51 protein-coding genes (1 of these 51 running past the window's edge) are annotated in these 57,671 nt (G+C 41.5%); 41 read left to right on the top strand and 10 right to left on the bottom strand.

Annotated features, from left to right (window positions below; genetic code table 11):
- Positions 1-131: the 3' end of a DNA-directed RNA polymerase subunit alpha gene (locus tag GTH32_RS11055; RefSeq protein ID WP_163085810.1), read on the top strand. The gene continues 859 nt to the left of window position 1, outside the view; 131 of the gene's 990 nt are visible here — the last part of the coding sequence; its start codon lies beyond the left edge, outside the window; the stop codon is at positions 129-131.
- A 41-nt stretch (positions 132-172) separates the two neighbouring features.
- Complete coding sequence (rplQ, locus tag GTH32_RS11050; protein ID WP_044058203.1) at positions 173-574, top strand: 50S ribosomal protein L17; 402 nt, start codon at positions 173-175, stop codon at positions 572-574.
- A 99-nt stretch (positions 575-673) separates the two neighbouring features.
- On the opposite strand, the gene GTH32_RS11045 is transcribed toward rplQ, so the two are convergent.
- The 7 genes from GTH32_RS11045 to GTH32_RS11015 all read right to left on the bottom strand — a co-directional run bounded on the left by GTH32_RS11045 (position 674) and on the right by GTH32_RS11015 (position 7,941).
- Entirely contained in the window at positions 674-1,366 is a 693-nt protein-coding gene (locus GTH32_RS11045) for an SPOR domain-containing protein (RefSeq protein WP_163085721.1), read from the bottom strand.
- 2 nt (positions 1,367-1,368) lie between these two features.
- The gene (locus GTH32_RS11040; RefSeq protein ID WP_163085719.1) at positions 1,369-4,407 is read right to left on the bottom strand and encodes a hypothetical protein; all 3,039 of its coding nucleotides are present in this window, start codon (positions 4,405-4,407) and stop codon (positions 1,369-1,371) included.
- 46 nt (positions 4,408-4,453) lie between these two features.
- Positions 4,454-5,302 (bottom strand): fimbrial biogenesis chaperone, encoded by an 849-nt coding sequence (locus tag GTH32_RS11035; protein ID WP_163085717.1) that lies wholly within the window; start codon positions 5,300-5,302, stop codon positions 4,454-4,456.
- Between the two features lie 35 nt (positions 5,303-5,337).
- A complete protein-coding gene (locus GTH32_RS11030; RefSeq protein ID WP_163085715.1) occupies positions 5,338-5,790 on the bottom strand; it encodes a DUF4402 domain-containing protein in 453 nt (150 codons plus the stop codon).
- 45 nt (positions 5,791-5,835) lie between these two features.
- The gene (locus tag GTH32_RS11025; RefSeq protein WP_163085713.1) at positions 5,836-6,492 is read right to left on the bottom strand and encodes a hypothetical protein; all 657 of its coding nucleotides are present in this window, start codon (positions 6,490-6,492) and stop codon (positions 5,836-5,838) included.
- A gap of 239 nt (positions 6,493-6,731) precedes the next feature.
- Positions 6,732-7,244 (bottom strand): FlgO family outer membrane protein, encoded by a 513-nt coding sequence (locus GTH32_RS11020; protein ID WP_163085711.1) that lies wholly within the window; start codon positions 7,242-7,244, stop codon positions 6,732-6,734.
- 94 nt (positions 7,245-7,338) lie between these two features.
- Positions 7,339-7,941 carry a FlgO family outer membrane protein gene (locus tag GTH32_RS11015; protein ID WP_163085709.1) on the bottom strand — a complete coding sequence of 201 codons (603 nt, stop codon included), beginning with the start codon at positions 7,939-7,941 and terminating at the stop codon, positions 7,339-7,341.
- A gap of 224 nt (positions 7,942-8,165) precedes the next feature.
- On the opposite strand from GTH32_RS11015, the gene GTH32_RS11010 reads away from it, so the two are divergent.
- The 36 genes from GTH32_RS11010 to GTH32_RS10835 all read left to right on the top strand — a co-directional run bounded on the left by GTH32_RS11010 (position 8,166) and on the right by GTH32_RS10835 (position 50,059).
- Positions 8,166-8,786 (top strand): hypothetical protein, encoded by a 621-nt coding sequence (locus GTH32_RS11010; protein WP_163085707.1) that lies wholly within the window; start codon positions 8,166-8,168, stop codon positions 8,784-8,786.
- Between the two features lie 247 nt (positions 8,787-9,033).
- A complete protein-coding gene (locus tag GTH32_RS11005; RefSeq protein ID WP_163085705.1) occupies positions 9,034-10,440 on the top strand; it encodes a mannose-1-phosphate guanylyltransferase/mannose-6-phosphate isomerase in 1,407 nt (468 codons plus the stop codon).
- A gap of 139 nt (positions 10,441-10,579) precedes the next feature.
- Positions 10,580-13,477 (top strand): coiled-coil domain-containing protein, encoded by a 2,898-nt coding sequence (locus GTH32_RS11000; protein WP_163085703.1) that lies wholly within the window; start codon positions 10,580-10,582, stop codon positions 13,475-13,477.
- A 6-nt stretch (positions 13,478-13,483) separates the two neighbouring features.
- Positions 13,484-14,662, top strand: coding sequence for a hypothetical protein (locus GTH32_RS10995; RefSeq protein WP_163085701.1), 1,179 nt, complete (start codon positions 13,484-13,486; stop codon positions 14,660-14,662).
- Positions 14,663-14,677: 15 nt separating this feature from the next.
- Complete coding sequence (locus GTH32_RS10990) at positions 14,678-15,841, top strand: hypothetical protein (RefSeq protein WP_163085699.1); 1,164 nt, start codon at positions 14,678-14,680, stop codon at positions 15,839-15,841.
- 1 nt (position 15,842) lies between these two features.
- Positions 15,843-17,117, top strand: a complete 1,275-nt coding sequence (locus GTH32_RS10985; RefSeq protein WP_163085697.1) for an FkbM family methyltransferase — start codon at positions 15,843-15,845, stop codon at positions 17,115-17,117.
- A gap of 75 nt (positions 17,118-17,192) precedes the next feature.
- Entirely contained in the window at positions 17,193-18,521 is a 1,329-nt protein-coding gene (locus GTH32_RS10980) for a glycosyltransferase (protein ID WP_163085695.1), read from the top strand.
- Positions 18,514-19,110: a hypothetical protein gene (locus tag GTH32_RS10975; protein WP_163085693.1), complete on the top strand. Its 597-nt coding sequence runs from the start codon at positions 18,514-18,516 to the stop codon at positions 19,108-19,110. The genes GTH32_RS10980 and GTH32_RS10975 overlap by 8 nt, the downstream gene beginning before the upstream one ends.
- Entirely contained in the window at positions 19,100-21,409 is a 2,310-nt protein-coding gene (locus GTH32_RS10970; RefSeq protein ID WP_163085691.1) for a glycosyltransferase family 4 protein, read from the top strand. The genes GTH32_RS10975 and GTH32_RS10970 overlap by 11 nt, the downstream gene beginning before the upstream one ends.
- Positions 21,409-22,161, top strand: a complete 753-nt coding sequence (locus GTH32_RS10965; RefSeq protein ID WP_163085689.1) for a sulfotransferase domain-containing protein — start codon at positions 21,409-21,411, stop codon at positions 22,159-22,161. The genes GTH32_RS10970 and GTH32_RS10965 overlap by 1 nt, the downstream gene beginning before the upstream one ends.
- Positions 22,162-22,929, top strand: coding sequence for an acyltransferase (locus tag GTH32_RS10960; protein ID WP_163085687.1), 768 nt, complete (start codon positions 22,162-22,164; stop codon positions 22,927-22,929).
- A gap of 20 nt (positions 22,930-22,949) precedes the next feature.
- Positions 22,950-24,044 (top strand): hypothetical protein, encoded by a 1,095-nt coding sequence (locus GTH32_RS10955; RefSeq protein WP_163085685.1) that lies wholly within the window; start codon positions 22,950-22,952, stop codon positions 24,042-24,044.
- Positions 24,041-25,639 carry a beta/alpha barrel domain-containing protein gene (locus GTH32_RS10950; protein WP_163085683.1) on the top strand — a complete coding sequence of 533 codons (1,599 nt, stop codon included), beginning with the start codon at positions 24,041-24,043 and terminating at the stop codon, positions 25,637-25,639. Before GTH32_RS10955 ends, GTH32_RS10950 begins: the two co-directional genes overlap by 4 nt.
- Positions 25,640-25,642: 3 nt before the next feature.
- On the top strand, positions 25,643-26,335 hold the full coding sequence (locus GTH32_RS10945; protein ID WP_163085681.1) for an acylneuraminate cytidylyltransferase family protein: 693 nt from the start codon (positions 25,643-25,645) through the stop codon (positions 26,333-26,335).
- Positions 26,332-26,997, top strand: a complete 666-nt coding sequence (locus tag GTH32_RS10940) for an HAD family hydrolase (RefSeq protein ID WP_163085679.1) — start codon at positions 26,332-26,334, stop codon at positions 26,995-26,997. Before GTH32_RS10945 ends, GTH32_RS10940 begins: the two co-directional genes overlap by 4 nt.
- Before the next feature lie 109 nt (positions 26,998-27,106).
- On the top strand, positions 27,107-28,222 hold the full coding sequence (gene gmd, locus GTH32_RS10935) for a GDP-mannose 4,6-dehydratase (RefSeq protein ID WP_163085677.1): 1,116 nt from the start codon (positions 27,107-27,109) through the stop codon (positions 28,220-28,222).
- 2 nt (positions 28,223-28,224) lie between these two features.
- Complete coding sequence (locus GTH32_RS10930; RefSeq protein WP_163085675.1) at positions 28,225-29,067, top strand: FkbM family methyltransferase; 843 nt, start codon at positions 28,225-28,227, stop codon at positions 29,065-29,067.
- A gap of 74 nt (positions 29,068-29,141) precedes the next feature.
- On the top strand, positions 29,142-29,891 hold the full coding sequence (locus GTH32_RS10925; protein ID WP_163085673.1) for a hypothetical protein: 750 nt from the start codon (positions 29,142-29,144) through the stop codon (positions 29,889-29,891).
- A 281-nt stretch (positions 29,892-30,172) separates the two neighbouring features.
- Positions 30,173-31,132 (top strand): GDP-L-fucose synthase, encoded by a 960-nt coding sequence (gene fcl / locus GTH32_RS10920; RefSeq protein WP_163085671.1) that lies wholly within the window; start codon positions 30,173-30,175, stop codon positions 31,130-31,132.
- Positions 31,133-31,211: 79 nt separating this feature from the next.
- Positions 31,212-31,664: a GDP-mannose mannosyl hydrolase gene (locus GTH32_RS10915; protein ID WP_163085669.1), complete on the top strand. Its 453-nt coding sequence runs from the start codon at positions 31,212-31,214 to the stop codon at positions 31,662-31,664.
- A gap of 96 nt (positions 31,665-31,760) precedes the next feature.
- Positions 31,761-32,231 carry a hypothetical protein gene (locus GTH32_RS10910; protein ID WP_163085668.1) on the top strand — a complete coding sequence of 157 codons (471 nt, stop codon included), beginning with the start codon at positions 31,761-31,763 and terminating at the stop codon, positions 32,229-32,231.
- Positions 32,231-34,099 (top strand): glycosyltransferase family 4 protein, encoded by a 1,869-nt coding sequence (locus tag GTH32_RS10905; protein ID WP_163085666.1) that lies wholly within the window; start codon positions 32,231-32,233, stop codon positions 34,097-34,099. The genes GTH32_RS10910 and GTH32_RS10905 overlap by 1 nt, the downstream gene beginning before the upstream one ends.
- Before the next feature lies 1 nt (position 34,100).
- Entirely contained in the window at positions 34,101-35,270 is a 1,170-nt protein-coding gene (locus GTH32_RS10900; protein ID WP_163085664.1) for a hypothetical protein, read from the top strand.
- Positions 35,267-36,370, top strand: coding sequence for a glycosyltransferase (locus GTH32_RS10895; protein WP_163085662.1), 1,104 nt, complete (start codon positions 35,267-35,269; stop codon positions 36,368-36,370). Before GTH32_RS10900 ends, GTH32_RS10895 begins: the two co-directional genes overlap by 4 nt.
- Before the next feature lie 4 nt (positions 36,371-36,374).
- Positions 36,375-37,313 carry a sulfotransferase family protein gene (locus GTH32_RS10890; protein ID WP_163085660.1) on the top strand — a complete coding sequence of 313 codons (939 nt, stop codon included), beginning with the start codon at positions 36,375-36,377 and terminating at the stop codon, positions 37,311-37,313.
- A 4-nt stretch (positions 37,314-37,317) separates the two neighbouring features.
- Positions 37,318-38,982, top strand: a complete 1,665-nt coding sequence (locus GTH32_RS10885) for a hypothetical protein (protein WP_163085658.1) — start codon at positions 37,318-37,320, stop codon at positions 38,980-38,982.
- Positions 38,983-38,986: 4 nt separating this feature from the next.
- Entirely contained in the window at positions 38,987-39,985 is a 999-nt protein-coding gene (locus GTH32_RS10880; protein ID WP_163085656.1) for a polysaccharide pyruvyl transferase family protein, read from the top strand.
- Positions 39,986-40,049: 64 nt separating this feature from the next.
- Positions 40,050-41,153: a hypothetical protein gene (locus GTH32_RS10875; protein WP_163085654.1), complete on the top strand. Its 1,104-nt coding sequence runs from the start codon at positions 40,050-40,052 to the stop codon at positions 41,151-41,153.
- 16 nt (positions 41,154-41,169) lie between these two features.
- On the top strand, positions 41,170-42,033 hold the full coding sequence (locus GTH32_RS10870; protein ID WP_163085652.1) for a WcbI family polysaccharide biosynthesis putative acetyltransferase: 864 nt from the start codon (positions 41,170-41,172) through the stop codon (positions 42,031-42,033).
- Positions 42,034-42,108: 75 nt separating this feature from the next.
- The gene (locus tag GTH32_RS10865) at positions 42,109-43,473 is read left to right on the top strand and encodes a glycosyltransferase family protein (RefSeq protein WP_163085650.1); all 1,365 of its coding nucleotides are present in this window, start codon (positions 42,109-42,111) and stop codon (positions 43,471-43,473) included.
- A complete protein-coding gene (gene rfbA / locus GTH32_RS10860) occupies positions 43,470-44,351 on the top strand; it encodes a glucose-1-phosphate thymidylyltransferase RfbA (protein WP_163085648.1) in 882 nt (293 codons plus the stop codon). Before GTH32_RS10865 ends, rfbA begins: the two co-directional genes overlap by 4 nt.
- A 62-nt stretch (positions 44,352-44,413) precedes the next feature.
- A complete protein-coding gene (gene rfbC, locus GTH32_RS10855) occupies positions 44,414-44,959 on the top strand; it encodes a dTDP-4-dehydrorhamnose 3,5-epimerase (RefSeq protein WP_163085646.1) in 546 nt (181 codons plus the stop codon).
- A gap of 27 nt (positions 44,960-44,986) precedes the next feature.
- Positions 44,987-45,853 (top strand): dTDP-4-dehydrorhamnose reductase, encoded by an 867-nt coding sequence (rfbD, locus tag GTH32_RS10850; protein WP_163085644.1) that lies wholly within the window; start codon positions 44,987-44,989, stop codon positions 45,851-45,853.
- A gap of 37 nt (positions 45,854-45,890) precedes the next feature.
- Positions 45,891-46,985 carry a dTDP-glucose 4,6-dehydratase gene (rfbB, locus tag GTH32_RS10845; RefSeq protein WP_163085643.1) on the top strand — a complete coding sequence of 365 codons (1,095 nt, stop codon included), beginning with the start codon at positions 45,891-45,893 and terminating at the stop codon, positions 46,983-46,985.
- Between the two features lie 88 nt (positions 46,986-47,073).
- Positions 47,074-48,807 carry a glycosyltransferase family 2 protein gene (locus tag GTH32_RS10840; protein WP_163085641.1) on the top strand — a complete coding sequence of 578 codons (1,734 nt, stop codon included), beginning with the start codon at positions 47,074-47,076 and terminating at the stop codon, positions 48,805-48,807.
- Between the two features lie 64 nt (positions 48,808-48,871).
- Positions 48,872-50,059, top strand: coding sequence for a nucleotide sugar dehydrogenase (locus GTH32_RS10835; RefSeq protein WP_163085638.1), 1,188 nt, complete (start codon positions 48,872-48,874; stop codon positions 50,057-50,059).
- 160 nt (positions 50,060-50,219) lie between these two features.
- On the opposite strand, the gene GTH32_RS10830 is transcribed toward GTH32_RS10835, so the two are convergent.
- Entirely contained in the window at positions 50,220-51,146 is a 927-nt protein-coding gene (locus tag GTH32_RS10830; RefSeq protein ID WP_163085630.1) for a LysR family transcriptional regulator, read from the bottom strand.
- Between the two features lie 109 nt (positions 51,147-51,255).
- On the opposite strand from GTH32_RS10830, the gene GTH32_RS10825 reads away from it, so the two are divergent.
- From GTH32_RS10825 to GTH32_RS10815, 3 genes are read left to right on the top strand one after another with little or no spacing between them, the layout of a single operon-like run.
- Positions 51,256-52,932: an ABC transporter transmembrane domain-containing protein gene (locus tag GTH32_RS10825; RefSeq protein ID WP_163085628.1), complete on the top strand. Its 1,677-nt coding sequence runs from the start codon at positions 51,256-51,258 to the stop codon at positions 52,930-52,932.
- A complete protein-coding gene (locus tag GTH32_RS10820) occupies positions 52,925-53,977 on the top strand; it encodes an efflux RND transporter periplasmic adaptor subunit (RefSeq protein WP_163085626.1) in 1,053 nt (350 codons plus the stop codon). The genes GTH32_RS10825 and GTH32_RS10820 overlap by 8 nt, the downstream gene beginning before the upstream one ends.
- Positions 53,971-55,497 (top strand): TolC family protein, encoded by a 1,527-nt coding sequence (locus tag GTH32_RS10815; protein WP_343033422.1) that lies wholly within the window; start codon positions 53,971-53,973, stop codon positions 55,495-55,497. Before GTH32_RS10820 ends, GTH32_RS10815 begins: the two co-directional genes overlap by 7 nt.
- Positions 55,498-55,562: 65 nt before the next feature.
- Here GTH32_RS10815 and GTH32_RS10810 read toward each other — a convergent pair whose 3' ends face one another.
- Positions 55,563-56,438 (bottom strand): hypothetical protein, encoded by an 876-nt coding sequence (locus GTH32_RS10810; RefSeq protein ID WP_163085624.1) that lies wholly within the window; start codon positions 56,436-56,438, stop codon positions 55,563-55,565.
- Positions 56,439-56,536: 98 nt separating this feature from the next.
- Positions 56,537-57,340 (bottom strand): hypothetical protein, encoded by an 804-nt coding sequence (locus tag GTH32_RS10805; RefSeq protein WP_163085622.1) that lies wholly within the window; start codon positions 57,338-57,340, stop codon positions 56,537-56,539.
- Positions 57,341-57,671: the final 331 nt, after the last annotated feature.

The following is a 57,671-nucleotide window of genomic DNA, read 5'->3' as shown; positions in this document are numbered from 1 at the left end:
AGCTACTTAAAACGCCTAACCTTGGTAAGAAATCGCTAACTGAAATCAAAGATGTTCTAGCATCTCGTGGTCTTTCTCTAGGTATGCGCCTAGAAAACTGGCCGCCAGAGAGCATCGCTGAAAAAGATTAATCAGGTTTTTATCAAACTGATTTGTAGAGAAGGATAAAACTATGCGCCATCGTAAGAGTGGTCGTCAGTTGAATCGCAACAGCAGCCATCGTCAAGCTATGTTCAAAAACATGGCTGGCTCTTTGGTCAAGCACGAAGTGATCAAAACTACGTTACCAAAAGCGAAAGAATTACGTCGCGTAATTGAGCCTCTAATCACTATGGCTAAAGAAGACAGCGTTGCAAACCGCCGTCTAGCTTTCGCCCGCACTGGTGATAAAGAAGTTGTAGGTAAACTATTCAACGAGCTTGGTCCTCGTTACGAAGCTCGCCCAGGCGGTTACACTCGCATTTTAAAATGCGGTTTCCGTTCAGGCGACAATGCCCCAATGGCATATGTTGAGCTAGTTGACCGTCCAGTTGTAGAAGCTGAAGAAGAAGCAGTAGAAGCAACTGAAGAGTAATTAATACTCGAATAGAAAAAAGCCGGTGATAATTCACCGGCTTTTTTTTTGCTTTGAACAACGTTCATCATAACCGTATTTTTGTATTGTTTAATATGGTTACAATAAATCAGTGCCTTCAGTGTTCTTATTAACAAAGCAAGACCCACCTTTACTACGCATTTGCTCACACGTAATGTTGGCTTCTCGGTAGCTTTTAAACTCTCCAAACTTTAATCGCAAAAGTGTTTTTCCATTGTCGTCCACTGTTTTTTCGTAAAACGGAACCTGCGCTCCAACAATAGTGGGGTAACCCCGACTAATCTGGTTCCAATAAGCGTTGAGCTTTTCTACTGAGTCTAGTGCAGTGAGTTGCACCGCATACCCTATTCTAGGCTCGCTAACCTTTGCTACATCACTGTGTTCTCGTTTAGCTGGTACAGCGGTGGGTGAAGCGGGTGAAGGCTTTAGCGCCGGTTGGGTGGGCACTCTATTAGAGGGCGATTGTGAAGACTTAGTAGTACTATCTGTGGTACGTTTTTGACTTAATACACTAAGCTGAACTATAAGCGTTTTCAGATCTTCCTCTATCTCGCTTAGTCGGATTAAGCTTGGTTGGTGGGATTTCCAAGCGTTAATGGCCCTTTGATTGTCTTCGTATTCTTCTAGCATTGCCAAAAGCGTAACTTTTTGCTCTTTGGTGAGCGAACGCAGAATATCATCGTCTTTTTTATGCGCTCCAGATGATGAGCAACCAGCTAAATGCATAAATGCAGTCGCAATGAGTAAGTGCTTTGTTATTGTGCGTTTCATCTTTATTGTCCTAGTTCCACCGACACCACATTACAGTCAACGTCATGGTGTTGTATTTGTTTGCACAGTTGTTCAATAGCGGCTTTATCGTCGCTGAAGCCAAGCGAAAGGCTATATGAGTTTTCGCTGCTACTTGTGAGATAAAAGGCGTCTTTAAACGTGCCCTTAGGTAATCTTTTGTTAATCAAGCTAAAGTAAACTTTTAAAAGAGGTAGTGAGGTAAACGTGTTTATCTGCGCCATGTAGCCAGACGTTTTAGTCAGCTCTCTTAATACCACATCAACATTAGTGAAAACATCGCCCCTTGTAGATACATCAAGGCTATTGGCAACATCGATAGCAGCATTTTGCCGTTGTAAATCTCTCGGATCGACAAGCACTTTGTAGCTACCTGGTAATATTTTTTCAAACAAATAAAAACCGTCGTATTCACTCTTTGTCGTTGCTACCGTTTCTCCAGAAGCGTTTACGAGTTGAAGGTTCACAAATGCTAACGCGCGTTCTTCACCATTTGACCCGCTGAGGTAGACTGTCCCGTCTAGTTCTCCAGAACGAACAACAGGGATGTCTGCAAATTGAAGTAACCCTGGTCTGCCGGTTACTGAAAAGCCTTCATCAGTACGCGTGTAAGTGAAATCGGGGAGGGTGCTCTCATCAATAACTATATCGGTACGCCTGTTCTTCGGTAAGCGCTCTATAAAGGCCATTCCATCCTCAGTAGTTGCGCTTCGTGAAACTTGCGCTGCGTTTACTGTAACGCCGTCGAGCAATGGCTCGTTATCATCGTATTCATTGTTCATATTCTGATCTTCATACAACCTAACGGCGAGTGCACCAGCGGTGCTAATAGGGCGAGGGGAGAGGGTGAAACTTTCTTTGTCAGCGTTTAAACCAATACCAAATCGAGCGAGTAAGCTTATGCTCCATTGGTCATCATCACTGTAATTAGCATAGCTAGACACTGTTACTTTGTCGCCAAACCAATTTAATCGAGCGTTATAGCTCGCGTTATCGGTTATAGCGCTATAAGAATAGCGGAATTCACTGCTCAATTGGTTTGAGAAGGGATAGCTTATCGTAGCGCCTACACTATCAAAGGTAGTGTCAGGTGAATGGGTATAGGTAGTATAGAGCCGTGTAAAGACGCGCCCGAACCTATTTCGGTAGCCTAATTCGCTCTCGTAAGTCCAGTCAGAATTTTCTGATAGTGTATTGCTTCTAACCCCCAAGAAAGAATAATTTAAACCACCAACTGCAGTATTAGTGGATAACGATTGCCTAAAGCTTTCGCTTTCACTTTGTTGGTTGTCCCAACTCCTAGACCAAGTACTTTCGTAATCAACAGGCGCCCAAAAGGTGTCATTAACTCTACCGTTGAACGTTAAGCTAATGGTTTGTGCTTGGTCTTCGAATTGCAGCGTATCGTCTAGCTCTGACGATGTAACGCTTTCGTCCTTTTTCCATAATACAGAAAGGCTATTGTTCCAAAATCGGCTTCTATAACTTACTAAGTAGTTTTTTTGCTGTTCACTATTTAACTGCACGACAGAGTTCAGTAAGCCTAGCGTGCCCATACTAATATTGTTTCGTAATGATACCGTTGAAAACGTTTCGCCCTCATCTGGGCTGAAATAAGTCCCCCCTACACCTAGGGTATACCAATCACTTAGCCCACGGTCGTATACAAAGCCCGCGGTAATCCCCTTTTGTTCTGGATCATCGGTTACCTTTCTAATACCCAGAACGGTTTCGTTACTGTCTACTGCTGAAAATCTAAAGCTGCTTTGGCCCTGTTTCAAAGAGTTACTATCAACTACATAAGACTTCTCTTCACGCTGAATTTGCCCCTGGGGCCCATAAAACACCAGTTCGAAGTCGTTATTCCCAAACAACAATTCAATATCGGTAAATTCATAGCGGCCTTCCTGTATATCTAGCGTATTGGCCACCAAAATGCCATTTCGATAAAGTTCTACATCCCAACCGGCTTGAATAACACCAGAAAAGTTCACCAATCGGTTATCAGCCAAATCCGTTTTAACATTAGAAAGCGCTAAACCTCGCCCGAAACTCGCCGTTTGTCCAATGCCTGTGTTCACAGGCAGTACATCACCTATAGCGGCATAGGTAAGTGGCAAGCCTAATACGTCTGCCTTTTGAGAATCGCGGCTAAGGGTAATACGGGCCTCCCTTAGCGAATCCTCATCGTCGCCAGCTAAATATAGCTGCGTATTGGCATAAGCGAGGTCTTGGTTTGATGCTATTGAATAGCCGCTAAATGTTGAGGTGTCAGTGGTGCGAACAGAAAGTTGCGCATCAAATAGGGGCGGCGTATACAACGAATAGCCATTATCTTTTTGAGGGAGTACTGATGGCGCTCGTGAGAAGCGCCCTCCTGCAAGCCTATTTCGCCTAGCTTCTGCTGATTCAAACGCAAACATGCGTGGCGATGAAACATATAACACCAGCCGGCTTTCATCGGCTTCAAACGTCAAACCGAGCGCCTCGGTTATCACCCCCACTTCCAATAAAATATCACCATCAATCAAATAGTCAGAGGGCGTAACGGTTAGGCTGCTATCGCCGCTTGTGATAATTAATTGTTCATCTTCGCTTTGTTGTAGCGAAAATTCATTAGAGGTGTGAAAGAACCACCCACTAGCCGATGTGTTATCTGCACTAACTTCAATATTAAAGTTCAATAATGCAGATAGTTCGGCCAATCCGACTTTCATACCCTGTTCAGAACTAATCGCGAATATTTCACCGCGGTTATAGCCCGCTGCGTTCACGGTAAAAATTAATTCTTCCCCTGCAGGAAATCGGGATAAAAACCCAGATGGCTCATCTGTGGGTGGATGAAAAGTAGGTGAAGGCGGTTGCTTGCTTTGTTTATCGTAATAGTTTGCTAAACGCGAAATGGTGTCTTGCCAGCTGGTTTGCTGCGCCAAAGCCGGCGCGCAAAATAACGCCGAAAACATTGCAACTGATTGCAAACGACGGTACCAAGTAAGCTTTGAATTGTGACTGTCCGTTTTCACATTTTAACCGAAGGAGCTTATAAACAAAGAAACGCAAAAAACACAATCACCGAACCTGAATATCTTGCTTAGAAATAGTGAATGTTTTTTCATCATAGACAATGTCTGAATAGGCACCTATCCCTTTGTAAACAACACGCAGTTCACCGTCATTAGGTGTAAAATTGCCATTTACCATGGTTAAGTCTTGCGTTAAGGTATCAAGTTCTGCCCATACATTTACTCCGCCAGACTTAGCCAGCAATACTTCTTTGCCACCATTGGGTTTCCAATAGGCTTCGATATCGCCCCACGTTGAATGCAAACCTTCTCGTGCGAACCTAGTGGTTACTACACCCGCACCACCATCTTTGTTTATAGCAATGCTGGCAGAATCGATAGCAATGGCGGCGTCATAATCACCTACCTGTAATGCTACAGGGATAGCAAAATTCAGCACAACGTTCACTTTCATCGAGGTTGATTGGGACACCCCATTAAATGCTTCACTATTATTTGGCACCGCCTTAAAACGTAAATGCGATCGAAACTCGCCGTCAGATAGGCCTCTCGCTCGTCTTAATAATAGTTTTATACTTTGTCGTTCACCGGGTTTTAGGGTTACACGCCTTGGCGAGAAACGAACCATTTCGCTTACGCTATTAACCGCTTCATTCTCTTTGCCATCTAACGATTCGTACCCCCCTTGAGGTAACGCGCGTTTTTCAGCCCAACTGAGCTCGTAAGTGGCTGTTACATTAGCGGTATTACCCACTGTTATCACAAATGTTCTAAGGTCGGGCGTTAAATTCACTCGTGTAGGGTGGATAAGTAAATTACTGAACGCGTGGGAAGAGAAGAGCAAAACTCCGCTAAATACAGCCACTCTGAAAAAGGTAAAAATAGGCAAACTCATTATCCTGTCACGGTGTATGTTAAATTTAGATTTAATTAAAACGTTATTTCTAGCGGTATATAAAAATTATAGGTTGCCCCGCTTATATAGCTCTCACCGCTACCGCTTGTACTAAGGGTGGCCCCCATAAAAAACGAAAACTCACCATTTATGTCTGCGTTACCTGAGCTTTGCATTTCAATGTCAGCAATACGCAGTGTTGGGCCACCAAAGGCGTTTACCGACTCAACCGGCACACTCACACTTAGGCTTACATTGGTGTAGGGCGCCAGCCCTGTTATGGTGTGTTCGCCCGGGGTGCCAGGCTCTAAGATGAAAATAGAACCTCTACTCCAACTTCGACCGGTACGGGTTACTGTTACCGTGCTAGTAACATTATTGCGGGGAATAGCTAAACGGCCGAAGCTCAGTTCATTGTCGGTAATAAAATCGAACGCCAGCGCTGAAGGAGGCAATAAAAAAAATGGTGAAATAACAACGTATTTCACCAATTTAATACCTTTGCCCTGATGGCAATAATCCATAGCTATAGCTTAATAAACAACTTCAACGGTGAATTCACCCTCATGCGCTTCTTCTTGATACGCGGCGGTAATGCCATCTGTAGTAGGGGTAGCTGCCGTTTGCAGTGTAGCACCCACAGTAAATACAATTTCACCGTTGCTATCAGCCGCAATATTGCCTGTTGTGGTTAAGTCGATGGCAGCGGGCGAGAAGCCGCTCGACTGATACGCTGTCCAGTCGGTTAATACAAACCATGGAATAGTGCTTGGCGCACCTGTTATTTCAAGCCTTCCGTCAGTACCGCCATTGATAGCGCTTAGGGTAACGTTTGTAAAAGGCGCAAGCCCAGCAACAGTGAACTCTGGTCTCTCAACGCTATTATCTACGGCAATAAGAACAGCATCTGATGGCGCAGTACAGGCTGCCGTAAAGGCAGTGCCTGAGGCAGCTTCAAGAGGTTGGCCATCTTCGGCGGGTAGTGTAAGGCCTGCACAATCACCATCTGCAGAACCCACAACAGCGCGAACAGTACCAAAGTTAAGCGTACCTGCTACGGTAAGATCAATAGCATTGTCGACAGTGGTACTTGCTTGAACGGTAACTTCGGTTGCTAAAGTAGAACCGGCCACAGAAAGTAGTGCCGAACCCGCTAGAGCTTTGACGATCATTTTGTTTAGTAACTTCATATTTATTCCTTTAAATTTCAAAAAGCGAAATAAGCGTACAATACGCCAGTTCTTATCGGCAGCAACTAGTCTTACTTTAGCTTTTGTTTTGAATCAGCTATTTAGGCTTAAATTTGTACGATGTGTGTCTATGTTAGGTGTTTTCACTATTAAGTCAAAGAAAACCAATGTGGGAAGTTATTCAATTCCATACCTTTAGGTAAATTTTAATAACTTATGGTTTTCTTGCGCAGTGCGTACTATTCAAACATAAATGCTGGGATGGTTAGACTAGACGCGGCGTAGGTTTTTTGCGTTTTTGCTTCAATCAACCGGGCGTCAATATCTATCCCGTGTTTTCTATGTATCATTGTGCCAATTACAACATATTCGAAATATCTGTTATCGCTTTTGCGGGTTAGCACAAAGTTTCCTTTGCTAGTAATGTCAATTTGCTGTGCAAGGTTCACCTCTACGATAGGATAGCCAACCTGTGTTAATGAGGTTTTAAGGGCTTCAGAAAGCTGGTTGCCCAAGGCATGTGTATTATTCAGTGTGGCATCATAGTTAACAAAGCTGGCTACCGTAACACCAGCCGAGGGCGTAAATTGCTCATAAAAACGCATAGCTATTGTGTCAGCGTAATCGCGAAGTGAAACGCCGTGACGCAACCCGTTGAACTGAATTGCGTTATTGCGTTCTATTTCAGGCTCTTCATTGCCTAACAACTGTTTCACAGCTGCCACTACCTTTTCATCATCGGTTGGACGCACAGCATTACTATTAGAACCTGAAAACGAGGAACAACCAGCTATAAGTATGCAAGTGCTGGCGTAAAACAAATATGATAAGAAGGCGTTCAACGCTTTATAGAGAAACCCTGACACTATCGTTCACCTCTTGTTTCGATAAAAAAAACTGATCTGCTCCAATAACGCGTTTAGACGTATTGTCTACCACTCTAACGTGAACGTTGTACCCCGAGGGGGCAGAAGTAATAGTACCCACCAATACACTATTTGCATCAACTTCGTTGGATAGTTCCAGATAGTCTTGGCTAAGGCCTAGGTTACCTTCAGGCGTAACTCTAATATCGCCAGTAGTTTGGTAGTCAACGGTAGATACGCCCGCTTTATGCAGGGCGGTTAAAAATGCCTGCCCAAAATAGCGCCCTAAAATTGAGGGGCGGTCATAATTTGCCGCTAACGAGACAAAATCAGCCACAGCGATAGTGGTATCTGCCGTTATCCCATTCTCGGAGTTCAACATTTTCTGTACGCAAAGATCGATTATTACAGATAGCTGGTTGGTTTTCGTCGAATGATTGTTGGAAACGGCAGCAACCTCAGACTGAAAATAAACGTTTGGCGATGGTGCTGTTTTACCCGCGCAACCAAACAAAAACGTGGTATGTAAGCACAGCAGCAATAATGCGTTTCTCGCGCTTCCGTTCATTAATTTAAGCTCCATTGATAAAATACCATAGACGTTGCCGAGAAAACTTAGCAAAATCATGGCCAGATTGCGTGAAAAGAAAAATATTGTTGAGACAAATGCTTCAGAGTGTTTCACACTGGTGTAGTTTGTGCTTACAACTCATCCATAGTTTAACCAAGATATAGTGAAGTATGTGGCAAAGTTGCAAGCATTGTTTTGGGTAAGCCTGCGATGTGCTACGTTTAAAAGGAGGCGCTGTGCCGATATTGCGTTCTAAAAAATTTGGCTTTGTTATTGTTGCCTCGCTAACGTTAATTGCAGGGTGCGCTTCTGGTACGCTTTCGTCTCAACGTAGCGGTTTACAGCAACCCGATGAGGTTTTACTCAGCGCAGAAGAAGTTCGCACGTTTAATCAAAATAAAGAGAGATTGGACAAGCTAGCAGCGTTAGACGCCGACTTGACTACACTACTAACAGAACTTTCTAAGCATGCGAATGTTGGCGAAAAGCCCGCCCACTTTAGACATCAGCCAACAGAACAGCCCATTACCCCCTCCTTTTCAATGGTTGACGATACAAAGGGAGAAGCCGATCAAAATAAGCAAGTATCTTCGTACACTGTGGTACTTGGGCAGTTTTTAAATGAACAAAGCGCGATAGCAGCCGCACATGACATCAATGAATATTTTAATATCGTATCGCTTAATATGGCCTACGGTGTAGGCATTTCCGAGAGCAAGCCAGGCTATTACGCGGTAGTACTAGGCAATTTTAGCTCGAAAAAAATAGCGAACTTATTATGTCAGGCATTCGCCAAAAATAATCAATTCTGTACTGCAGAATTAAATACGTATTCTCAGAGCTATGTAGTTGGGTAGCTATGTAGTTATGTGGGGATGTAGCTATGGTAGAGTGCTAGAGTGAGCACTACCCAACTATTTCGATACAGGAAGCCTCTTTAACAACCTGCAATAATAGGCAAATAGTGTAGCCGCGGTTATAGCTAGTTTAGCGTAATTTAGTTACAACTTTGCCATTTATTCGTAATACAAACCTTTGTATACTACCAATAGAACATGCAACGATTAGGACGTGGACATAGTATCCACACATCAAGGAATACCAATGAAACCAGTAGTACTTGCCGGCGGCACCGGTAGCCGCCTTTGGCCAAAATCTCGCGCCGCACTTCCAAAGCAATTTCTTTCTTTAACTTCTGATAGCTCTATGTTGCAAGATACCATTACTCGCTTAAAGGGTACTGAAGCAGCTAGCCCTATCTTTATTTGTAACGATGCCCACCGCTTTTTAGTTGCAGAGCAGCTTCGCCAGAAAGATATTCAACACGGTGGTATTTTACTTGAGCCAGTAGGCCGCAATACGGCCCCTGCTATAGCCTTGGCCGCGTTACACGCTACCATATCGGGTGAAGACCCTATTTTGTTAGTTTTAGCCGCCGACCATCTTATTAAAGATGAACCAGCATTTCACGCTGCAATAGAAAAAGCAGAAGTACTGGCTAAACAGGGTAAGCTTGTAACTTTTGGCATTGTTCCTGACCAACCTCACACGGGTTATGGCTACATTAAAGCCGGAAGCAAACTAGATGAAGGGTTTGAAGTAGCCCAGTTTGTTGAAAAGCCAGAACTTGAAACAGCAAAAGAATATGTAGATTCAGGTAGCTATTACTGGAATAGCGGTATGTTCATGTTTAAGGCTAGCCGCTATTTAGAAGAGTTGGAAAAGTACAACCCTGAAATGCTAGATGTATGTAAGCGCGCTATCGACACAGAAACACCTGATTTAGACTTTATCCGTGTTGATCACGATATCTTCGCCACTTGCCCAGACGACTCTATCGACTACGCCGTAATGGAAAAAACCGATAGCGCTGCTATGGTGCCGTTAGATGCACAATGGAGTGATGTAGGCAGCTGGACATCGCTTTGGGAAACGTCAGAAAAAGACGACAACGGTAACGTTTGCGTAGGCGATACTATTTTAGAAAATACTAAAAACAGCTATGTAAACGCAGAGCAACGTCTAGTATCGGTTATTGGTTTAGAAGACGTTATTGTTGTAGAAACCAAAGATGCAGTAATGGTAGCCCATAAAGATGATGCCCAAAGCATTAAAAACGTAGTAAATAAGCTTAAAGCTGAGCATCGCCCTGAATTTGAATTCCACCGTGAAGTGTTCCGCCCATGGGGAAGTTACGACTCGATAGACAGCGGCGCACGTTTCCAAGTTAAGAGTATTACAGTTAAGCCGGGTGAGAAGCTTTCAGTGCAAATGCACCACCACCGTGCTGAGCATTGGATTGTGGTTTCAGGCAGTGCCAACGTTACTATCGATGATAAAACCCAATTGGTTACGGAAAACGAATCGGTTTACATTCCAATTGGCGCAGTTCACGCGCTAGAAAATCCAGGCAAAATTCCACTAGAACTTATTGAAGTTCAGTCTGGTGCATATTTAGGCGAAGATGACATTGTTCGTTTCTCTGATAGATATGGCCGCGTAGCGAAGTAACTACGAACAAATAGTTAATGTTAAAAAGGCCGACGATAACGTCGGCTTTTTAGTTTTACAGTTTTAATCGCCCCTTAAACTGGGTAAACTAAGCGTTATAAAAAGGACGCTATAGTTCACGGTTGTTTTTGGAGAAACCATGCCACGTGCTGTTATCATTGCTGTAGGAGACTTGTCTCTACACCCTATTAAAACCCTCTTAGAAGAGCACAGCATAAGCTGCGAAATTGTTACCGTTACAAATGCAGAAGCTTTAAAAAATATAGACGATTCTAGTAGCGTAGCAAACGTTGAACGTCCGCAACCCGAATGTCTATGTGTTCACACTCAAAACAACGTATTTAAGCAAGCTAAAGCGTTCAGCAATATTGAAACTCTATTAGTTTACAGTGCGCCCGAAACTTATCTGGCGCAAAAATTAGCTAGTGCTGAAGGTGACATATCAATTGTAAAGCACATGCAACAATGGAAAGCGAATTTAAGCGAAGCCATTCAAATTTCGGAACGAAACGATGGCATTAAGCTGAGCTCTCTAGACGATATATGCCAGAACCCAAAACATTTTATAGAAAATGCGTTTGGCAAGGAGTACGAGCCCTCAATAAAAGCCCCTGAGCCCACTCTAATAGAACAGGCATTTTTGCTTATCGCGGCCGCGGAACTAGTAGATAGTGACGCATTATACGAGCTATACGATGATGCGCTTTCCTCGGGAACTTTGTTCGGAGAGTTTACCGTTCATTTAAGTCCTAATGCCGATACCCTTAAAGCCAATAAAAATACACTGCAAGAGTTAACTGATAGTTTGAGAGACATCTCAGATGAGGTTTTGCGTTTACAGCAACAATTGGATCAGAGTAACGAGGGGTATGTGCTTAAAAGTAGTGAGTATGAAAACGTGCAAGAAGAGTTAGCAAAATTAAAAGAAGAATTTTTCTCGGTAAAACAGAGTGATACAGAAAAGCTCGAGACATTGAGCGCGTTAACGAAGCAAAAGTTAGAGGCGGAAGGCCGTATCTCTGATTTAGAGAAGGAGCTCGACTCTATAAATGAAGAGGCTCAATTCGCCCAGTTACAAATTGAACAATTGCAAGAAGAGTTGGAATTGTTAGTGGCTAATCGTGAAGCCTACGAAAAAATCTTAGATGAACGCGAACAACTTCAACGTAAAGTAGCGCAATTAGAACTTGAATTGTCTACAGAGCAAAAATCAGAAGATCTAAGCCAATTACAAGTTGCTCAATTGCAAGAAGAACTAGAAGCCACATTTGGTGTACTGGATGATTTTAAGAGAAAAGAACAAACTTATCTAGAGAATGCAGAAGCACTAGAGTCATTGATTAACACTAGCGATAGCATTAAGCAGGAAAACGCATCCCTTACAGAGCAGCTATCGACGCTTAATAATGAAATGGAAAAAGTTGTCAGGGAGAAAGAGGGCCTAAATGATGAAGTTTCGCGCTTTCAAAATAAATTCAGTAAGCAAAATGAAGCCGCTTTAAATAGCAATGTAGATGTTGAGCGAATAACAACCGAACTCGAGTTAGCATCTCTTCAAGTAGTACAGCTACAAGATGAAGTTGAAAGCTATTATATAGCTATGCAAGAAATGGAAAGTTCGTTTAATACAGGATTAAGTAGCACCATCATGAGTACAAACGCAATTCAACATAGAGTATTTGATAAAGTATCTGCGAAAGCAATTTCAGTCACAGGGCAATATATAACAGATGGATACCAAGACATTCATCTTAAGCTGACAAGTGTTGCGTTTCCTACCGGGCGATATTTAGATGAACTTGAGGTAAAGCTAGTTTTAATTAGCGGCCTACCTGGCATTGAATTCCGAATGCAGGGGGGAGAAGGACTATTTAGAGCATATGAAGACGCCACTGATGAATACGGCCCCTATTTGCGCTATATGCTTACTCCTGAAGGAGAATTGCCTGAAACTCAGCGAAAAGTACTTGAACGGTTAAATGCAAGTGAGCGTTTGCTTATAATGGGTTGTATAAGCGTAATATCTCAGCTTCTGTTAAATACTGATATAGCTTCATCTGTGGAAGTAACTCCACAAACTTGGAGAGAGTGGCGTAAAGCGGCTATAGATCTTGCTGAACATATTCCAACGTTACCAAACTGGCTTAGCTTTGACGATGTTTATTTGCGAGAGGAATACAGAACTGAAGGCTACGAGCATTTGTGGCTAACTTTTACTAATATATTACACGGTGACGTTTGGCGGAATTCCCTCGATTTTAAAGTATCTGCTAGCGCTATCGGCGCATCTAATGCCAATGAATTTTCAGACTTTATAAATATAGAGTTTAGGGAGATGAACGATGGTACTGCACCTTTGGTTACGTGGCCTCCGGAAGAAACAGATGAATTTGGCCCAAAATTGAATATAGCTATTGATGATGTAGAGTCTTTAAGCGATATCGCTTTACAAGACTATCAATTAATCCAGCACTTAGTAAATAATCTAGCGAGCATTCTCGAAAAGCTTAGAATAGATGGTAATGACATAGTTCGCGGTAAAGAACAATGGATCTCAGCAGTACAAGCTGTCCTCAACCGTGTCCCCGCTAAACCTAATGAAGATTTAGTAAGTGAGCAAACTGGAAGTACCGGTGAGTTAGAGGGATATAGCCTCATATATGAAGAAGTTGTAAGCGAAGGCAGTTACCAACATATCGTTTTTTCACAACCTGGAAACGATACAAAAATAAAGTTGAGAGCTGAAAATATTAATTCCGAAACTTTTGATGCAGAGACATATTTGGAATTTCGAGATGGTACAAGTGAGGTTGTTTACAATCACTCTCAATTTTTTGGCGAGGACGAATACGGACCATACGTAAAAATTCCCCTTGAGAAGCTAGAAGAGTTGAACCAAGTAGAAGATGCCAGTGAATTTAAATGGGCTTGCGGTATCTACAGTAAACTACAGGAATCTATTCATGCTTCTAACGATATAGATGAACTAATCAAACTTCTTTGGAAAAATATCTTGAACCAGAAAAGTAAAAAGTAGCAGTTAATGGCTCAGGTATACGTAATAGATCCGGGAATGAGGGAAGAGGGTGGGCACCACGCGGCCCTTATAAGCACCCTTTTGGGATATAAAGAGCTTGAAAGTATAGGTTTGACGCTTATCTCTCATCAATTGCTAGATTCCGCTCTGCTTTCGCGAGCAAGTAAAAGTGGTGTTGAAGTTGTGAAGCACTTTAACACTAATTTTTACGAGAATTACGATACAGCCTATTCTGTTGGGAATCCCCAAATTCAGTCTTATATTCGAACTCTTGCAAGCGAGTATGTAGAAGCTTGGTGTATAGCTATTGCAAAACATAGTAACACACAAAAGATTACTTTTTTCTATCCTTGCCTCAATTACGATCATGCCGCAGCATTGAATTTAGCTTTTCTCTATTTAGCGCAGAATAAACCTAGTCATTTGGCGAATTGTACGCATAAAATTTGCTGCATGTTTACGCCTAATAATGTTCATGATGTGTTAGGTAACTTCCGTTATGGCCAAGCTTTTTCAGCACTTTCTAAAAAGAAAGGGGTTCAACTGTACGCTTCTGATATTGAAACGCTGCAATATTATGAAGGTTTGAATGTACAATTGAAGGGTATACACCCCTGCTATCTACTTCCTTGGGAGCAGATAGAAGTGTCTTATAAGCATCCTGGCCAGCCCCCCTGTATATTATTGTACTTCGGTGACGCGAAAATGAACAAGGGGTTTTGTAGCGTGCCTGGTTTAGTTAGTAAACTATTAAGTGACTACAACGAAAACGTCACGCTATTAATACAATATACGTTAGCTTGGGAGCATGCAGAACTTCAGCAAACTATTGAAGCGTTGAATAAGCTTAGCGCTAAGCACGAGCAGGTTCATCTTTTTAACGAATTCTGGGACCCGGACAAATTAGTAGAAAAGTTTGGTACGCTAGATACTATTTATTGTACTTACAACCCGCGAGTGTACCAATATAAAAGTTCAGGGTTAGCGTGGTTAGCTAGCTTTTTTTCAATACCAGTTGTTTTAAACGGTCGGTGTTGGCTATCACGCGAGTTTGACCGAATCGGACATAGGTATTCATTTGAGGCCGGTAGCCATACTCCCCCCGCTGCCATAGATACGCAATTGAAAGAGAGTGGTTATTTCGATTGCCTGTTCAAAAATTTAATAACATGGCTTAAAAGCTAAAAAAAGAGTGAGTTTATGAGGGAATATTTAGAGGGTTTACTTCAAAATATCGGAGAAAGCCTGGGAACAGTAGTTTATATAGGTGCAGGAAGCAGCGTCGTAATGGATACCCTGTGCGAAGCACAGCCTGGTTCATTGGTTGCTGTCGAGGCCTGTGGCGATCTGTGCGATGCCTTGAAAAGGAAAGCAAAAGAATACCCATTCATAAAGGTCATCAATGAGTGGGTGTTACCCACTGACAGTGAAAAACACACTGCTTACTTTTTTAATAATCCCCGCTTCAACTCACTTTGCAAGCCAGCCTCATTATTTGAAGTATTCCCAAATATAAAGCTTATTTCAGAGAAAAAAGTGAATGGAATAGACATTGGGGATTTGTTATCAAACTTAGAAAAAGACCAAAATAAGTCGAATTTACTTATCGTGTCAGCGCAAGGTGCTGAGAATGCATTGCTCCAAAACCTACCTTTAGAAAAGATAGGTTGTTTTGACTATATATGTGTGCAAATGCCTCAAAACGATCTGTACGAAAAAAGTAGTAGTACCATGGCGAATATTGAAAGTTTTGAGCTGATACACACGACGACTACTGACAGCCATACTGTGCTTTTCTTAAAGAATATACCTGAAATAAGTGAATTAAAAAACGAGCTGAAGAAGGCCGAAAAAAATACAGTTTCACTTAAAAGAGAAATAGAAGCTTTGAAATCAGAAAATAAAGAAATTAATAGTAATTCGGAAAACTTAGACAAAGATCTAGCTGGGCTTAAAGAGCAGAATACATTATTGGCTAAAGAAAACAGTACACTTTCGGAAAACTTAGAAAAAAACAGAGCCCAGCATCATAAAAAGAACCAACAGGCAGAAGAATTACAAAGTAAAGTTGTAAAGCTACAAAAGGAAAATGAAGAACTTTCAGGAAATTTAGAGAAGTTTAGGGCTCAGCATCAGCAAAAAAAACAACACGCCGAACAGTTACAGAACAAAGTGGCCGAGTTACAGAACAAAAGTGAAGAGCTGCAAAAAGTTAAAAATAGAAATGAACAGTTACGGAAAAAGAATAACGAACTAGAATATCGTCAACAAAGATTAGACGAAGAGCTTCAACGCGTCGAGCACCAAATGGCTTTGCTGAAAAGTTTCTTTTTCAATGAAAACCAGTCAGTAGAGCACGACTAAGATGACAAAGTTCTTGCCTTTCGACATAGAAATTATCAATAACAACCATTCAAATAAAGAAAGCGACCATATTAAATTTCTTTGGTTAACAGCTAGTTGGGAAAGTTTAGTTGAATGTGAATATGAGAGTATTTCCGCGCAGGATCAGTATGGCTGGTTTGCCGTTTTATTTGCAGCCGCTTATCACGAGATGGGTGATAGCGCTGAATCTAGTAAACTTATGCAGATAGCAAAAAGTAAAAACTTAAATGCCGATATAATTAACCGAGTGATATTTTCAAACCTGCTAAACACAGTAGCTCGAGCTCATGCGCTCAAGGGCGATGGTAAGAAGGCGCGACTTTATTTTGAAGAAGCGCTGGCTTTCGTTGTCGGAAGCGCGTTAGCGAAAAGTCTAGTAGAAATTAGGTATACATCTGAATTATCTTCATTAGGTTTAGTTAAAGATGCATGCGATAAGTTGACGACAGATGTTGCGGGTATTGATTTGAGCGCACGCCCTTCAGTTATTGATGCGAAACTAAATTCTATTAAAACTGAATTAGAATTGGTAAATCACAACATCACATTGATGCACCAGAAAAATCAGTTATACACCAAAACGAGTGAATCAGACAATGAAGCAAGTTTTTTAGAGCGCTTGTCGGCATTATCCCCTTCCCAGCTTGGGCAAGATCTCTGGGTATTAGAATGGTTTTCTTATAAACGAAACGGCTTCTTTGTTGAGTTTGGCGCAACAGATGGCGTTTTACTTAGTAATACGTTTTTACTTGAAAAGGAGTTTGGTTGGGCAGGTTTACTAGCTGAGCCTAACCCTAAATTTTTTGAAAAATTGCAAACAAACCGCAAGCAAGTTTGTAGCAACGAATGTATCTCATCCAAAACTGGAGATACCGTCGACTTTGTTTTGGCAGACGAGTTCGGCGGTATACAGGACTTTGCAGCTAAAGGAATGCATAAAGAGAAAGTAAAAGACTACGAGAATCAAGGAAAGATAATCAAAAAAGAAACTGTTTCTTTAAATGACTTTTTATTGAAACATAACGCGCCTAAAAATATTGACTATTTAAGCATAGATACAGAGGGGAGCGAATACTCCATTTTACATAGTTTCCCCTTTGATAAGTGGAATATTGCTTTAATAACTGTTGAACATAATTTCGAGGCACAACGGGGGCTCATTTTTGAACTGTTATCTAAAATTGGTTACGAGAGGATCGAGAAGCAGTGGGATGACTGGTACTATTTACCTTTAGCAAAACAAAAATTTTGGTAACTCGCATTTACTTTGCAGTTTTAAGAATTAATAAATTTAATATTCGTCAACAGGGCAGTAACAAGCAATCACAGCATGAAAATATTAAAAATATCTACAAATAGTGGGGGAGGCGCGACGACAGCTGCAAATCGTCAAGCCATTGCATTACGAAAAGCGGGCCACGAAGTTAAACATTTGTATGTGCGTCAAGATTGGCAAAGTAGTAGTGTTGACATTATCTCTGATGGCGATGATGTATATATCTCTGCACCTATGCCTGAATTCTTAAAAACCGATCTTATTTTTCAAAACTATTTGGAGAATAACAGGACAGATATCAGCAATACCTACATGTCACTTTGGCGCTCAACAACAACGTTCGATGCACGGTTATTCGCGTTTATACGAGAGATGGGCTTTGATATTGTACATTGTCATTGGACTTCTAACCTTGTGAGCTCCGCGCTCCTCAAAAAGCTAAAAGACAATGATATAAAAGTTGTAGTAACCGGCCATGATATGAATCACTTTACTGGCGCATGCCATTACGACGCCGGTTGTAATGGGTTTGCTATTGGGTGTGAGACTTGTCCACAATTAAAGAATGATAAGTTTAAGTTAATCAGCGCTTCAATGCGCGAAAAGCTCGATTGTTACAGCTACGTAAAACCCCACTACATATTTCCAAGCGACTGGTTGAATGAAGCATATCAAGCGTCAACAATTGGAAAGTCACTTGGTAAGAAAAGTAGTACGGTATTAAGAAACTGTATAGACACAGACTTCTTTTCCCCTGCTACATACGCGCAGCAAAAAGTTATTCGTGAGGCCTTTGGTTTTGATTCCGATGAAATATTGATAGTTTCAGGCGCTGAAAACAACCACGAGATTAGAAAAGGTTTTAATTACTTCGAGCAAGCATTCAAAGCATTGAATCGAAGTTTATACGGAAGCGGTTTTAACAAACGTATTACGTTTGTGGCATTTGGAGGTGGAAATCACCAATTGCAGCCTACTCACCCAAATGTAGGTTATAGACACCTAGGTATACTGAAAGAAGAACAGGTAAGAGACTTGTTTCGGGTAGCAGACTTATTGGCATTTACATCAATAGAAGAAAATTTTGCAAATGTCATTTTGGAATCATTAATGTGCGCCTGCCCCGTGCTAGGTTTTCGCGTTGGCGGAATCCCCGATATTGTGGTTCCAAATGAAAATGGTGTTTTGGTTGATAGTATGTCAGAGAAAGAGTTTTCGCGCCAAATGATAGATCTAGTGTTAGGGGGCAAATTACCTAGCTTAAACGAAACGGCCCTTGAATGGCGGCAGAGGTGCTTTCATAGGTACTCGTTTGAAAAGATAGCCAACGAACTAGTTGAACTCTATGCCAAAACTATAGAGGGAGAATTAGTTCATGCCTAATCTTTTTGAGTTTACCGCAAATTCTCACGTTACAAGCATGGACGTCTTAGAGGCGCAGGCGCTTCAGGTAAAAGACAATAAGCGTTTACTTGTTGTAGGTACCTACGACAGAGAGGTTTATTGTGGAGATGATTTTAACTGGGCCGGGGAGAAACTTGAAATTTTTTCTGAGGCGAATGTTGATAAAGACATTTACATAAGCGTAAGAATTGATTTTTTAGACGAAAATACGGTTTTAGGTAGGCTTAATAATTCCGATAACCGGTTCCATTTTGAAAAGTTTGATTATTTTTCTTTTAACCAAGCGCAATTTATCGTCCTCAAATCGTTATCGCCATGTAATACCTACGCTGAAATAAATCTTGAAGCACAGCCGGAAAATGGGGGGGCAAACCGTAGTCTTTCATTACCTATATCTCGTATACTGCTCGCGCCAATACACAGTAAATTCGACCTTTCCGTTCTTCGTTTTGCTTTACTTACCGGCACTGTCGATACCACGTGTGACGTTTACCCGTATCCCAACAATTCTGATAAAATAGCAGATTATTTCAATGGCTTTGTAAAGGAGTTAGTCAATGAGTCGTAGATGGATAGTCATTGACCCTGGTTTTGAGCACCAAGATTCCCACCATATGGTAGTTAATAACCAAATTGTATCAGCATGTAGTGACGATAACGTTGTTATAGTGTCTGGAAAAAATTTGGAACACAGCACAGTAGATTTAAATGCTGAAATTATTCCTTTCTTCGATATTAATTTATACCCGGTAAATTACCATAACTTACCCAATGCCGAATATATTGAAATTCGAGACAACTTTTCCCAAAAATTACTTTCTCTATTTAATTTGATTGAATTAAACCAAAACGATTGTTTAATCATTCATACTGCCTTTAGCTATTTATACGAAGCAATTGCCAGAGTACTTTTGAAGCTTAACGCTACTTCGTACTCGGTTTTTATTTCCACTATGTTTTCTCCAGGTAGGGTAGTAGAGTTTGGTGAGTGCACTACCGCTTCTATCCGTGAGTTCATGCGGCATAAATTTGCATTCTCGCTGTTTGACAAGTTGAAAAATGAACAAGGAGTTAACTTTTTCATTGATAGCCCTACTCAAATGTACGTTGATGCGTATCAAATGATTTGGCCTAATGGTGAAGTACGTTTACATCCATCCGTTTGTGGCGGAGGCATCGAAGTGAATAAGCCTAGCGGTAACAAAGTGCTTGCGTACCTAGGCGGGCCAAAATGGGATAAGGGAATTGAGTTTACGGTAGACGCTATTTGCGAGATTGGTAATAGCTGCCCAGATACAGAATTTGTCTTTCACTATAATGACGAATTTCCAGGTTCAGATGTTTATCAGCCTCTCATAAATAAGCTGGAAAATAGTGGTACGCCAAATGTAAGCATAATTAGGGGTAACCTTAAAAAGGCGCAGTATGAAGCGTTATTAGCTTCGGCCTCTTGTTATTTAATGCTATACGACCCTGAAGGATATGGCCACAAAACATCGGGTGTCCTTTGGGACGTATTGCGCCACGCACAGGGGAAAAGGGTAATAGTAAGTGCCAATACATGGCATGAGAAAGAGTTAACACTCATTGGGGCTACGTTTGGTTCGGTAGAATACGGTAATTCTCAACAGCTAGCTACCACATTGCGTGAGAGTACATTTGAGCCACTATCTCCTCGGCTTTATCATTCGTCCTATTTACAAACCCTATTGGGCGATTTTGGTGAGCATATAAAACAGAGGATTTCTTGTCAGCAAGAAGACGCAAATACGAACCCTGATCATAAACTAAAAAAAATACTGGTAGTACGAACCCACTATGGACATTTTACTAAGCTATCGGGCCCGGGTGGTTTTGTAGAATATTTACCAGAAAATGGCTATGAAGCTACTGAGGTTCTTGTCCCTTTAGGTCATCAAGATGCTAAATTCGCCAATGATGGTAAACGATGGGAAGTATTTGAAAAATTTAGCAAAATATTAAAGTCGTATCAAGTCAACTCTTTCGATATAGAGAGCGAAATATTAAAGAATTTTAATCAATACGACGTAATACATTTTGTTGATGGTGAGCATGCGGGCTTACTTGTGGCCATGGCTAAAATGAAAGGCTTGTTAAATAATGGCCCTAAAATAGTAGCCACATTCCACCAGCCTGATGATGTAATGAAAGAACTAGTATCTGAACCATCTTTTTTAAGTGCATTTGATACTATTCATTTAATGTCGCCGTGCCAAAAAGAAGCATTCCTTAGATTGGGTGTTCCAGAAGAAAAACTAGTTGTAGTGCCCCATGGTGTGTCAGCTGAGCATTACAAGCCGAGTATCGCTTTCGATTTAGCTGGCCCTGCTAAAAGTGAGGTAGAGACCATTCAGCGCCAGCTAAAAGGTAAAAAGGTATGCCTTACTGTAGGAAACTGGCTGCGTGACTATGATATGTTCTTAGAAGTTGCTAGAGCATTCAGAGAAAGAGAAGATGTTTATTTCGTTGCACTATCTCGCGGGTTAGAACTAGAGCTTAGTAATGAAGACAAAAACATACTGTTGTTTAATGAGGGGGTAGAAGATAGAACGCTGCATTGGTTCTATAGACGAGCTGAGTTGATGTTTCTTCCTTTGAAAGGTGGAGCGGCTAACAACGCAGTATTAGAAGCTATAGCGGCAAATACACTGATTGTGACATCCGATTTGAAATCGTCAAGATTTTACACAAAAAATAACGGATTATTTTATTCTGAATCCAGTGAAGTATTATCTATTTTAAGTAATTTAGATGGTATCAATAATGACATCAGAATAGGCAGACATAGGCTTAGTTGGAAAGCTATAGCTAAAAACATGATTGATAAATTGTATGAGAGATATTGATGAAAGAAATAAATAGGTGCGGTGTATACTCATTTCCAAAATCAGGAAACACGTGGATGCGGGAAATATTACGGGCAGCATTCGGAGATACAGGGGATACGTCTGTATCGATACCTGATATATATGAAAAAGGAATAAACGGAAACCCGTTACGAGCAGATGATGGCCGAATTTGGAGCATTTATAAATCCCACAGTAAGAATGAAGTCACGAAATATAGGGATGAAGATTTTGAAAACGATTTTATTATTTATATTGTAAGAAACCCATACGATGTATTTTGCTCTCAACTTAATTATCTGTTGAGAGGGTTTGAACGCAATCGCGGTGGCATATTAGTTTCTACCAGTGATGTAGATACAGCTAAATCTCAAGGTATGATACCGGACCTTTTTAGTGCGTTCTGCGTATATGGGACTCTAGATCCATATTTTCGAGATAGTGGAAATTACATTGAGAATGTTAGTAATTGGATTAAAGTAAAAAATGAAAATCCGGATCGAGTATTATTCGTTAAGTACGAAGACATGATTCAAGACTTTGAAGCTGCTCTAACTCCTGTCTTTACAAAATTGGGTTTAGATAGTAACAAGGCTTTGGCTGCAAAAAACTTAGCGGAACAGCGTACAAATGATGGAGGGAAGTTTTTTTGGAAGAAGAAAGTAAATACTTATAAAGAGTATTTATCGGACGATGATGTATTAAAGTTTAAGAGATATCATGGGGCTGTTATGGAAGAATTAGGATATTAAATGCGGTCTGGAATTGATAAAATAATCGGAAGTCCTGGTTTTAGTGATTTTGAAGATACAGTAAATTTCAGAAATATAATAAATCAAGAAAGTTCGAATATAGAGATCAAGGGTAGCAAAGAGAATGAAGTAATAATAGATTCAGATTGCCAAGGTGTTAATTTAGCTATTAATTTTATAGGTTCTTCTTCTGGCAATAAAGTAATAATTGGATCCGGAAGTCAGCTAAAAGGCCAAATAAATATAAATGGAAGTTTCAATACTCTCTTATTTATGGGTAATTCAGCTGGAGTTTCCTATGTGCGGGCAGAAGTCAACAACAATAATAATGCTATATATATTGGAAAGAGATTTAGTTCTAACGGAGCTCATTTATCAGTCGCCGGAAATTGTAAAATTTTAATTGGTGAAGATGCTATGTTTGCTAATGGTATCTACCTAAGGACCAGTGATATGCATGCTCTTATTGATTTGAATACGTCCAAAACGCTCAATCACAATAGTAAGGCGGGTGGTAGAATCGTTGTGGGTCCTCACGTTTGGCTAGGACAAGACGCATTGCTATTAAAAGACGTTGAAATAGGTTATGGAAGCGTTATTGGGGCTAGAAGTGTTGTAAGCAAGAGTGTTTCGCCCAAGAGTCTTGCGGTAGGTGTACCTGCGAAAGTTATTAGAAAAAATATATCTTGGACAAGGCAACTATTTCCCAACTCGCAGCATGTCTCAAACGTCAAAGAACTTCTATCGAACTACGGGAATAATAGTTAAGTTTAGGGATTAAATTGGTAATGCAAAGTGAATGTGTAGATTTTTATGTACGTAAAAATAATTTAGTACTTGAATGTAATGGCTTATGTTCTGAAGAAGATCAACTCGAAGTAGACATACAAGTAAACTTCAAAGAAAAAAAAGAATTTTATAGATTCTCAGGCGGCCTGAATGAGCTCTCTGACTTCAAGATGGAAATTGATTTAAATTCGCTCCCATTAGTCGATATAGAGTTTAAGGTTTTTGTCAAAGGCACTGGTGAAAGTATTGGAGGTAAATGTAACTTCTTTTCCACTGAGTTTATTGACTTTCCCAACCGATCGCCTGATTTGGAAACGTCCGCATTTAGTGCAAGACAAGTTGCAATTTCAACTCAATGCTCCCTTCCCGTAAGAATTTGCATGGCGGTAGTGTATGCTTATAATTCTATGGACTTGAATGACTCAGAAAAAGCAGCAGAGTCGAAAAATATCTTAAATAAATTACTACAGCGATCTGATGAGTTAAACCATAGTAATAGCATACGCCATAACAAGGGGCACCTAGAATTGTCAGTGAATACAGTTTTATGGCACCTGAATATTTTTTTAGAAGATTTGAGTGAATTTTTTAAATGCATTACTAAATTTTTATTGGAAATCTGTACTGCCAGAGAAAAGAGTGGTTTAACTATTCGAGGTACAATGGGGTATAACCTTGTAAAGTTAACTAATATTCTCTCTTACCTAGCTTTTAGTAGTGGAAATAGCCCCTCGCTGGCTTTTTTCTCTAAATTGAGTATGTCTTTTTTTTCAGAGGTCGCTGTAGATTTTCATAAGCAGCAATCTAACGCAAATGAGTTTGCAGTCTTGGCTGAGGTTCATAAAAGTGTATTACGTAATATATTGTTGGTGGATATTTTAGAAGGTAAAGAACCGCATAAAGGCTATATTCAGAAGTTACTTGGTATTAAGAATGCTGAATATGAAAAGGATTTTAAGGATAATTTGTTTCGCTTATATAAGGGTAAGGAAGAGTTACATAATCATTTAGCTTCGTTATTAGAAACACGAAGCGAATTAATTAATGAAGAAATTAATAAATTAAAAGAAAAATTATCGGGAGTTAATTTGTGAAGTTACTAGACTGTACCCTGCGTGACGGAGGTTATTATAATTCATGGGATTTTCCGATAGCCATAATCGGCGAATATCTGCAGGCGATGACGTCTGCAGGTGTTGACTTTGTAGAGCTTGGCCTTAGGTCATGTGTAAACAATAGTTTTAAAGGTGCAGCAGCATATACCACAGATGAATTTATAAGTTCATTAGAGGTACCTAACGCACTTAAAGTCGCAGTGATGGTTAATGCTTCTGAGTTGGTTAAAGATACAAAGCTAGAGGTTGTTTTAGAAGAGTTATTTCCGAATGTTAGCGCGAGCTCACCAGTAGATGTTGTTAGGATAGCGTGCCATACACATGAGTTTGTTAAAGCGCTCCCTGCAGCGAACTGGCTAAAGTCTAAAGGGTATATGGTAGGCTTTAACTTAATGCAAATTGCAGATCGTACCCAAGAGGAAGTAGAAGCGCTAGCGAGGGAAGCTAGTAAGTATGATATTGATGCCCTCTACTTTGCCGATTCTATGGGGAGCATGGATCCAGAGCAATGTATTCAGATTATCAGGTGGTTGCGGACCAGCTGGGATGGTGCATTAGGTATTCACACTCATGATAATATGGGTAAAGCGCTTCAAAACACAATTGCAGCGTTAGACAACGGCGTAACATGGCTTGATGCAACGGTTACAGGTATGGGGCGAGGGCCTGGCAATGCGCGAACTGAAGAACTTGCTATTGAGATTGCAGATCGCCGTGGCGTTAGCATTAACATGGTACCGTTGATGAGTATCATTCGTAGCTATTTTCAACCGTTAAAAAACGCGTGTGGATGGGGTTCAAATCCTTATTATTATCTATCCGGCAAGTACGGAATTCATCCTACTTATATCCAGGAGATGCTTAGTGATAATAGGTTCAGCGAAGAAGATATACTCGCCGTAATCGAGCTTTTACGAAAACAAGGTGGAAAGAATTTCAGCCTAGATACTTTATATACAGCGCGTAATTCTGTTGAGAGTGTTATGGAAGGAGATTGGGATCCCGTTTCTTTGTTTGAAGGAAAAGATGTTTTACTGCTTGGTACAGGTGCGGGGGTAGAAAAGCATAGGAAAGCGATTGAGACTTACATATTGAAACGGAAGCCTATAGTCGCTGTACTTAATACCCAGTCAGCAATCGACAGTGATCTAATTAGCGTTCGGTTTGCTTGCCATCCAGTTAGAATGCTTGCGGATTGTTCTCGCCATGCAGAACTGCCACAGCCATTGATTGCGCCAACTTCAAGTTTATCACCAGCTATACTGGATGTTTTATCTGAAAAAACAATTTATAACTTTGGTTTAGAAGTTGATAAGAATGGTTTTAAATTCGGTGAGTGTGGGTGTAAGTCTCCTACTTCATTAGTAATGGCCTACGCGTTCGCAACGTTAGCAAGCGGAAAAGCTAACCGTATTCTTCTTGCAGGGTTCGATGGATATGAAAGTGGTGACCCTCGTAACGAAGAGATGAATAGTGTAGTTAAAACATATCAGAAAACGGAGGGGGCAGTTGATCTCGTTGCGGTTACGCCAACACGTTATGATGTAAATAAGCTAAGTATATATGGAATGTAAAAAATGACCGAAAAGGTTACATGCTTCTTGCCTTGTAGGCAGGGGAGTCAGCGAGTTTCCCGCAAAAACATAAAGCCATTTGCAGGTTTTAGTTTTGGGCTAGTAGAAGTAAAGCTTAGACAATTACTCAATACTTCTAACATTGACGAAGTTGTACTTTCCACTAACGACGAAGATATATTGGCATATGCTAATAAGATAAAAAATAAAAGGTTACGCATTCATCACCGAGCAGGCAATCTATCGAGTAGTGAGACGAGTACCGACTCCTTGGTAGCTCATGCGTTAGAGTTGATACCAAACGGGCATATTTTGTGGACCCACGTTACATCGCCCTTTATCAATGCGGAGCGTTATACTGAAATTATTAACGCCTATAAAAAGTCTCTTTTGGAGGGATACGACTCTCTAATGACTACAACGAAGATTCATGGATTTTTGTGGCAGAATGAAAAGCCGATCAATTATAGTCGTGAGTTAGAAAAGTGGCCTAGAACGCAAACGCTTACTCCTATAGATGAAGTGAATAGTGGTGTCTTCTTGGCCTCTAGCGATATATACAGAAAGCTAGACGACCGAATAGGTGATAGACCTCGTCTCTACACGTTAGATAGGTTAACTGCGCACGACATAGATTGGCCAGAGGATTTTATTCTTGCAGAGTGTATTGTGAGAGAAGGCTTACTTCCTCTATGAAAAAAGAATTGAATGAATATCAGACTCTCATATTCGATTGTGATGGTGTAATCCTAAATTCTAACAAAGTAAAAACAGAAGCGTTTTACAATTCAGTTGTTTCTTATGGTCGAGATGGAGCACAAGCATTAGTAAACTATCACATCGAGTATGGTGGCGTGTCACGCTTTAAAAAATTTGATTATTTCTTCGAACATATCCTTGGTAGAAAAGCATCTGAACTAGAGTTTAATGCGGTTCTCGAAAAATATGCTGAAGAAGTTCGCAGAGGTTTACTTAGTTGTGATATCGCAGAGGGGTTGTCTGAATTACGCGAGTTGACTACTGAATCTACCTGGTTAGTTGCTTCAGGTGGTGCACAAGAAGAGTTGCGGGATATTTTTGATAAACGAGACCTTACAAAATTTTTTGCTGGCGGTATCTACGGTAGCCCCACTGCTAAAGATATAATAGTTGAACAGCAACTATTGGCTGACAATATTCAGTTACCCGCTTTATTTATAGGAGATAGTCGTTTTGACCACATTGTGGCTAAACAGTTTGATCTTGACTTTTTGTTTGTTACAGATTGGAGCGAATTTGTATCGTTAAGTGATTACGCTGAGAGTAACAAGCTATTGTGTCTACCAAACATAAAAAGTCTTTGCAGGTTTAACTCGTAAATACGTTTTTCAAATTTAGAATTTAAAGAAAATATAGAAACTATATAGTTTAACGCTAGTTTGTATCGAGCCCGCATTCGGGTAGAAACAGATGTAAGAGGAAAGTAAGTTGAAAAAAGCACTTATTACCGGTGTAACCGGCCAGGACGGCTCTTATTTAGCCGAATTTTTATTGGAAAAAGGGTACGAAGTACACGGAATTAAGCGCCGAGCCTCTTTGTTTAATACCGAACGTGTCGACCATATTTATGAAGATCCTCACAATGAAAACCCTAAGTTTCATTTACACTATGGGGATTTAACAGACACGTCTAATTTAACCCGTATTTTGCAAGAAGTGCAGCCAGACGAGGTATACAACTTAGGCGCACAGTCGCACGTAGCGGTTTCATTTGAAGCCCCAGAATATACTGCCGATGCTGATGCAATGGGTACGCTGCGTTTGCTAGAAGCTATTCGCTTTTTGGGTATGGAAAAAAAAACGAAGTTCTATCAGGCATCTACGTCTGAGCTTTATGGTTTGGTACAAGAAATTCCTCAAAAAGAGACTACGCCGTTTCACCCTCGCTCCCCTTACGCAGTAGCGAAAATGTATGCATATTGGATAACGGTAAATTATCGTGAAGCCTATGGTATGTACGCCTGTAATGGTATTTTGTTTAACCACGAATCTCCACGTCGAGGCGAAACCTTCGTTACCCGCAAAATCACGCGGGGCGTTTCGAACATCGCACAAGGCTTAGAGTCTTGCCTGTTCTTAGGTAACATGGATGCCCTTCGTGACTGGGGCCATGCTAAAGACTACGTTCGTATGCAGTGGATGATGTTACAGCAAGATACCGCTGAAGATTTTGTTATTGCTACGGGTAAGCAAATTTCCGTACGTGAGTTTGTGCGTATGAGCTGTGAAAACGCAGGAATTACGGTAGAGTTTACCGGTGAAGGCGTAGACGAAATAGCCACGGTAACAGACGTTAATGCTGATTTAGCGCCTGGCGTAAGTGTTGGCGACGTTATCGTTAAAGTAGACCCTCGTTATTTCCGCCCTGCTGAGGTAGAAACCCTACTAGGCGACCCGTCAAAAGCGAAAGAAAAACTTGGGTGGGTACCTGAAATTACAGTAGAAGAAATGTGCGCAGAAATGGTGGCGTGTGATCTTGAGAAGGCAAAGCAGCATGCGTTACTTAAGAAACACGGTTATGCAGTAGCTGTAGCTAAAGAATAATTATGTTTCGAATACCTAAAGCAAAAGCATCTGATTTTAGGGGAAGGTTCCGAGAGATTATCTCGGACCCTTTAAATAACGTTATTAGAAGGCACCCTAATGCGGGTCTTACTGAGGGAGATAACGTTATTTTGCACAATGGTTTAAAAGTGCCGATAGCGGGCGACTTTTCGTACTATGATTCCTTCAGTGACATACTCATATTCAATAGAGGCGTTCACGAACCACTCGAAGAGCTTGTATTTCAATCTCTATTAAAAAAGCTCTCCAATCAGAAAGTGTCGATGCTAGAGCTTGGTGCGTATTGGGGCCACTATTCAATGTGGTTGCTTTTACATCGACCTGATAGCAGCGTAGTTCTTATTGAACCGGATGGTAAAAACTTAGATGCAGGCAAACATAACTTTAAAGAAAATAACTTCAAAGGTACTTTTATCCAAAGTTTCGTAGGTAAGGGGCATTTTGAAGTAGACGAGTATTTTAAGGAACACAATGTAGAGCGACTTACTATTTTGCATTCTGACATCCAAGGTTATGAGGTTGAAATGCTTGAAGGTGCATCGCGAACCTTAAGCCAACAGAAGGTAGATTATGTATTCGTTTCAACTCACAGTGAGGATCTTCATAGAGCAGTTGAAGATCAGCTACAAAGCTTTGGTTATGTTATAGAGGTAACCTCTTCTTTCGATAGGCATACCACTTCGTTCGATGGTTTTATATTCGCGCGAAATCCTTCACTGAACTCTATATTCGAAGGGTTTGAATTTCTAGGAAGAGAAGAAGTGCTAACACTGTCTCCATTGGAAAAAATAGAATATATAAACCGATTACGGCAGTTTACCTAGAATTTATGATTTATGGTATTTGTTGATATAAGACTAAAATGGATAAGGGTATTCAAAACGGTAGTTTTTAAAGTATGAATTTGAAAGAAAAAATAAATAGCGAACTCATTCCTCTGGGGGCCTGGTGTAGAACTGCGTACCAGGTAAATGAATTTAAAAAGAATAATGATATTGAAACAACGTCGTTTCCATACGACTGGACTATCACTCCCTTTAGTGCTCTAAAGTCGACACTCAATAGCGAATTCGATCCATACTCTATATTGCGTTATGACGTAGTTGAACGTAGTGAACTTGGCTCATTAGTAGATACCAGAACCAAAATAATTCATCATCACGACTTCCCAGCGACTAAGCTCAAATTGCTTGAAGAGATAGCAGGAGTAAATGATAAAGGGCTTCCTTTTGAACTATACAAAACAGATTTGCTAGATAACGCAAAATCACGATTTTGCCATACTTACAAAAACTTAGAGTTTTTGAAAAAAGAGCAGAAGAGGCTTCTATTTGTTCGCTGGCAGCGTTCAGGTCATCCCGATCGGCAGCTTCCTAACGCTTTTGAGAATGAAAGCATTTTATCTCTATCTACAATTATTAAAGGTTTCTTGAGGCACGATAATTTTTCAATCTTAGTGGTAAAGTCCAAAACAATAATTGGTGATCTTCCTGAAAATATTATAACGGAATATAACCGTGAAGAGTTTGGCGTAACTGCGACTATTATCGAGCGTAAAGGTTTTAATGGCGATGGGACTAATAGCTTCAAGGGCGATGAAGTTTCTTGGCGAGCACTTCTTACTAGGTTCGTTATCGAAGAAGAATAAGAAGTATGAAACGTTTAATTTGTAAACTAGATTAAGAGTATATTAGTTCCTTCCCGATATTTGAAACTGCTGCGAGTCGTAAATTGGATTGAAAGGAAGGAAAGTTTAGATTCCTTTACCTCATTGCTATAAGCATATACCCCAGTAAAAGATAGATTTACTGTGGTACGCTGAAATTAATAATCTATTTTTCGCCAATTTGAGCAATTAAGGCTTATGGCGTTTTTATTTGATTTGGCGTAAAACCGCCAAGTTTCCTATTTTAAAGATATGGATGCCACATGAAAACAGTATTTGTAGCAGGCCACCGAGGCATGGTGGGCGCTGCCATTGTTAAGCAACTAGAACAACGAAATGATGTTACCGTTATTACCCGTACACGGTCACAGCTAGACTTAACCAGCCAGGCAACGGTATCTGCATTTTTCGCCGAGAACGCCATTGACGAAGTGTATTTGGCAGCAGCTAAAGTGGGCGGTATACACGCTAATAATACCTATCCAGCGGAATTCATTTATGAAAACCTGATGATAGAAGCGAATATTATTCATTCGGCCCACGCCAACAATGTGCAAAAGCTGTTGTTTTTAGGCTCTAGTTGTATTTACCCTAAACTTGCAAATCAGCCAATGACCGAAAAAGCATTGTTAACGGGCACATTGGAAGAAACTAATGAACCTTATGCTATCGCTAAAATTGCAGGCATAAAGTTGTGCGAAAGCTATAACCGTCAGTACGGGCGCGACTACCGCAGCGTTATGCCTACCAATTTATATGGGCCTAATGATAATTTTCACCCCGAAAATTCTCATGTAATACCTGCTCTTTTACGTCGTTTTCATGAAGCTGCGCAACGTGGCGACAGTGAAGTAGTGGCGTGGGGCAGTGGTAAGCCCATGCGTGAGTTTTTACATGTTGATGATATGGCTGCGGCCAGCGTACATGTAATGGAATTAGACAACAGCTCCTATCAAGAAAATACCCAACCTATGTTAAGCCATATTAACGTAGGCACAGGTGAAGATTGTACTATTCGCGAGTTAGTAGAAACGGTAGCCAAGGTTACCGGCTTTTCGGGCAAAATTACGTGGGATAGTTCAAAGCCTGATGGTGCGCCGCGTAAATTAATGGATGTGTCTCGTTTGCATGCGCTGGGATGGAAGCACACCTATAATTTAGAAGATGGCTTACAGCATGCATTTGACTGGTTCTTAGCAAACCAAGATAATTTTAGAGGCTAGTATCTTTGCAGTCTGTTAGAGTTAAAAAATACCGGGTTAGCCCGGTATTTTTGTATTCGGTAAAGAAGAGGAGGAAACCATGGCATTTTTAGAAAAAGACGTATTTTCAACAGTAATAAGCAGTACGCCATTGGTGTCGATAGACTTACTTATAGAAAACAGTAAAGGGCAAGTGTTACTAGGGTATCGCAACAATAGGCCGGCGCAAGGTTACTGGTTTGTACCTGGCGGGCGTATTTTAAAAGACGAAACCATGGACGATGCCTTCAAGCGCTTAACCCTTGCCGAACTTGGCGAAGTATTTACCCGCGATAGCGCCCAGTTTTTAGGCCCGTACGAGCATTTTTATGATGATTACGTGTTTGGTGAAGGTGAATCTACCCATTATGTGGTGCTAGGTTACAAGGTAGTTAGCGATATAGACATTAGCCGTTTACCTAGTGCGCAACATAACCAATACAAGTGGTTCGATAAGGCCGAGCTGTTAGCCGATGATACCGTTCACAAACACAGTAAGTGGTATGTAGAATAGCGCTTATTTGTTGCCTAATGGCCTTAGTAAGATGGTGAACACTGTTTGTATTTAAGGTAATATCGCACCACGCACGGATAGGAAGTAAAACAAAGCATGAAACAAAAGTTAAAAAACGCAGTAAAACGCCTAATGGGGCGCAGTGAACTTAACTACCATATCGACGCAGTATCGAGCGATTTGGTAACAGGTTGGGCGGTAAATACTACGTCGCCAGCCAGCCCTTGTAGTGTAGAGCTTAAAGTGGGCGATAAGGTATTGGCCCGCACTACAGCAGCTACCTTGCGTGAAGACTTGGTTGCGGCGGGTGTAGGTAATGGATGCCACGGTTTTACCTTGCAACTTGATATGCTGCCTTTTTCAGCTGAAGCGCGCGATGCACATTTGTATATAAATGGTAAGCGTGTAACAAGCGAACCTATTGCACTTAAAAGCAGTTTCACCGATGTACTTGGTGAATTTTCTGTTGAAGTAGAGCGTAGAATGGATGCCTTGCTCGCTATTCAAAACGAACGTATGCAACGTGAATTTGACTATATTAAGAAGCAGCTAGAATCAGGGAAATAATGACAAATTTGCCATCTGAGGTAGTTGTATTTTGTCCGCTACCACCTAAGCCTAACGGTATTGCCGACTATTTTGCTGAGCAAATCCCACTTTTTTTAAGAACCACGCAAGTTACGGTGGTCATTGAAAATACGCACCCAGAGCCTATCAATATTTCACCTCGGGTTAATATTCTTCGGCTTGAAGAGTATATGTGGCAGCAAAAAGCATACGCCAATATGCCCCACATTTATCATGTAGGTAATAACCCCGATACACAATATATGCTAGAGGTATTATTGAGTAAGCCGGGGTTGGTGGTAGTGCACGATCTGAATTTGCATTACCTTATTGATTTAACAAACTTATCTCAGGGTGATAAAGACGGATATACCTTAGCATTGGCAAATAATTATGGTGAGGCTGGCTCCGCTATTGGTAAGCAACTTACTAAGTTCGGCTGGAAAGGCAAATTTATGCCTCACGAACTTATGATGAATGCCAGTATTATTAGTGCTGCAGAGCGCATATTAGTGCACTCAGAATACTCGGCAAACAAGATAGGTGCGTTAGGGCACCCTAATATTAGTGTTGTTCCTCATCACTTTTCGCCCGCGGCGAGAAAGTTTCAAGCAAAGTTAAAAATGCAATACCGGGGCGAGCTTGGTGTACCAGGTAATAAACCTGTTATTACTTCTATGGGGTTTATTGCCAAAGCTAAACAGATAAAGGCGGTGCTTCGTGCGTTATCAGAGCTAAAACAACAAGGGCTCGATTTTACGTATGTGTTAGCGGGGCAATGCAAACCCCATGAGTACGATGTTTTCCAAGATATTGCTGAGCATGGCCTTACCGACAATGTCATAGTAACGGGCTTTTTAGACGAAGATGCATTTTTCAAATATATGCTATCTTCCGACTTTATTGTTAACTTGCGTTACCCCACAGGAGGCGAGTCTTCAGGTACGTTAACCCGTGCTATGGGTATGGGGTTATGCTGCGTGGTCGTAAATATTGGGCCTTTTGCAGAGCTGCCAGAGCATTGCGCAGTTAAGTTAGACTGGAATGATGACTTTGATAGTAACTTACTATCACAACTATCGCGCTTAATTTCAGATCAGCAATATCGCGCAACAATTGGCATGAACGCGAAAAAGTGGGTAGAAAAAACACACAGCATAGCTACCACAACGAAAGCCTACCTAGAAGAGGCGGGAAAACTTACCGATACAACTACGTTTGAAAGCCGTGCGTTAAATAACCAAGTGGAAACCTATTTAACGGAAGCGTCTATTCGGCAATGGCAGTTGGAGAATGCACCCTCTAACGAGAACAACAATCTTTGGTGGCAAGCGAACCTGCTACCTTTAAGCGCACCCTCAGTGCTGGTGGTTACAAACGAGGCACAAGCAACCACAGAAGTGCTTAGCGCCTTGTACGGTTACAGCCAAAAGCAGTTATCAGTGCTTTCTGCCTCTGCGCTATGTGAACCTAGTGAGAATGGCGAACAGGTTGCTGCAGCGGCGGTAAATATAGATATTCATGCACTTGCAAACGACCCTGTTAAATGGCTTTGTCAGTTAAATACACGCCTAGCGTTAGGGGCTACCGCCATTGTTTCACTGGCCATTTCCGGTATTGAGCCCAGTATGCACGCGCTTGATAGAGCCAGTATGCAAAGCTATATGGAAGCGGCGGGTTTCTCGGTTGAGAAAACAGTAGCCGGTCCCTTAGATATAGATATGAACATGAAAGCAGAGCAGCATAATGAACAGTGGGTTTTTGCGTTAACTAAGCGTTCGTGGATGGCCAATATTAACCCGCCCGCGTATAACAATGGGGTAAGCGAACTTAAATGGTTAGTTACTCATTTAGAAGCAGGGAGCTAACATGAATAACAATCAAAGTTTGTTGTCGTACAAGCCCTTACAATCAGCTGCGCTGCGCCATAATATCAACCTTGATATATTAGTAACTAGCGCATTCATTCGAAGCATGCCCCATATTGAAAGTGCAATATTAGAGGTAATGCCGCAAAGTATTATCGCTAATTTAGCAATAGCGGCAGGTACGCAGGTCAGTTATCTCACCAATGCGCAACTTTGCGAGCAATTGGGCATGCCTTTTATACACGCAAGTAAAAGTGTAAATGTTCTTCCTATCGCATTAGCCGCTAAACCGCAGCAACGCGTATATAAAGCAAGAGTTGAGGCCGGTTTTGAAAAGTTATCGGCTAAGCCAGAACCTATTCGGCTTCAAACACCAGATACCTTTTTAGGCGGCAGGCGTAGTGTAAACTGGTTAGCGCTAAATACGGTGTGTCCAAAGATGTTGGCGGCAGCGAAACACACCGTAGCTAAACATAGGCCACTTATCAGTGGGCGCGTTCTTGCAACCCACACAGATGAAATTTCTGCCTGGTGTATAGAAAACGGCTATACACTTGTCGATAACTATTTAGAGCCAGTAGGTGGGCTAACTAGCGTTAAGAGCTGTTGGCTAGTGCCATCAAAAGCGCAACTTCAGCAAGTAAGAAACTTGCTAGCCCACCATGCCCCAGAGGTTAGTGCGCGCCTATCTATGGAAATGATGATTACCCAGTGTTGGCCTGCCTTAGCGGGCGAACACGATTTGCTTGCACGAGAAACGTACGACCTTCTGGTTCACCGTAGGCGTTGGTATTACCTTGATAATCTTCTGAATATTGGCCTGTACGATATAGACTCTGATGGTGAAAACTATTGGCGTTGGTTAGGAGATAAAGGCTGCCGGCTATTTTTACCGCTTCGTGCCGCAGGCCACTACGTATTGTCGTTTTCTATTTTCTCTTTGGTTGAAGGGCTATCCAATACACCTGTGCGTTGCTTTATTAACGGTAAACTCGCCAAAACGTGTGAAATATATGGTGGCGACACTATTTCAATTCCCTATTATGCGAGTGAAGAGGGTGGCATGGCTGAAGTGTTTATAGCGCCTGAGAAGAGTGTAGATGTGGGCGATCGCAAATTAAGCGTCTCACTTTCTGGTATTGTTGTAAATTGGGAAGAAGCACCACTATGAACAAACACGTATTAATAGTGTCTCCTATACCCTCGCATCCGCAATTTCAGGGCAATAGCGCACGTATTTTCCGCTTAAATCGAATGTTTCAGCAAACGGGTTATCACGTTCATTTTCTTTACTTCGGTATGGAAGGGTTAAGTGAAGAACAGCGAAGAGATATGGAGCAGCAGTGGGATTATTTTCATTTTATTAAGCCCGAAGGGCCTGCGGCCGAGCCCTCTTTTGGCGACTATTTCGATATAGATGATTGGTACGACGACAGAGTATCAGACTACGTAGATGAACTGTCTCAGCAGTGGCATTTTGATGTCTGTGTAACCAACTATGTGTGGTTTTCAAAGGTGCTGGATGTACTGCCAGAAACCACGCAAAAAGTGATAGATACTCACGATGTATTTGGTGATCGTCATATTGTAGCTAAAGAAGCGGGATTAGAGCCTGTATGGTTTTATACCACCAAGGAGCTAGAGGCCCACGCACTCGCTCGCGCCGATTTAGTATTGGCTATTCAAGATGAAGAAAAAGCATATTTTGAAAGCATTACACGTACGCCCGTTGAAGTTATGGGGTATGTTGTTCCAAATCAGCCGTTGGTAAGTAATAAGAATGATAAGTTAACTATTGGCTATATTGGCTCAGGCAACCCATTCAATATTGAAAGTTTACGCGTGTTTCAACAAGCGGTAATGGAAAACCCATCACTTATGCAGTCGTTTAACTTTTTGTTAGGCGGCACCGTATGTAAGGCGTTTTCGGAAATGAACGAAATTTTTGATATAGTTGGAATGGTAGACGATTTAGACGAGTTTTATCGCCAAATAGATATTGCTATTAACCCAATGGTGGGCGGTACGGGGTTAAAAATCAAGTCGCTAGAAGCACTAGCTTATAATAAGCCATTATTGGCTACAAACGACGCAATGGTCGGCATCCCCTCGAAGGACCCATATCATAAAGCGGCTTCAATAGAAGTCATGGTCGAAAACCTATGTGCGCTTGATGACAGCCGTTATGAGCTTTTAGCTAAAAACTCCAAGGATGTGTTCCAACAATACAACGTGCGACATATCAGCAATTTTATCAATTTATTCGGTTAAGTTAATGGATTTCCAGTTATACAAAAAAATGTTAAAGGAATGGGCCTATGAACAGGAACCCGTTTTTATAGTAGGGCCGGAAAGAAGTGGAACAAGTCTATTGTTCCAACAGGTTTCTAATCATCCAAAATTTTGTGACTTTTCTCATGCCACAGTAGAAACCTTCTGTTTTGTAAAGCCTTGGTTGTTACTAGAGCCCGCTGGTCCAGAAAACTACGAAATGCGTGTCTATCTAGGACAGAAGAACTTAAAGGTATTTCAAGACAGCATAGTTCCACTAATTGAAAGAAATAAGATGCTTTCATTGGAAGGAATGTCGCGCCAATATTTAAACCACCCCAAACGGGAAGAAATCTGGTTTGAGAGACGTTATAAACATATAAATCGGGCATTTTTTTATAGCTCTTGGAAACATCTAGGTGAAAAAAGGCTTGTAGAAAAAACTCCCGCTCATATTCGTTGTGCTAATGAAATATTAGAAACTTTTCCGAAAGCAAAACTGCTTATTTGTACTCGATCTCCAGGTGAGATAATAGCCTCCCATAAAAAAAGGTATAAAAAGGAAATTGAGTTAGGGAAGTCTGCAAACGACCCATCAATTGCGTGGCTCGCCCATTCAACCGAAGATTACATGAAGTACCTTAATAGTATTAATAACAATATTAATACGCTACTTGATGAAATGCCTGAGAGCGTAAAAGTGGTTCCTTATGGAGATTTGACAACATCGCCTGATAACACACTGGAAAATGTGTATCAATTTATAGGTGTTGATTACATAGATCCCAACAATATGACGCGTTCACGAAATGAACAAGCGTGGGATCCGCTCTTAAATAAAGCGCCCCAAAAAAACGAGGTAGATCTTACTGAAGAGCTAAGTAATGATGAAATCGACTTTATTAAAGTTAAAAGCCAGACTCTCTCGAATTTTTGGAGGTAAGCAGATGAACCTTTCAGTTCTAGAGAACCGGGTGATTGAAGAGCCTTCATCAGTAGTAGAAGAGTTGAAGCACTCAGATAACTTGAGCTTACCAGAAGAGAGGCTTTTTGCTCGTGCATGTGTTAGGGCGGGAATGCACGACTTACTTATTGCGCGTTCAAGTAACAATAAGGCTTACGAAAAAGACCCAGGTGTACTGAATTTTTATGTTCGGGCTTTACAAGCTAAAAACAAATGGGAAGAAATAGCCCAGTTAAACTCGTTACTACTCTCATCTAATAAAAGTAACGCATTAACACTTATTAAAGCATTTTTACGCACTAAGCGATTTGCAAACGCCGTAGAACTGGCGGAAAAATTTGAGTTTTCTGGAGAGGATAAGACTCGCGCGTCTTTTTTAGTGTTTCAAGCCCTAGTAAAAGAAAAGAAGTATGACTTAGCGATTTCTAAAGTGGCACAATTTGAGAAAGTTGAAAACGAAAACATTTTCAAATGGCACATACTTTCTATTGATGAGCTAAAAAGGTTAAAACCTTATGAGAACAGTTGGGTAGCGTTTGCACTGGCAAGGCTATTATTTAAGAAGCGCCAGTTCATAAGCGTAGTTTCTATACTCAAGCCTTTCATTGGCAAACCTCTACCATCAGCCTTAATTCAAAACTATATATTTAGGTATTATGGCGAGTCTTTGTGTAACACCTTGGCTAAGCAACCCTTGTTAAATGAACTACAAGTTGTTCTTGATGCGGCAAAGAATAATAGTGATCTTGATAGTTTTATCTCATTATATTCTGGCCATATGATGCATATTGCTGGAAACTTTGATCAGGCCGTAGCTAAATTTAATAGTGCAGACGAGTCGTTATATAGCCTGCCAAGCGATAAAGGCGCAATAACGGTAAGGTCTTCTGAACAAATTGATAACCTTCCGGTGGCCAAGCACGAAACTATAACCTTCGATGAAAGAAATAAGCGCACTGGCAATGACCTAGTAACGGTTGTAGCAAGTGACAGTAAATACTTTTTACTTTTTTTCGAGATTTATCGAACATCGTTCCAGTCGAAAAACCCCGGCTATTTATTACACTTTCACATCGTAAATCCTTCTAAGGAAGTAATAAAGAACGTTGAACAGTATCAAGATAAATTGGAAAGCGTAAACTTTTCTTTCAGTAACGCTAAAAGTTCAACCAATATAAAAGCGCTATACGCTTCAGTACGCTTTTTAATAGCGCCCCAATTGCTTAACTACTATGAGTCTCCCATTTTAATTACCGATATAGATGTCGGGTTTGCTGGGAAATTATCTGAGTTTGGGTTTGAAAAAGAACCAGCCGATGTATCGTTTAAGTTGAGAAATGGTAGCACTTTATTTCCTTGGCGGCTGATACCAGCCAATACTGTTGTATTCAACAACACAGAAGGCGCATTGTCATTTTTGGAATGTTTTTCAAACTATTTTTATTCCATATATGGTGATGGAGAAGGAAGTAATATTTGGTGGATCGATCAATCTGCATTGTTTTCACTTTACAAATATTTTAATAACCCCACAGGTCGGGTAACGTTTAATAATTTATATGAATCTAGCGATATAGACTCGCTATTATTGTTTCATCAACCGTTTGAAACTAAACAAGAATTTATAGATAGAGTTTTTAGTGAGTAATAATATGAAATTAGGGATTTTAGGGTACTTTGGTTTTGGTAACTATGGCGATGAACTCTTCCATCAAGTGTGGAACAAAGAGTTCTCAGATGCTGAGGTAATTACATTCGAGGAAGTTACAGGAATCCCTAAATGCATGCATTCGGAGCCTGCAGACAGAGAAAAGTTTGTTGATAACATTGACGCTCTACTAATCGGTGGAGGGGATTTGATTCGCCCACAAGGAAAAATAAACTATTGGTATAAAGAGCTTTTAAGCAAACCTGTTTTTCTCTATGGAATAGGGGTAGCTACGTGGTTGGGCCATGAAAAGAAAGTAATTGCTCAAATAGTAGAATTTCTAAAAAATGACGCTGTTAAATATATCGGTGTACGTGATATTGAAAGCTACAACTGGATTGCAAAGCAAGCGCCTTCGGTAGTTGAGAAGCTTTATGTAACACCTGATATTGCTTTCTCTATGGATAGAGTAAGTGTACAAAAGCCCAAGCAAAAACGTGTAGGTATCATTACTCGCCACCAAAAAAACTATGAGCCAAATAGAATTGAGCAGATGCGAAAGATAGTCGATATCTATGTAGAATGCGGCTACGAAGTTGTAGAAATTCTTGCATCAACCGGCCCAGAAAAAGAGTGGGATATTGAAGGAAGTCGATCGTGGGATTTGAAAATTCCCGTTAAAACGTTTGAAACTGATGAAGAAGTGACAAAGGCTATTGCCGAGTGTTCATTAATCTACAGCATGAAATTCCATGGATGTGTAGTTGGTCTTGCTCACCATGTTCCTACCGTCTCTTTGCTAAAAACAGATAAGTTCGTGAACTTGTATAAGTATCTAAGGCTTGACACTTGGTTAATTGGCGGCGACAAACGCAAGATTAAATTTGAGAAGCCAGAGAGCCCAAGGCCACAACTTTGGAACAACATTGATACGCTTATAGGCTTTTCACGTAGCTCTCTACTTAGCCTTAAGTTGCAAATTACTGCTGAAGTCAATAAGTAAGGTTATAGGTTAGTTTGTTATGTAAGCTGCTCATTGAGCAGCTTTTTTAGTTGAGTTACGAAAATTGAATATACTTATACATATTGGTCCTCCAAAATCGGGAACATCAGCTATTCAAAAATGGCTCTTGAACAATGTTGAGGAGCTTAAAGGGCAGGGCGTTTTTTATCCAAAGCACCTAATCGACCCTAATGGGGTTAGTTCTGGAAACCTATTGTCTCTGTTCACCCGGGTAAAAAAAGGTAAACTAGAATTTTCAGAAACCAAAAAACAAGAATTGCTTCGCGATTTTGAGTTATCAGGGTGTTCTACCTTATTGCTTTCTTCCGAGTTTTTCTTTCTTCAACACCCTATTTTAGCTGAGGTATTTCCTACAGCTAAGTTTATTGCATATTTACGCTACCCGGTTGAAGTAATCGAGTCGTCTTATAACCAAGGTGTTAAACGGCATGGGGAAGTAAAAAAGCTAGGTGTTCCAGCTAAACCTAAGTCTTTTCAGCTTAAAACGCTAGAGCGATTTATTAAAAGTGTAGGTAAAGAGCGCTATATTTTAAGGCCATATCATGACGCTTGCTATGTAGGTGGCTCGCTCATTAGCGACTTTTGTCACGTGCTAGGTTTACCAAGTTCAGTATGCCATTCAGAAACTAATCACGAGCGTGTAAATACCTCTTACTCTCTTGATGCTTTAGAGTTTAAGCGGTGGTTCAATCAATTTCAGCTAGGTGAGCTTCAGCCCGTGTTGGATAGGTTTTTACAGTCTTATTCAGCTAACGCCACGGGGTATTCTTTAATTCCCGCTAAAACTTTTAATTTATATAAAGAAGAATACGTTAGCGTGTTACAAAACTTTTGTAACAATTACGACGTACATGCGAGCGACCTGTTTGTGAAAGAGTGTATGGCCATACAACAGAAACCTTTTAAGAGGCAAGATATCTCCGATGAGGATTTTGAACGTCTGTTGAAACAGTTTTTTGCGTATAAAAATGTGGCTCAGCAGAGTCTCTACAATAAGTTAGTTAATGACTGGGATGTTAATGCCGACATTAAAAAGCCTGAGCGTATAGCGATGATAAAAAAGAATGTTTCTTTTTTTACCAAGCTTAGCATTTTATGGTTTAGTTCCATTCAAAAATATTTTAGAAAAATTTCTTTTTCAAAGTGAGTATAAGGGATTATATATGAAAAGATTTGCCATTATTGCTAATTGCCAACGACGACCTATAGTTCAAGCGTTAAAAAAGAATACGGACTTTTCTGCTAACTTTCTTGAGGTCATGCTTCCGCCAGTGTTCCAGATGGAGGATAAACATTTCAGGCATTTAGAAAACTGGCTTCCCAAACTAGACTTAATAATCTATCAGCCAGTCGAATCAGAGACTTTTAAAACTGCACGTTCAGCGAATATTGAAAATGTGGTGCCTAAGGCTAAGCGCCTGAAAATTCCAAACCTCTACTTTGCAGGCTACCACAGTGGCTTGGTTAAGTTTGGTGTCGAATTAAATAAATTTGACGAGTATAAGCGCCATATTGAGGTTTGTGGCGTTCAACATTATAAGTTCTTGATACATTGCTTCCAAAAAGGTCTTTCCGTAAGCGAGACTTACTCTCGCCTTGTAAATCATGAACTTCTTAGCTCCGATGATATTGTGAATAGCTGCAATGAAAGTATAAGTGTTCTTCGACAGAGGGAGGTAATGGCGGGGGTAGATATACCTGTATCAGAGGCAATAGCGCAAAACTTTAAAAGTACGAAGTTATTCCACATCCATAATCATCCTAGCAATCATATGCTAAGTATTTTTCTTGGCTCTTTGTTTGATAAATTGGGGCTTAAAGAAAAACCCCTAATTGAGGGACCTGAGTTGCTGGCTCATGAATACCCTCCTATTTTGCCGAATGTAGCCCAAGCATTAGACTTAGGGTTTTCACACACAGAAGGCAAGTTTGCTGATGAATATGTAACTACAGAAGAATGGGTTGATAATTGCTTTGCTTTATACAGCAAGGTGCCAGAGTACATTAAAAATTTTAGAGCAAAATAACCCTATATAATTTAGTTGCTGTTTTTTCGATGTATTAGTCATAAATCTACCGTTTTTAAGGTTTTCAATATATCTATGGATTCATTTAACCACTATCTTCCATGGACATTGAAGAGGGTTAAGCAAATCGCCCCTGAGGTTTGGGAGAGATTACTTTTGCCCAGCCAAAATGTAGAACAAGATCAAAAGATCCCAGTGACTAACCTTATGGTGTTGCTATACGAAAAACTTCATGGGCATGCAGATTTAAAAACCTTTAACAAGCGCGCGGAACTTATAAGTTGGTTCAATCAGTATGGTAGAAGCATTTTTAACATCGATGACCTCGAAAACGTACTTTCAGGTAGTGTAAATGAATGTTTAACGCTAAAAACCGGAGGGGTAAATCTAATAGGCTACAATCGAGGGCGGTTAGGGTTAGGCGAGGATATTCGAGGCTATGCCGCCTTACTCGATAAGATGAACGTAGAATACTCTATACTGCACATTGGTCACCCTACCGACGACCCGCTAAATTATACCCACCCGAAAGAGGGGCTACCAACGTTCGACCGCTCTGTATTTTTCCTCAACGCGATAGAATTAGAAAAGCTCGTTAATCTATACAACAGCTTTGATAGCACATTCGGCCGAGCCGTTGCTGTTCCGCCTTGGGAGCTTGAAAAAACGCCACATGAATGGACGGCTACACTTGCTTACTTCGAACAGGTATGGGGAATATCTGGTTTTGTCACAAAAGCGTTGGAGAATGTACACCATAATACACTTTACAGCGCACCAGTTGTCTTGCCCCCAAAGATCAATAACAGAACTAAAGAAACGCAAAATCAACCGTTTCGCTTTTTGTTTATCTTTGATGCGGGCTCTTTCATAGAACGTAAAAACCCCCTTGCCGTAGTTAATGCCTTTCAATCTGCCTTTTCACGTTATGAAAATGTAGAGCTAGTTATAAAAGTTTCTAATAGCTCTGAAAGCGCCCACTGGCAAAACGTTGAACAAAAAGCGGCATCCGATAGGCGCATTAAACTGATTCGAGGGTTAATAACCGAAGCAGAACTTTGTCAGCTTTGGGATACCGCTAATTGTTATGTTTCGCTACATAGAAGTGAGGGGTTTGGCAGAACTATGGCTGATGCAGTGTTGCGAAAGTTGCCTGTTATTGCTACTAACTATTCAGGTAGCACCGACTTGTTTCCTAAAGATTACGACCTTTTGGTTGACTATACCCTAGTGGCAATAGAGACTGGAGAATACCCCTTTGCCCAAGATGCTAAATGGGCGTCTGCTTCTATCGAGGACGCAGCCAAGAAAATGCAATTAGTGTATGAAAATAGACGCTCACTCGCGCTAAGTGAAACAGTGGAGTCAGCTTATCAGCATGTTCAGCAAAGGTTTGGTTTGGACAATCAAATTCGCCCATTAAAAAAGTGGTTACTATGAGAAAAGGAATAATACTCGCAGGTGGTTCTGGCACACGCCTTCATCCACTCACAAAAGTGGTAAGCAAGCAACTGATGCCGGTTTACGATAAGCCCATGATATTTTATCCCCTGACTACGTTAATGATGTCGGGGGTAAAAGATATCCTTATCATTACCACACCGTCAGAGCAACAGCGCTTTATTGAACTTATCGGTGATGGGAGCGATTTAGGTATTAATGTTCAGTACGCAGTTCAGCCATCTCCCGATGGTTTAGCGCAAGCATTTTTAATTGGCGAAGAATTTATTGGTAATGACAGTTGCACATTAGTGTTAGGCGACAATATCTACTACGGCCACGATCTTAAACGGTCACTTCAACATGCGTATAAACAAGAGCATGGTGCTACTGTGTTTGGCTATCACGTCACCGATCCTGAGCGCTATGGTGTGGTAGACTTTGACGAAAATTGGAATGCGCTATCTATAGAAGAAAAACCTGAAATCCCCAAATCAAACTACGCGGTTACTGGGCTTTATTACTACGATAATCGTGTAGTGGACTTTGCAAAAGAAGTAAAACCTTCTCATCGCGGCGAGCTAGAAATTACCGATCTGAATAACCTGTATTTGCAAGATGGAAGTCTAAAAGTTGAATTGATGGGCCGTGGCTCTGCCTGGTTAGATACAGGTACGTTAGACTCGTTATTAGACGCTGCCAATTTCGTTGCTGCAATCGAAAAACGTCAGGGCTTAAAAGTATGCTGCCCTGAAGAGGTAGCTTACCGTATGGGTTATATCGACGCTGAGCAGCTTGCAAAATTAGCAGCGCCACTTAAAAAAAGTGGTTATGGGAATTATCTACTTAAAGTCATAAACGATAGAGTTAAGAACTAATTCATGGTAGGTACAATTTTCTTCGTTTGTAATATAGCGGTTAGCTTGTATATGGAATCTCTATGCAAATAGTAACAACAGACATCCCAGACGTAAAAATTATAGAACCTAAAGTTTTTGGTGACGAACGTGGTTTTTTCCTAGAAACCTTTCGCACCGATTGGTTTAAAAAAGAATGTGCCGATGTAGAGTTTGTGCAAGATAACCATTCTAAATCGCGCCAGGGCATTCTGCGTGGGCTTCATTATCAGCTAGAGCAAACCCAAGGCAAGCTAGTGCGTGTGGTGAGCGGTGAAGTGTACGATGTAGCAGTAGATATGCGCAAAAACTCACCTACGTATGGTAAATGGGTAGGCGTGTTACTTTCTGCAGAAAATAAACGCCAACTATGGGTGCCTGCGGGCTTTGCCCATGGCTTTTATGTTACCAGTGAATCGGCTGAGTTTGTTTATAAGTGTACCGATTATTACCATCCAGAATCGGAAGTGTCGGTTAAGTTTGACGACCCAACCCTTGGCATTACCTGGCCCTTAGTAAACGGAGAAAAGCCTTCGCTTTCTGCAAAAGATGAAGATGGTTTAGCATTTGAAGATGCCCCTACGTTTTAAGCGAAAGAGCAAACAAAAGGACGAACAATGAAAATTGTAGTTATTGGTAACGCCGGGCAATTGTCTTACGAGCTGGTACGTATATTAGGTAGCAACACAATATGCTTAGGGCCAGAAGATACAGACATTACTAATGAAGCCGTACTGTCGGATACATTATCTTCACTTTCTCCAGATGTTATTATTAATGCTGCTGCATATACTGCGGTAGATAAAGCCGAAGAAGACATTGATGTGTGCCACGCTATTAATGCTACGGCGGTTGAAAACTTAGCAAAGTATTGCAAAAAAGCGGGCGCGTTTTTAGTGCATGTGTCTACCGATTATGTATTTAATGGGCACAAAGGGTCGCCTTACTTACCAAACGACCCCATTGAACCCCAGGGCATGTACGGAAAAACAAAAGCAGACGGTGAAAAAGCGTTATTAGACATTTTGCCTGATGCAAGCTGCCTAATTCGCACCGCATGGGTGTATTCGGCCCATGGCAATAACTTTGTAAAAACCATGCTTACCCTTATGGCTAATAAACCTAAACTAACGGTGATAGACGACCAAATAGGTACGCCAACGTGGGCAAAAGGCTTGGCTGATGCGTGCGTAAGTGCTGCAAAAAATAAAATCGTAGGCGTGTATCACTGGACAGACGAAGGTGTAGCTAGCTGGTACGACTTTGCATTAGCAATACAAGAACTGGCCATTGAAAAAGGCTTATTAGAAAACGCCATACCGGTACTGCCTATACCAAGCAGCCAATATCCAACGCCTGCTAAACGTCCGCCCTACAGTGTATTAGATAAAACCTCTGCACGAGAGGCGTTTGCGTCTTGTCATCCTACGCACTGGCGCAAGCAGCTATCGGCCATGATGGACGAGATTAAAGCGGCGCAATAAGTAACTACAAGCAGAATTTGAGTTGGGTAGATAAAACATGAGTAAAACAATTTTAGTTACAGGTGGCGCAGGGTTTATCGGCTCAGCGGTGGTACGCCATTTAATTAACGATACCGATCACACGGTAGTAAACCTGGATAAGCTTACCTATGCGGGTAACCTTGAATCGCTTACCTCTGTTTCAGATAACCCGCGTTATAGTTTCGAGCAGGTAGACATTTGCGATGCAGAAGAACTAAAGCGGGTTTTTACTACCCACCAACCCGACATTGTTATGCATTTAGCGGCAGAGTCTCATGTAGACCGCTCCATAGATGGGCCAGGCGAATTTATTCAAACCAATGTGGTAGGCACGTACACCTTACTTGAGCAAGCGCGGGCGTATTGGTCGGCCCTTGAAGACGATAAAAAAGCAAGGTTTAAATTTCATCATATTTCTACCGATGAAGTGTATGGCGACTTACCCCACCCAGATGAAGTTGAACCAGGAACTGAGCTTCCTCTTTTTACTGAAACAACCCCTTATGCGCCTAGCTCGCCGTACTCAGCAAGTAAAGCAAGTTCAGATCAATTAGTGCGTTCATGGCTTCGTACTTACAAGCTACCCACGCTGGTAACTAACTGCTCTAATAATTATGGGCCCTATCACTTCCCTGAGAAGCTTATTCCTTTAGTTATTCTTAATGCGCTTGCCGGTAAACCTTTGCCTGTTTATGGTAAAGGTAACCAAATTCGCGACTGGCTATATGTTGAAGACCATGCCCGTGCATTGGTATTGGTTGCGCTTAAAGGCGAAATTGGTGAAACCTATAACATTGGCGGCCATAACGAGAAGCAGAACATTGAAGTAGTGCAAACCATTTGCGCCATTTTAGATGATGTTAAGCCTAAAGACGGCGCTAATAACCAAACGTACGCAGATCAAATTACATACGTGCAAGACAGGCCTGGTCACGACATGCGTTATGCCATAGATGCCTCGAAAATTGAAAGAGAACTCGGGTGGAAACCACAAGAAACCTTTGAGAGCGGTATACGTAAAACCGTAGAGTGGTATTTAAACAATGAAGATTGGTGGAAAGCCGTACTAGACGGTAGTTACCAAGGTGAGCGTTTAGGGGCGGGTAGCTAACCCCGCTTACCCTAAATCGTGATATGATATTTATGCCGCATATAATTGCGGCTTTTTTATTTAGCGCGCTAAGGAATAAAGAGACAGCATGAAGAAGTATGCAATGCTAACCGTTAAAGGAGTTATTGGGCTGTTGCCTCCTTCTTTAAAAAGTAGGTTGAAGAAAAATGCCAAACTGACAGAGTTTTATAGTCGGTCTCTTCAGCGTTCTGGTTTGTTTTACGGCTTTCCAAGTAAAAAGAAACGTATGGCCATGTACAAAGATTTTTTGCGAAAGCAGGATGCTGTACTCAGTGGCAATGTTAGCAATGAGCGCGTAAACGTAGTTATCTTTGGGAGTAAAAATGCTCAAGCTACGCTGGCCTCTTTAAAGCACAATGAGCAGGTTAATCATGTTGTAGTAATTGAGCACGAGACATCAAATGTTAATGCGCCAGGACATGGGCAATTACGTAACAATACTCAGGTGGTCTCTACATTCAATGACGCAATAGCCGCGTTAGATTTATCTCTACCTCTGCTTATGCTTAACGAGGGAGATGAGCTTACTAAAAGGGCGTTAGCTACCTTTGTTAATTTTCTTACCGATTATCCATTGGTATATTGCGATACCGATAAGCAAAGTAAAGCAGACCGCCCCAGCGAACCCAACTTTTTCCCTGCATGGAATCCCGACCTGCATTTTAGTAGCGCATATGTAAGTACTGGCGTACTAATGTCTCCCGCTCTGTTAGCGCAATTAAACACTAGTATTTGTAATAAGTTAACTACAATAGCCCAACTTGTCGCTAGGTTTTGGTTAAACGGAATTACCAATACGATAGGGCATGTACCTTTTACCTTAGTTCACGCACATAAAAATAAAGCAAAAGAAAAAGCGTACTTGTCTGGGGTAGCTCACGAAATAAAAGTAGGCGGTAGAGCCTCTGTATCGGTTAACAATGAACTTCGTATAAACCAAGTAAGCTGGCTTAGCAAAGAGCAGCCACTGGTGTCTCTTATTATCCCCACCAAAGATGCGTGGGAGCTGGTTAAAGCCTGTATTGAATCAATTCAACAAAAAACCACATATACGAATTACGAAATATTACTCATCGACAATGGTTCCACAGACGAAACCAGCTTGGCATATTTTTCCCAGTTAGCCACACAACCGAAGGTGAGAGTGCTTCCTTACCCTGGCCCATTTAATTATTCTGCAATAAATAATTATGGGGTTAAGCATGCAAATGGCAGCATTATAGGTTTAGTCAATAACGATATAGAGGTGATTAGCCCCAACTGGTTAACCGATATGGTAGCCCACGCTCAGCGAGAAGATATTGGATGTGTAGGGGCTAAACTGCTGTACTCCGACGGTCGCATTCAGCATGCTGGTGTGGTGTTAGGTTACGGAGGCGGGGCAGGGCATGCGCATAAATATTTTCCCCGCTACCACCCTGGTTACTTAAAGCGTTTGGTGGCTACGCAAAATTATAGTGCGGTTACAGCGGCGTGTCTGCTTGTAAAAAGAAGCCATTTTGACGCTGTTGGAGGGCTAGATGAAGTTAACCTTACCGTGGCATTTAACGATGTAGACTTTTGCTTACGCGTGAGAGAGTTAGGAGTAAGGAATTTATATTGTGCAGAAGCCGAGCTTTATCATCATGAATCGGTGAGTCGCGGGTTGGATATTTCGCCTGAAAAAGCGGCTAGGTTTAATAAAGAGCTTCGCTATTTAAAAAATTCGTGGCAGTCTATTATAGATGCTGACCCAGCATACAATCCCAACCTAACGCGTAAACGAGAAAACTTTTCGTTAAAGATAAAAGAAGAGTATTAGAGAGATTGCGGTTAACATTGCAACTAGCGTCAATATTAGAGAGAACACACTGGAGAGAGGGTAAATGGAAAGTGCGATGCAGAAGCTAAAAATTGCGGTAGCGGGTACCGGTTATGTGGGGCTGTCAAATGCTGTACTTCTAGCGCAGCACAACGAAGTGAAGGCGGTAGATTTAGTCGCGGAAAAAGTAGCGCTACTAAACAACAAAAAGTCACCTATCGAAGATAAGGAAATTACTGAATACTTAGTCTCGAAGGAACTTAACCTAGAAGCCACATTAGACCCCGAAGTAGCATATAAAGATGCTGACTACGTAATAATAGCCACACCTACCGATTACGATACCCAAACAAACTATTTTAATACCAATAGCGTTGATGCGGTTATTAAAACTGTGATGAGCATTAACCCCGATGCAGTCATGGTTATTAAATCTACTGTGCCAGTAGGGTTTACCCAAGAAGCAAAAGAACGTCACGGTACAGATAATATTATCTTTTCTCCTGAATTTTTACGTGAAGGCAAAGCACTGTACGATAATTTATACCCAAGCCGAATTATTGTGGGTGAACGTAGTGAACGCGCTGAAACCTTTGCTAACTTACTGCAGCAAGGCGCAATAAAAGAAGAAATAGATGTGCTATTTACCGATAGTACAGAAGCAGAAGCTATTAAGCTTTTCGCCAACACCTACTTGGCCATGCGGGTGGCCTACTTTAATGAACTTGATAGCTATGCCGAGCGTAACGGCCTAGATACTAAGCAAATTATTGAAGGGGTAGGGTTAGACCCCCGTATTGGTAAGCATTACAACAACCCCAGCTTTGGTTACGGGGGGTACTGTTTACCAAAAGATACTAAACAGTTATTGGCAAACTACAGTGAAGTGCCAAATAACATGATTCAAGCTATTGTAGATGCTAACCGCACACGCAAAGACTTTATTGCCGATTCTATTGTTAGCCGCAACCCTAAAATAGTTGGCGTGTACCGCTTAATTATGAAGTCGGGGTCGGATAACTTTCGCGCCAGTGCTATCCAAGGCATTATGAAGCGCATTAAGGCTAAAGGTATTGAGGTGGTGGTTTACGAACCGGTACTTGAACAAGAAGAGTTTTTCCGCTCGCGTGTGGTGAACGACTTAGAAGAGTTTAAGAAGATTTCTGATGTTATTGTGGCTAACCGAGTTTTACCCGATATTGAAGATGTTATCGATAAGGTATACAGCCGCGACTTATTTGGCGCAGATTAATCGATAGGCCAAACTAACCTACCGGTTTTGGTGTAGCAGCTATTACTGTCAGTAATTTATAAAAAAGCGACGTCGAATGTGCGAATTGATGTCGCTTTTTTAATGCTGAATACTAGTTGTACGTTTTGCTACTCTTTCATGCCGTTAATTTACGCTATTTCTACTCATTGCCTGTCAACAGCGCCGAGCCCCCAGCACTCCCCAATACCGCTTTGGCCTGCAATATAATGGCTTCGCTAATGGTATAGTCGGTTCTGCTTTTACCGGTAATAGCAAAATAGCGTTCGCTAATGCTAACAACCTCGCCAATACAATGTACGCCATATTGCTTTTCTACGTGGGCGGCAATGGCAGAAGGCGCACAAAACACACCAAAGTTTTCGCTGCCAAATAATTTCAATAGTGCACTATCGTCAAATTCGGCCACAATATTGGGAAATATTTGTTCATCAATTAACCATTTACTTAACGCACTGCGTATACCCGAACTACTACTTTGTAGCAGCAGGGGCATTTCGTTTAAACAAGTGGGAAAGTGCTGATGCTTGTTAAGCGTGTGCTTGGCAAAAAAGCTTAAACTTGAGTGTCCAAGAAAGTGGCTATTTGCGTTAACTTGCGTGCCCGGCGCTATACCTCTGTCTGAAACAATAAAGTCGATAGCATTAATGGCTAGCTCTTTAAGTAATCCATCTAAGCTATCTTCTCTTATAATGTATTTAACGTTTGAAAACGCGCCCATAGTTTGGTGCACAAAATCATAAAACAGCACCTTTGGAATGCCGTTAGTAATACCTATTACAAATTCGCTATTGGCATGATCAATGGGCGATTTTAGTATTTCAGCTAACTGATTGCCTTTTTGAAATATTTCACAGGCATGCTGATAGGCTATTTTGCCCTTTGCATTTAAATGTAGCCGTTTATTTACCCGTTCAAATAGCGCATAACCAAGCTGGCGCTCAAAGGTGCTAAGTTGTCCACTTACTGTTTGTGGGGTAACGTGAAGTAACGCAGCGGCTTTCGAAATACTTCCTTCGCGGGCAATAACATAAAAATAGTACAAATGATGATAATTGAGATGGTGCATAAATCAGTTTTTATCGATGTTCTTTTAAGAATATAACAGATTTATTCTTGGTCATTCCTGTTTTACAGTACATACATGTAGTACACACAGTGCTCATTAAGAAGAGGTTATGGGAAAAACAGTCGATTTACGTAAAACCCGCAAAACGCTATTTCGGTTATTAAAGCCGGAGGCCGGCTTTTTCTGGGTTGCCATTGCCTATGGGGTGGCCATTAGTTTAATGACATTGGCGGTGCCTATTGCGGTACAAACCCTTATTAATAGTATTGCAAACATTGGCTCTACCCGGGCGGTTATCATTCTGGCTACGGTGCTTTTTTTAACCTTGTTTATCTCGGGTATATTCAGTGCCTTACGTATGCGCATTATGGAGTTTTACGAGCGTAAGGTGTATGCCAGGCTAACCGCAGCGCTAAGCTTGCGTACTATTATGGCCCCGCATAGTTTTTTTGAAGGTAGAAAAAACACCAATATTACCCAGCGTTATTTCGACATTATGACGCTGCAAAAAAATATTCCCTCGCTCATGATCGATGGCTTTGCCTTAGTATTACAGATGCTGGTGGGGTTTACCTTAGTGTCTTTTTATCACCCCGCCTTATTTGCTTTTAATTTAGTGCTTATATTGGTGATGTACGCAATATGGAAAATTTGGGGGGCAGGGGCGAAGCGCACCGCTATACAATTATCGAATGCTAAATACGAGTCGGCTAAGTGGCTAAACGACATTGCCGCCGCCCATGAATTTTTTAAGTCGGCGGATCATGCTGAGCACGCGGGCAGAAAAACCGACGGCTTTATTAGCAATTATATCGATAAACATGAAAACCATTTCCGCTATACCTTTTCACAGGTAGTGATGTTTCTACTTTTATACGCCTTTGCTAGTGCTGCTTTGCTCGGGATAGGGGGCGTGTTAGTGGTACAGGGGCAACTGTCTATTGGGCAACTGGTGGCAGCAGAACTAATTATGTCGGCGGTATTTTTTGGGTTATCGCGTTTTACCCAATACCTAAAACTGTATTACGAGCTCTACGGCGCTGCCGACAAAATTGGCTCGGCGCTAACTATTCCTCAAGAAGAGGTTAATGAAGATGCTAATCGTGTACCGCGCTCTACCCAGTTAGTGTTTAGCCATTTGGTTATTAGCCATGGCGACGATAGCTGTTTTATCGATACCACGTTAAAGGCGGGCGGCAAGTATTTTGTTACCTCAAACAAAAGCTGGGTACAAAAACAGCTTACCGGTTTAATGAAACGGTATGAAAAGCCGAATAAGGGTGAAATTTTACTTGGCGACTTGAGCCTTTACGACTACGACACATACGAGCTGCGCCAAGCCATTACTATTCTCGATAGGTCGCTTATTGTGGAATGCACTATTGAAGAATACTTACGTTTAGCAAACCCTAGTACCAGCATAGCGCAAATGCGCAGTGCACTAACGAAGGTAGAGCTTCTAGCCACCGTTGATGCGCTACCGAATGGCTTGTCAGAACCTATTTCGGTGTTAGGGGCACCTTTACAAGCGCTGGAATTTTTGTTGTTAAAGCTAGCAGCCATACTTATTGCCGAACCTAAAGTGCTTATTATCAATCAGCATTTCGACGCAATTCCGCAAGAATTGCGGGTACGCTTGCTTGATATACTCGACGATCTTAGCTGCACTGTACTGTATTTTACCAATACGCCACAAAGCGATAGGTTTACGGGCACCATTCATCTTCACGACGATGTAACTGAGTTAGTAAATAGCAGTACTACGAAAGGAGCGAGTGATGAATAGTGCAGAGAAGCGTTTTCTTTACAACGTTAGCTCATTAACACGGGTAACAATACCTAAGCTTCATCGCGTTATTTGTGGGCTCATTGTATTTTTAGTAATAACTGCGGCGGCGGTGCTGTATTTTACGCCGTGGATGCAAACCGCCTATGGTACGGGCGCAGTAGATACCCTCGACCCTAAAAATAGAACCCAAGCGATAAGCGCCCTGATAGACGGGCAAATTAAGCAGTGGCATGTGCGTGAAGGCATGCAAGTTAAGGCGGGCGACCCTATTGTGACCTTGGTAGACATAGATGCCCAACGATTAGATAAATTAGAGTCTCAGTTAGCGGCGGCAAAGCTTGAAAACGAAGCGAACGAAACGGCCGTAGCTAACGCACAAAATAACTTAGCACGGCAAAGTGCGTTACAGGCCCAAGGGTTGGTTTCGCGTAAAGAGGTAGAACAAGCACAAATAAAGCTACAAGAGTTAAAAGCTAAAGCAGCGGCGTCGGTTTCCTATATTAATGAGGTAAGTATGAGCTTGTCTCGTCAAGCTACGCTAACTAAGGTAGCGCCGGTAGACGGTACAATAGTAAGGCTTTTTTCTGGCGGTGTTTCAACTTACGTAAAGGCGGGGCAGGTATTGGGGCAGTTTATTCCTGCCAATGTCGAGAAAAGTGTACGCATAACGATTACAGGGCTAGATGCGCCGCTGGTAAAACCCGGTGCAAAAGCACGCCTTCAATTCGAGGGATGGCCGGTGTTCCAGTTTAGTGGTTGGCCCGGTAGTGCTATTGGTACTTTTGGCGGTGAAGTGGTTTATGTAGAGCCTTTTGCTAACGAAACCGGCGCCTTTCAAGTATGGATTAAACCCGACGAGTCTGATGTTCCTTGGCCAAAAGAAAGTTCGGCGCGGTTGGGCAGTAGGGTAAAAGCATGGGTGCTACTTGAAGAAGTTAAACTAGGCTATGAGTTGTGGCGACAGCTAAATAATTTCCCCCCTCAGCAAACATCACAGCAAGGCACACAGCAAACTTCAAAGAAGGTGTCTACATCGTGGTAGCAATACAAAAACGTAAACGGCTGAAACTCATACGTTCATTACGCATAAAACACTTTAATAGCGTATTACTGTTGGCGGCAGTGGGGCTAGCGTCGAACGCACAAGCTAGTTCGAATGTAACAACAGGAGGAAAAAGCGAAGTTCAAAGTGAACACCTAGTTATTGCTAAGCAAGGCACCCAAGCACCCACGTTAACGGCGCTGCTTCAATCAATGCAATTTCGCCATCCTTATTCACGGGCAATAAATGAAGGCAGCATTCAGGCGCAGGCAGATATAGATATCGCGCAAAGTGCGTTCGACCCCTACGTTGAACAAGATAGCTTTTCGCGCGTGTCGGGGTATTACGATGGTACGTCTTTGCAGCAACGGGTTATTAAGCCTTTAGAAAATTACAATGCCTCGTTGTTTTCACAATACCGTGTTACCAACGGTGACTTTCCTGTGTATGAACAAGAATACCAAACCCTTTCAGGCGGAGAAGCCAGCGTAGGGGTAGCACTTTCTCTCTTAAAAGGTAGAGATATCGATAAACGCCGGGTAGGAATGAAGAACGCGCGTTTGCAGGCCGAGTTATGGCAAGCCGAAGCTAATTTACTATTGAACGAGTTTATCTATAAAGGCATTAGCGATTACCTTATTTGGTATGAAAGCGCCTTACAGGTTCAAGCGGTCCAGTCACTTTTAAATAATGCCGCTGAACGTGAGAAAGCAATTTCTACCCGGGTTGAAAAAGGCGATATGGCTGAAATTGAACTTACCGAGTTTAAAGCCAATATTCTGCAACAAAAATTGCTGGTGGAAACACTGAAACAAAAGCGTGATGGGTACAGCCGCGCGGTATCCTATTTCTGGCGCGATACTAATGGTGAAGTTATCGATTTGGCCAGTGTTACCACTATGCCTACCAACATTGAATGGCCTTTTTGGGTGGGCGAGGCGCAAGTGCACGCGCTTAAGAAGCGTATAGCTGCCCATCCTGTGCTTACCCGTTTACGTATAGAGCAGGCGCAAAACGAAAACAAAATTGCGTTGGCGCAAAATACGCTATTACCTAAGTTAGATATAAAAGCGTCAATTGCACGGGACATTGGTGCGGGCGCTGCGTCGTTAGAAGAAACTGAGGGGAAACTAGGCTTATCCTTCTCGTATCCTTTAGGTAACCGCAAAGCCAAAGCAGAAGTGGTTAAGGTACAGTCGAAGAAGCGCCAAATTGAAGATAAATTAACGGCTACCCAAGAGCGTATCGTTCAGTCATTTGAACAAGCATATACGTACTGGCAGCAAGCTAAGAATATTGCTGCACTTCAACAACAGAACGCCCGGTTAGCCAGAGAGTTATCGTTAATGGAACAAAAGCGTTTCGATGCGGGCGATAGCGATATGTTTGTGCTAAATGCCCGCGCATCGTCTGAAATTAAAGCCCAGATGAAAGAAATTGAAGCGCAGGTTGACCTACTTAAAGCTGAGCTCGCCTTATACAAGGTAGCGGCTGCGCTACTGTCGTATGACTATCAGTAAAATAAGCGATAAGTTAAACGAAGAACCTATCAATCATCTAAACCAAAACCAAACAGGATACCGGCCTAACCTTTACCTTTACCTTCACCGTACACCTTCTGTTTGTTGTACTTCATAACAAAAGGAAGCAGCGCCGCCGGGGCCAGGTAATCGGTTTCGTTAAACCAGCGATGATCATAGTGCACCTTTTTTTTACGCGTTTCGCAATTGCGCATAGGGTTACCAAAGAGCACGTGATGCTTAGATTGCGCTAAGTTTGCGCTTTCTTGTCGTTTAGGTAAGGCCAAAAAGTCATCGGTAAGCGACAGTATTGCAGGTGGATCAAAACAAAAAGGTTCATAGCCGGCGGTAATGTAAGGAAGCCCTAGTGAGGCTAACAGCGACTCTCTCTGTTTGTTGTCTTTATGCCACCGCAACATTTGATACCAATGGTGCCCTTTTACTTTCTTTACCCCTTTTCTATTTTGCGAGCGTGCTAGCCGGGTTTGCGAACACGCGTAAGAACGAACGTCGCGAATTAGAAATACGACGGTAGGGTCTATCTGCGTATCGTCTGCCAGTAGCTTTAAGTGTTTTACGCCTTTAGAAGTATCTATTGCCCGCATATCGGTAGTGTATATTCTAGCGAATTCACGTAGTAGCAACCGATAAGCGTTTTGAAAATAGTGGGGGGAGGTAGGCGATACAATATCTTCGGCAAGTAGCTTACGTAAGGTTGGCCCCCAAAAGTCGCATGTACTGGCAGGCTGGCCACAGCTGCAGGTATTCTCAGTGGCATAAAGCCAAAACTGAGGACCTTTTCTTAGCACTTGATATATTTCGCCTAACGAAACCGTATTTTGATGGCAGGCTAACGCCATAGAAAACACGGTGGAGCCAGAGTGAGACAAACTGGTTAAGCACGTTACTGTAGCGCGAGTAGAATGTGTTGAAGTAACCATAATAATATCAAAATAAAGCGTATGTTTATTAAGACTGCACTATGGTTAAGAGGTTTAGCTGTTTACGGTAACTTTACAAATTTGCTTAAATGTTCATGCTAATTAGCTTCAATGGCGGAATTAAAGTCGGCTTCACTCAGCCCTGCCGCCATTGCATATTCTTTTAATTTGTTATGCTGAACGCCCGCATGCTGCGCAGTGCTTAATATACGCATTACCTGCTCACGTTGCTCAACCGACTCGCGTACCGCAGTTTCTACAACATCCTGCGCGCGGTTAGGATAAATTGCTAATAACGCATCTACTACATACTCACCCACAAAGGGAACGGCGTTTAGTGCGCTAGTCATAATTTCTACTAACTTACTAGGGTGCTCTTTAGACAGGGTTTGTACAATGCTGTCTGCAGCATGGGGCTGGGTCAGTACAGCTACCCGTACAATCTCATCTAATTCTTCTGGCGTAGATAAAGCGGCAGCCTGAACAACAAAGTCAACATAAGTAGGTTCAGCCTGAATAGCTAATTGAACAATACTAGGGCACGAGCTAACTTCTTTTTCTATAGCAAGTTGTACAATTTCTTCGGTTGAGCTTGGTTGTGCCGAAATAGCTGCGAAGATAATTTCTCGGTACTTATCTGGATAGGTATCTAACGCGATATCAACAATAGATACTATTTCTTCTGGATAATGCCCTGCTATAGAACTTATAGCGCGGCCCACAGACATAGTTTGATCGACCTGACGTACAAGGAAGGATGTTTGAAAATGTTTATTGTGTAGATTAGAAGAGCTTGTTTCTTCAATAGTAGTAGCCTGTTCATCTGCGGATTGTGCAAGTGACGGCACACTAAAACATACTGCACACGCTGCTGCAGTTAGCGCTGTGGTAACACGAAACATAAAATCCACCTTGTAATTATTGCATAGTCGTAACTAACTAAGACGTTTTATCGACTACTACTTTATAGGAATTAACATCTCATCCTATTAGTAATTAGTCCATATTGTCTACTAATTATGTCATTTGAGTGAAAAATAGTCGCTTAGTTCAATTTGTTCAACTTTTTGCATTAAAGTGCTTGATCTTTAGTTTGAGATCTCTAAAATGCGCATCCGCTTCGGGGGAAAAGCAAAACAGCAAGCCTCCTGAAGTAAGTCTCTACTACCTTTGTAGGTCAGTAAAGACGGGAGTTTAGAAGAAACGCTTCAGAAAATAAATTTTCAAAAAGTG

It is taken from the genome of Alteromonas profundi (assembly GCF_010500865.1).
In the GTDB taxonomy this organism is placed as follows: Bacteria; Pseudomonadota; Gammaproteobacteria; order Enterobacterales; family Alteromonadaceae; genus Alteromonas; species Alteromonas profundi.
This window is presented reverse-complemented; position numbering and strand designations above follow the sequence as displayed.

What these genes read in the sequence shown, in the direction of transcription:
- rplQ (WP_044058203.1), top strand. Translation starts at nt 173, where the DNA reads ATGCGCCATCGTAAGAGTGGTCGTCAGTTGAATCGCAACAGCAGCCAT.
- GTH32_RS11045 (WP_163085721.1), bottom strand. Translation starts at nt 1,366, where the DNA reads ATGAAACGCACAATAACAAAGCACTTACTCATTGCGACTGCATTTATG.
- GTH32_RS11035 (WP_163085717.1), bottom strand. Translation starts at nt 5,302, where the DNA reads ATGAGTTTGCCTATTTTTACCTTTTTCAGAGTGGCTGTATTTAGCGGA.
- GTH32_RS11025 (WP_163085713.1), bottom strand. Translation starts at nt 6,492, where the DNA reads ATGAAGTTACTAAACAAAATGATCGTCAAAGCTCTAGCGGGTTCGGCA.
- GTH32_RS11015 (WP_163085709.1), bottom strand. Translation starts at nt 7,941, where the DNA reads ATGGAGCTTAAATTAATGAACGGAAGCGCGAGAAACGCATTATTGCTG.
- GTH32_RS11005 (WP_163085705.1), top strand. Translation starts at nt 9,034, where the DNA reads ATGAAACCAGTAGTACTTGCCGGCGGCACCGGTAGCCGCCTTTGGCCA.
- GTH32_RS11000 (WP_163085703.1), top strand. Translation starts at nt 10,580, where the DNA reads ATGCCACGTGCTGTTATCATTGCTGTAGGAGACTTGTCTCTACACCCT.
- GTH32_RS10995 (WP_163085701.1), top strand. Translation starts at nt 13,484, where the DNA reads ATGGCTCAGGTATACGTAATAGATCCGGGAATGAGGGAAGAGGGTGGG.
- GTH32_RS10990 (WP_163085699.1), top strand. Translation starts at nt 14,678, where the DNA reads ATGAGGGAATATTTAGAGGGTTTACTTCAAAATATCGGAGAAAGCCTG.
- GTH32_RS10985 (WP_163085697.1), top strand. Translation starts at nt 15,843, where the DNA reads ATGACAAAGTTCTTGCCTTTCGACATAGAAATTATCAATAACAACCAT.
- GTH32_RS10980 (WP_163085695.1), top strand. Translation starts at nt 17,193, where the DNA reads ATGAAAATATTAAAAATATCTACAAATAGTGGGGGAGGCGCGACGACA.
- GTH32_RS10975 (WP_163085693.1), top strand. Translation starts at nt 18,514, where the DNA reads ATGCCTAATCTTTTTGAGTTTACCGCAAATTCTCACGTTACAAGCATG.
- GTH32_RS10970 (WP_163085691.1), top strand. Translation starts at nt 19,100, where the DNA reads ATGAGTCGTAGATGGATAGTCATTGACCCTGGTTTTGAGCACCAAGAT.
- GTH32_RS10965 (WP_163085689.1), top strand. Translation starts at nt 21,409, where the DNA reads ATGAAAGAAATAAATAGGTGCGGTGTATACTCATTTCCAAAATCAGGA.
- GTH32_RS10960 (WP_163085687.1), top strand. Translation starts at nt 22,162, where the DNA reads ATGCGGTCTGGAATTGATAAAATAATCGGAAGTCCTGGTTTTAGTGAT.
- GTH32_RS10955 (WP_163085685.1), top strand. Translation starts at nt 22,950, where the DNA reads ATGCAAAGTGAATGTGTAGATTTTTATGTACGTAAAAATAATTTAGTA.
- GTH32_RS10945 (WP_163085681.1), top strand. Translation starts at nt 25,643, where the DNA reads ATGACCGAAAAGGTTACATGCTTCTTGCCTTGTAGGCAGGGGAGTCAG.
- GTH32_RS10940 (WP_163085679.1), top strand. Translation starts at nt 26,332, where the DNA reads ATGAAAAAAGAATTGAATGAATATCAGACTCTCATATTCGATTGTGAT.
- GTH32_RS10930 (WP_163085675.1), top strand. Translation starts at nt 28,225, where the DNA reads ATGTTTCGAATACCTAAAGCAAAAGCATCTGATTTTAGGGGAAGGTTC.
- GTH32_RS10925 (WP_163085673.1), top strand. Translation starts at nt 29,142, where the DNA reads ATGAATTTGAAAGAAAAAATAAATAGCGAACTCATTCCTCTGGGGGCC.
- fcl (WP_163085671.1), top strand. Translation starts at nt 30,173, where the DNA reads ATGAAAACAGTATTTGTAGCAGGCCACCGAGGCATGGTGGGCGCTGCC.
- GTH32_RS10915 (WP_163085669.1), top strand. Translation starts at nt 31,212, where the DNA reads ATGGCATTTTTAGAAAAAGACGTATTTTCAACAGTAATAAGCAGTACG.
- GTH32_RS10910 (WP_163085668.1), top strand. Translation starts at nt 31,761, where the DNA reads ATGAAACAAAAGTTAAAAAACGCAGTAAAACGCCTAATGGGGCGCAGT.
- GTH32_RS10905 (WP_163085666.1), top strand. Translation starts at nt 32,231, where the DNA reads ATGACAAATTTGCCATCTGAGGTAGTTGTATTTTGTCCGCTACCACCT.
- GTH32_RS10900 (WP_163085664.1), top strand. Translation starts at nt 34,101, where the DNA reads ATGAATAACAATCAAAGTTTGTTGTCGTACAAGCCCTTACAATCAGCT.
- GTH32_RS10895 (WP_163085662.1), top strand. Translation starts at nt 35,267, where the DNA reads ATGAACAAACACGTATTAATAGTGTCTCCTATACCCTCGCATCCGCAA.
- GTH32_RS10890 (WP_163085660.1), top strand. Translation starts at nt 36,375, where the DNA reads ATGGATTTCCAGTTATACAAAAAAATGTTAAAGGAATGGGCCTATGAA.
- GTH32_RS10885 (WP_163085658.1), top strand. Translation starts at nt 37,318, where the DNA reads ATGAACCTTTCAGTTCTAGAGAACCGGGTGATTGAAGAGCCTTCATCA.
- GTH32_RS10880 (WP_163085656.1), top strand. Translation starts at nt 38,987, where the DNA reads ATGAAATTAGGGATTTTAGGGTACTTTGGTTTTGGTAACTATGGCGAT.
- GTH32_RS10870 (WP_163085652.1), top strand. Translation starts at nt 41,170, where the DNA reads ATGAAAAGATTTGCCATTATTGCTAATTGCCAACGACGACCTATAGTT.
- GTH32_RS10865 (WP_163085650.1), top strand. Translation starts at nt 42,109, where the DNA reads ATGGATTCATTTAACCACTATCTTCCATGGACATTGAAGAGGGTTAAG.
- rfbA (WP_163085648.1), top strand. Translation starts at nt 43,470, where the DNA reads ATGAGAAAAGGAATAATACTCGCAGGTGGTTCTGGCACACGCCTTCAT.
- rfbC (WP_163085646.1), top strand. Translation starts at nt 44,414, where the DNA reads ATGCAAATAGTAACAACAGACATCCCAGACGTAAAAATTATAGAACCT.
- rfbD (WP_163085644.1), top strand. Translation starts at nt 44,987, where the DNA reads ATGAAAATTGTAGTTATTGGTAACGCCGGGCAATTGTCTTACGAGCTG.
- rfbB (WP_163085643.1), top strand. Translation starts at nt 45,891, where the DNA reads ATGAGTAAAACAATTTTAGTTACAGGTGGCGCAGGGTTTATCGGCTCA.
- GTH32_RS10840 (WP_163085641.1), top strand. Translation starts at nt 47,074, where the DNA reads ATGAAGAAGTATGCAATGCTAACCGTTAAAGGAGTTATTGGGCTGTTG.
- GTH32_RS10835 (WP_163085638.1), top strand. Translation starts at nt 48,872, where the DNA reads ATGGAAAGTGCGATGCAGAAGCTAAAAATTGCGGTAGCGGGTACCGGT.
- GTH32_RS10830 (WP_163085630.1), bottom strand. Translation starts at nt 51,146, where the DNA reads ATGCACCATCTCAATTATCATCATTTGTACTATTTTTATGTTATTGCC.
- GTH32_RS10825 (WP_163085628.1), top strand. Translation starts at nt 51,256, where the DNA reads ATGGGAAAAACAGTCGATTTACGTAAAACCCGCAAAACGCTATTTCGG.
- GTH32_RS10820 (WP_163085626.1), top strand. Translation starts at nt 52,925, where the DNA reads ATGAATAGTGCAGAGAAGCGTTTTCTTTACAACGTTAGCTCATTAACA.
- GTH32_RS10810 (WP_163085624.1), bottom strand. Translation starts at nt 56,438, where the DNA reads ATGGTTACTTCAACACATTCTACTCGCGCTACAGTAACGTGCTTAACC.
- GTH32_RS10805 (WP_163085622.1), bottom strand. Translation starts at nt 57,340, where the DNA reads ATGTTTCGTGTTACCACAGCGCTAACTGCAGCAGCGTGTGCAGTATGT.